The organism is Streptomyces sp. NPDC127197, assembly GCF_042672405.1.
Classification (GTDB): Bacteria; Actinomycetota; Actinomycetes; order Streptomycetales; family Streptomycetaceae; genus Streptomyces; species Streptomyces flavusporus.
Map to the genome: position 1 here is coordinate 45,580 of NZ_JBHXVG010000004.1, position 56,691 is coordinate 102,270.

Consider the following 56,691-nt stretch of genomic DNA (forward strand, 5'->3'; position numbering starts at 1 on the left):
CGCCGGGCGCGCGCTCGTGGCCGGTGTCGGGTATGCAAACACGGCCGGGGCCGTGTCGGACGCCCCCGCCCTGGGTTGATCCGCCGGGGTGGTGTGGGGGGCACCGGGTTGGCTTGGGGGGGGGCGCCGGGGCGGGGCCCACGCCGTATGTCTGCGGCTTCCACCAAGGCACGCAAATCGGAGGAACCGGCGGTGCACGTCCAGGAGTGGCTCGAGACCGTACCCGCGGTCAGCATCTACGCGCTGGTGGGGCTGGTCATCGGCCTGGAGAGCCTGGGCATCCCGCTGCCGGGCGAGATCATCCTGGTCTCCTCCGCGCTGCTCGCCTCCCAGCACGGCGACATCGACCCCGTCATCCTCGGCGCGTGCGCCAGCGCCGGCGCGATCATCGGCGACTCCATCGGCTACGCCATCGGTCGCAAGGGCGGACGGCCGTTGCTCGCCTGGCTCGGCGGGAAGTTCCCGCGGCACTTCAGCGAAGCGCACATCGCGACCGCCGAGCGGTCCTTCGAGAAGTGGGGCATGTGGGCCGTCTTCTTCGGCCGCTTCGTCGCCCTGCTGCGGATCTTCGCCGGGCCGCTCGCGGGCGTGCTGCGGATGCCGTACTGGAAGTTCCTGATCGCCAACGTCTTCGGCGGCATCCTCTGGGCCGGCGGCACCACCGCGGTCATCTACTACGTCGGCGTCGTCGCCGAGGCATGGCTGAAGCGGTTCTCGTGGGTGGGACTGGTGCTGGCGGTGCTGATCGGCCTCACGTCGATGCTGGTGCTCAAGCACAAGGCGAAGAAGGTGCAGGTCGCGCAGCCGGAGTCGGGTGCGGAGCCGGTTCCGGTCGGCGACAGCGCCCCCTGAGGGGCGCCATGCGGCTGCGCCGCGCGGACGCGACCGGCCACCCACGGCCCGCGCCCTGCCTCACTACTCGTGCACCTCGCGGTGGGCCTTGGCCAACTCCGCGTACATCGTCCCGTTGAGCGTGACCCCCTCCCGCTCCTCGGCACTGAGCGTCCGCCGAACCTTCGCGGGTACCCCGGCGACGAGCGACCCCGGCGGCACCTGCATCCCCTGCGGCACCAGCGCCTGCGCGGCGACCAGCGAACCGGCACCGATCACCGCCCCGTTGAGCACGGTCGCCCCCATTCCGATCAGACAGTCGTCCTCGACCGTCGCACCGTGCACCACGGCGTTGTGCCCGATCGACACCCGCTCCCCGACACTGACCGGGAATCCCGGATCCGCATGGAGGGTGCAGTTGTCCTGGACGTTGCTGCTCGCGCCGACGGAGATCCGCTCGACGTCGCCGCGCAGTACGGCCCCGTACCAGACACTCGCCCCCGCCCTCAGCGTCACGTCTCCGATCACCGAAGCCGTGGGCGCCAGGAACGCCTCCGGATCGACCTTCGGCTCCTTGCCGCCGATGCCCGTGACCAACGCCCGCTGTGCCATCTCCGCCTCCTCGTCGTGAACAACACGCACGGTACGCCACCCGGTGGGGCGAAGATCACAGCCCTACCGCCCCTTGAGGGCAGCCGACGCTGAGTACCGTGAGCGGGTGCCGAAGAGCAAGAACACGTTCTCATCCTGGCGGCGCCGCCTGGCGCAGCGGGCCGTCCACGCCGGCTGGGCCTGGTTGCAGCGCACGGGCTCGGTCACGGCCGAGCACCCGGGGCGGTTCCGCTTCGGCGCGATGGGAACCGGTACCAGGCTCGCCTTCCCCCTGGGCACGGTCTTCGGCGAACCCTGGATCCACCTCGGCGCCCACTGCATCGTCGGCGAACAGGTCACCCTGACCGCCGGTCTGATGCCCGACCTGGACCTCGGCCCCGAGCCGATCCTGCGCATAGGCGACGGTGTCGTCCTCGGCCGGGGCAGCCACGTCATCGCCGACACGACGGTCACCATCGGCAGCGACTGCTACTTCGGGCCGTACGTCTACGTCACGTCCACCAACCACTCGTACGACGATCCGCACCAGCCCATCGGCAAGCAGTGGCCGAGGATGGAGCCGGTCGAGATCGGGCCGGGCTGCTGGATCGGCACCGGCGCCGTGATCCTGCCGGGCGCGCGGATCGGGCGGAACGTGGTGGTGGCCGCGGGGGCGGTGGTACGCGGTGTGGTACCCGACCATGCGGTGGTGGCGGGGGCGCCTGCCCGTGTCGTACGGCGCTGGACACCCTCGGACGGCTGGCAGCCGCCGCTCAGGACCCCGGCGCCGGTGCCGATACCCGACGGGGTCACCTCCGATCAGCTGCTGGCGCTTGCCTGCCTCGACGAGGAGACGGCGGCGAAGCTCGCCGAGCTGGACCTCGAGTCCTGAGGGGCCGGCTGCGCCTCTTCCGCTGGCGGCGCAGTAGGTTCGGCGCACGAACGAGGTGGGGTGCACTGACCCGCAGTTCAGTAGAATGAACCCAATCATCCAGGTTATTGGACGGAATGTGTCGGACCTCGATCTGCTGACCCAGTCCCTGGCGCGCAACGTCAGGCGTTGGCGCACCGAGCGTGGCTTCACCCTGGACACGCTGGCCGCCCGCGCCGGGGTCAGCCGCGGCATGCTCATCCAGATCGAGCAGGCCCGGACCAACCCCAGCCTCGGTACGGTCGTCAAGATCGGCGACGCGCTCGGGGTCAGCGTCACCACCCTCCTCGACTACGAGCAGGGGCCGAAGGTGCGGGTCGTCCCGGCCGAGCAGGTGGTACGGCTGTGGCACACCGACGCGGGCAGCTACAGCCGGCTCCTCGTGGGCACGGAGGCCCCCGGACCGCTGGAGATGTGGGACTGGCGGCTGATGCCGGGCGAGAGCAGCTCCTCGGACCCGCACCCCACCGGCACCGTCGAACTCCTCCACGTCACGGCCGGCGAGCTGACGCTGACCGTGGACGGAGTCGAGTACCGCGTCCCGGCGGGCGCGAGCGCGTTCTTCGAGGCGGGCGCGGCACACACGTACGGCAACGACGGCGACGTCCCGACGGAGCTGGTGCTGGCCGTCTCGGTGCCGCCCGTGCACTGAGACATCCCGTCTCCGCCGACGGGGCGGCTGTTAGCGTGCCGACATGCGCGCACCCATCGGACACTTCGACCAGGCCGCCCCCGCCCCCGACTGCCTCGACGTACTGACCCGCCCGGTCGCCGACGCCGTACGCCACTGGCGCGGCAGCGTCCCCGCCGACCAGATCGTCTACGTCGACACCGACCCGCAGTGGGCCGACACCGCCGTCTTCGTGGAGCACTACGGCCAGGAGCTGCTGGAGCAGTCGGCGAACTGCGTGGTGGTTGCGGGCAGGCGCGGCGGCGAGACGACGCTGGCCGCCTGTGTCGTGCTCTCCACCACCCGGGTCGACGTCAACGGCACCGTCCGACGCCAACTCGGCGCCCGCAAGGCATCGTTCGCCGCGATGGACACGGCCACGGGCGAGACCGGCATGGAGTACGGCGGCATCACCCCGATCGGACTGCCGGACGGCTGGGCCGTGCTGGTGGACTCGGCCGTGGTCGACCTGCCGTACGTCCTGGTCGGCAGCGGCCGACGGCGCGGCAAACTGCTGGTCCCCGGGAAGGCGTTCGCACAGCTGCCGGGAGCGGTGGTGCTGGAGGGGCTGGGAATCGCCTGAGGTCAGGCGACCGTCGCGTGGTGGGCCAGCGCCAGATGCGGATCGGCCTCGCCCGGCGCATGGGCCGGGTCGGCGTGCACCAGGGCGGCGGTGAGGCGCGGTACGGCGTGCAGCAGGGCGTGTTCGGCCTCGACGGCGATCGCATGGGCCTGACGTACGGTCACATCTCCGTCCACCACGACCGCGACCTCGGCCCGCAGCCGGTGACCGATCCAGCGCAGCCGCAGCTCGCCCACCTCGTGCACGCCCGGCACCTCGCGCAACGCCCGCTCCGCCCGGTCCACCAGGGCCGGATCGACGGCGTCCAGCACGCGCCGGAACACCTCGCGTGCCGCGTCCCGCAGCACCAGGGCGATCGCTGCGGTGATCGCCAACCCTACGACCGGGTCGGCGAGTTGCCAGCCCAGCGCCGCGCCGCCGGCACTGAGCAGCACCGCCAGCGATGTGAATCCGTCTGTACGCGCGTGCAGTCCGTCCGCGACCAGCGCGGCCGAGCCGATCGAGCGGCCGACACGGATCCGGTAGCGCGCCACCCATTCATTGCCCGCGAAACCGACCAGGGCGGCCACCGCGACCGCCGGGACGTGCTCCACCGGGCGCGGGTCGAGCAGCCGCTCGATCGCCGTCCACCCGGCGAAGGCGGCGGACGCGGCGATCGTCAGCACGATCACGATGCCCGCCAGGTCCTCGGCGCGGCCGTAGCCGTATGTGAAGCGGCGGGTCGCCGCGCGGCGACCCAGCAGGAAGGCGATGCCGAGCGGTACGGCGGTCAGCGCGTCCGCGGTGTTGTGCACCGTGTCGCCGAGCAACGCCACCGACCCGGACGCCACCACCACGACCGCCTGCGCCAGCGCGGTCGCACCGAGTACCGCCAGTGAGACCCAGAGCGCACGCATCCCGCGGGCCGATGACTCCAGGGCGGTGTCGACCTTGTCGGCGGTGTCGTGGGAGTGCGGGGTGAGGGCATGGGCGAGACGGCGGAGGCCGTTCTCAGGGCGGCCCTCACGCCTGTGGCTGTGCTCGCCGCGCCCGTGACGGTGCGGATGTCCGTGATCGTGCAGGTGGTCGTGCCGGTTGCTCACGTGGATCCCCTCCCGGTGCGCGGGGGTGGACGAACGGGTTCGGTGCGTTGGTGGACGTACCCGCTCCCTGGAGACATTATGTGCGTATGAGCGCACGCATGCACCTGTCACCTGCGCACGATGCGCATCCGCGCACCCCGGGCGAGGAGCAGTTCGCGCTCGCCGCCGAACTCCTCGCGCTGCTGGGCGACCGCACCCGCCTGACCCTGCTGCACGCCCTGAGCGGTGGTGAGGCCGACGTCACCACGCTCACCGAGGCGTGCGGTGCGGCGCGGCCCGCGGTCAGCCAGCACCTGGCACGGCTGAGGCTCGCCGGACTGGTGACCACGCGCAAGGAGGGCCGCCGGGTGATCTACGCCCTGCGCGACGGCCATCTGCGCAGGGTCCTGGACGAGGCGCTGAGCCTCGCCGACCACCGGCTCACCGGGCGGCCGGAGCACGACTGAGTCAGACCGTCGCGTCCATGCCGAGGTACTGCTCCGCGAAAGCGGTCGCGGCGGAGGGCGAGGTGAACAGGCGGCGCAGCCGGGCCAGGGCGGTGCCCGCGCGGTACGGGTCGCCCGAAGCGGTCCCGTGGTACACCTCGGACAGCCACTGCGAGAACTCCTGGTAGTCCCACACCCGGCCCAGGCTGTCCGCCGAGTAGCCGTGCAGCCCGCTCGCGTCGCCCTCGGTGAGGTACGCGACGAGCGCGTCGCCGAGCAGGAAGGCGTCGTGGAGGGCGAGATTCATGCCCTTGGCGGCGATGGGCGCGGTGAGGTGGGCCGCGTCACCGGCCAGGAACAGCCGGCCGTACGCCATCGGCTCGACGACGTAGTTGTGCATGTCGAGCACGCGCTTCTCGAGCAGCCGGCCCTCGGTGAGCGGTGGGGTGTCCGTCGCGCCGAGCCGCTCCTGCAGTTCGGCCCAGACGCGGTCCTCCGACCAGTTCTCCGGGCCGTCACCCGGCGGGCACTGCAGGTAGTAGCGGGTCACCTGAGGGCTGCGGGCCATGTGCCCGGCGAACCCGCGCGGGTGGATGCCGAACACGACACAGTCGGACGACGGCGGCGCCTCGGCGAGCAGCGCCAGCCAGCCGATGCCGTAGTCGTGCCGCGCAATGCGGACCCGCTCCGGTGGCAGCGCCGTCCGCGCCACGCCGCGCGCCCCGTCGCAGCCGGCCACGAAGTCGCAGTGGAGCACCTGACGTCGACCGGTCTCGGGGCAGGTGTACGACACCGAGGGCCGGTCGGTGTCCAGGTCGTGCAGTTGGACGTCCCGCACTCCGAACCGGATGTCCCCGGCGCGTATGTCGGCGTACTCGCGCACCAGGTCCGTCACCAGCAGCGGCTGCGGGTAGACGAAGTGGTGTTGCCCCGTCAGTTCGGCGTACGGCAACCGGTGACGCTGCCCGCCGAAGCGGAACTCGCACTGGGTGTGCACCTGGGCGCGTTCCAGCAGGTTTCCGGCCAGGCCCCGCCGCTCGAGCCCGCGCACGGCCCACTCCTCGAGGACCCCGGCCCGCGGCCGTTGCTCGATGAACTCCCTGCTCTCCACCTCCAGCACCACACAGTCGACGGACGCGGCCCGCAGAATGTTGCCGAGCGTCAGCCCGGCCGGCCCGGCGCCCACGACGACGACCGGAAAACGTTGCGGGCCAAGGGAGTTGATGTGGGGGGAGGGGTAAGTCACCCGAGCATTATGGCCTCGGCCGGGCCCTGCGGTACGTCCTAGCCGAGAAGCGGTATCTCGATGGCCGGGCAGCGGTTCATCACCATGTCCAGGCCCGCGGCACGGGTGCGGTCGTAGGCCGGCTCGTCGATGACGCCGAGCTGGAACCAGACCGCCTTGGCGCCCTTGGCGACCGCATCGTCGGCGACCGCACCGGCGAGGCCGCTGTTGACGAAGACGTCGACGACGTCCACGTCGAAGGGGATCTCGGCGAGGGAGGCGTAGCCCTGCTCGCCGTGCACCGTCTCCGCCTTGGGATGGACGGGCACGATCCGCTTGCCGTAGCGCTGGAGGACCCGGGCGACGCCGTACGCCGCACGGTCCTGGTTCGACGACAGGCCCACCACCGCCCAGGTGTCTCCCAGCTCGGTGAGGATCTTGCGGACCGTCGCTTCGTCGCCGTACACGGTGGACTCCTTCGGTCTTGTCGCCCTGCTGGACACGCGGCACAACCGCTCCGACTGCAACGGCCGGCCGCGTACGGAGATTCCCCCGTTCGGACCCGGGGTGCATCGTGTAAACCCCGCCACCTCGTCCGGAACCACACCAGATGGCTGCGTACGACCGCTCGCCCGCCTACGCTCGCCCCGTGCTGCGCATCATCGACGCCCGAACCGGCGAACCCGTCGACGCGTCCACCGCCCGCCGGGGACTGACCCGCGTCGAGGCCCACGCGCCCGGACTCGACGCCACGGCCCTGCGGGTGCTGCTGGTCGCCGACGTCCTGGTCCGCGCCCTGGAACTCGGCAGTACGCCGGTCTGGGGTCTGCTGTCCGGCGAACGGGAACGGGCGGAACTGCGCACGGCCGCCGCGGCCCTCGGCATCCGGCCCTTCGAGGACCGCCGCGACGCCGGCGCCGGTCCGGCCGAGCGGCAGGTCCTCCATGTGGTGGGGGAGGGCGGGGCGGCACCCGACGGAGTGCGCGTCGCGGTCGCGCCCGTGGATCCCGGGCCGGTCGATCTCGGGGAGGCCCTCGGGGGCGGCGCCGATCCCGCCGTGTTGCGTCTGGCGCTGCTCGCTCCGCACAGAAGTCGTCCGGTGCGCCTCGACGCCGCCGCCCTGGGCGAGGCCCGCGACACCCTTGCCCGCTGGCGCCGGGCCGTCGCCGCCTGGGCGCGCCGCCCTTCGCGGCCCGTTCCCGAGGAGGTCCGCGAACAGCTGCGTACCGCCTGGGAGGACGATCTGGACGTCCCGTCGGTCCTGCGCGTCCTGCGCCGCGTGGAGACCGACCCGGACCTGCCGGAGGGTGCGCGGTTCGAGACGTACGCCTACACGGACCGGTTGCTCGGGCTCGAGCTGACCCGCGATCTGGGATCCCCGGCATGATCACGCGGGCGGGAACCGGCCCGCTGCGCCGCCTGGTCGTGCTCCGGCATGCCAAGTCCGCCTGGCCGCCCGACGTCGCCGACCACGAGCGCCCGCTCGCGCCCCGCGGCCGACGGGACGCGCCGGCCGCGGGGCGCGCGCTCGCCGAGGCCGACTGCCTGCCCGACCTCGCCCTGTGCTCCACCGCCGCCCGTGCCCGTCAGACCTGGGAACTCGCCTCCGCCCAGTGGGGCACCCCGCCACCCGTACGGCACGATGCGCGGCTGTACGGAGCCGACGTGCCCGACCTGCTGGCCGTCGTGCACGAGGTGCCGCCGGAGGTCGAGACGCTGCTCCTGATCGGGCACAACCCCGGTCTGGAGGAGCTGGTCCTGGCACTTGCCGGGGACGGCCTCGACGACGCACTGGACCGGGTCCGGGCGAAGTTCCCCACCTCGGCGATCGCCGTCCTGGCCTGGCACGGCAGCGGCTGGCACACCCTCGCGCCGGGCAGGGCACTGCTGACGACGATGATCGTGCCGCGGGGCAAGAAGCCGGGCAAGAAGTAGGGTGCCTCTCCCGGGCCGGGCGCACGCGGCGTACCGCATAGGCTGGCCCGATGCAGGACGAGTACCGCACCGTCGCCCGCGCGGGCGTGCACGAAACCGAGGTCAACCGCTCGCGCTTCCTGTGCGCCCTCGCCCCGGCCGCCACCGAGCAGGAGGCCCAGGACTTCATCGCCGCCGTGCGCAAGGAGCACGCCGACGCCACGCACAACTGCTGGGCGTACGTCATCGGCGCCGACGCCTCGGTCCAGAAGGCGAGCGACGACGGCGAACCGGGCGGCACCGCCGGCGTCCCGATGCTCCAGATGCTGCTGCGCCGCGACATGCGGTACGTCGTCGCCGTCGTCACCCGCTACTACGGCGGGGTCAAGCTCGGTGCGGGCGGCCTCATCAGGGCGTACGGCTCAGCGGTCGGCGAGGCCCTGGACGCCCTCGGCACGATCACCCGCCGCCGCTTCCGGCTGGCCACGGTGACCGTCGACCACCAGCGGGCCGGCAAGGTCCAGAACGACCTGCGCGCCACCGGCCGAGAAGTACGGGACGTGCGCTACGCGGAGGCGGTCACGATCGAGATCGGACTCCCGGACGCCGATGTGGACGCCTTCCGGGCCTGGCTCGCGGATGTCACCGCCGGGACGGCCGGGTTCGAGCTGGGCGGGGAGGCGTACGGGGACGCGTAGCGAAGGGTGCTGTGCACTCCAAGGATTTGTGGGTCTCGGGCATCATGAGACTGCTGCACAAATTTTCGGGGCGCTGCTTACCGTAAGCGCGCTGACATGGCAAAAATGCAGGTCAGGTGGATGTTGGTCGTCCCTTGAGCAGCTCATCCGTCATGCCGGTGCTGGTTCTGTGCTGGGGCCTGCGGGCTTTGTGTCGTAGGTGGCGGCGCGAGGTCTGGCAGCCGCCCTATTCACAATTCACAGTTGCCGACGTGGTGTGTTCGGTGAGGCGGAGACTCGTCCGCCTCACCGCGTAGGACGGGGTCCGGCCGTTCGTTGGCATTTGGTGGAAGGGTCCGTGCTGTTCCTGTCATGTGCCCCCGTTGGCGGCAGGTCGGGCGGCATTCTGCGTGTGTGGATGCACAGAACGTTGGTGCTGCCTTCTCGGCGCTGGGGGCGGTGTTGTCCGGGTGGCAGCGGTTGCTGCGGTGATGGTGGCGCGATGGCAGACCATGTTCGCCCGTCGGGTCGCTTTGGAGACGACGCACGCGCAGAGGGCAGTGGAGCGGGAGTTGCGGCTGGAGGTGCAGAGGAGCGAGGCGTGGACGGCGTTGCTGCGCGCGGCTGATGGGTTCGTTGACGTGGTGTGGACGCTGGGGGATGTCGCCGCTGAATGTCGTGTGGAAGTGCTTCGTGCCGGGAGTGAGGCCCTGACGGAAGCGTGCTCGGGGCTGCGGATGTTGGGGCCGGACCGTGTCGTTCGGCATGCCGAGGGAATGCGTGAGCGGTGCTCGCACATGGAGCGGTATGCCGTCAGGCGGGCTGTGGTGTGTTCCGCGCTGCCGGCGTTGGAGGAAGGGTGGTGTCCGGGGAACGCGGAATATTGTCGGTCGGACGCTCATGTCTGCGCGTGGTTGGCCTACGAACTGCTCGAAGGTTGGGGGGATCGCGAAGAGGACCAGCGTCCTGACGATCTCGATTTTCTGAAGTACCTGATCAGGGAGGCCGGCGCGCTGAACGACTCCGACCTCACGCGGCTGCTCGCGGTCGCCCGTTCTCCTGTGTGCTGGGAGTTGCTGGCTGCCGAGGACCGGTGGCTGCAGCCGCGCACCGGGTTCCATCAGGAGCGCGACGCGTTCACCACGGCTGTCCGCGATCATCTGGAGGGGGCTGCCGGGGTGCATAGCCACTCCGTGGTGGGCGGGTAAGCGGTGTCGTAGGTGCCTGAATTCACTCCTCCAAGGCAAGGGGTATTCACATGATCCCGGTGACGCATCATGTGGAGTGCGTTGCCATCCTTGAACCGGCGGCAAAGGGCTCCTGACCTTCGGCTTTATGCGTGCGCATTATGTGCGGTGTGGGCGTTGCAAGCGATATCTTGACGCTGGACGCTCGTGACGATCATTTGACGCTCGTTCTGATGGGGTGCAGAGCTGCTGGTTCCTGCTGGTCAGATGTCTCGGAAGAGACCAGGCGGCTCCTTGACCTGCCGCGATGGGTGGCTGCGAGGCGCTGACCTGTGTATATGGCCTTTCGGCTGTTGCACGGTCATGCCCGTTGATGCGGCCGGAAGTCCCAGAAAAGTCCCAGGGGATCCCAAGGGCTGTGGCCACTCTCTCGGCTCGATGCAGATATCGGGGGTGCGGGTGTGTGGGCCGAGGTGTGTGCATCGGCGGTCTGCCTTGAGTAAGGGAAGCGCCCGCTTCTGTACTCGCGGAGTCAGCGGCCGAAGGCCGACGAATCGGGTGACCGGTGCCCACGCGACTGAGTTCTCTCCATCCGGCTGTGGGCGCACTCGAGGCAACGATCACTTTCGTCGCGACATCGATGAACCATGTCACCGGCGGCCCGGGGCCGTCCACCGCCGTCAGGATGTGCCGGTGAGCGCCGTCCACTTACTTGCCTGCCCTTGGTGACAGGTCCACTCCCAGGCGGTCGAAGCCCCGGTAGGTCCGGTTCGTGCCCCACGTGCTGTCGTGTACTCGGGCCTGCGGGTGGCGTCGGCCGAAGCCGTCCAGGAGGGCCACCGTCTCCAGTCGGGCGAGGGCTGCTCCGCTGCAGTAGTGCATGCCGTGGCCGAAGGCGAGGTGGTCGGCGCGGGGTGCTCCGGGTGTGTGCCGGGGCGGGGGCGTGGGAGGCGGTGTGGCCTCGAACGGGTCGCGGCCGGTGAGGGAGACGAGCACCAGGTCGCCCCGGCTCACGGGACAGCCGCCGAGTTCGATGTCCGCGTCGGCACTGCGCGCCACGTGGCCGAGGGGTGGGTACAGCTCCAGTACGCGTTCCACCACCGACTCCGCCTCTGCGGCGCCCGCGGTGCCGGTCACCTGCTCGACGAGCCGGTTCTCCAGGACGTACCAGAGGGCGGTGCCCATCAGTGAGGTGGTCGTCTCAAGTCCCCCGAACAGGACCATGGAGCAGGTGGCGAGCCGGTCCTCCGGGCTGCCGTCGACCCGGTTCCAGATCGTGTCCTCGCCGTCGGCGCCGGCCTGGAACCTGACGCGCATCTGGCGGAGCGCGTCCTGGGCGGCACGCGCGTGGTCCTTGCGGTACGAGGCGGCGAGGAAGGCAGCGAGGGCGCGGGCCCAGCGGTGCAGTTCGTCGACGCCGGTGCCGGGCAGACCGAGGAGCCGCGCCAGGGCGCGGGCGGAGATCTGCTCGGTCAGCCGGGGTACGACGTCGACCACTCCGGAGTCGGGCAGTTCGTCGAGGACCTGTCCGACGATGGCGTCGATGTCGCCCCGCAGTTTGCGGATCTTCCCCGGCGAGAACATGGGCTGGATGGCGCGGCGGGCGGCGAGGTGGTCCTCGCCGTCGCGCAGGACGAACCACCGGCTGACGACGTCGAGGAGTTCGGCGCACTCCTCGCGGAGGCCGGCCGGCAGATAGAAGCCGTTCTCGACGGTGCGGGAGGACAGGGACGCGTCACCCAGTGCGGCCCGCGCGGTCTCCTTGTCGGCGACCACCCACGCGCCGAGGTCCTGATAGTGGCGGACTGCCGCCGTCTCACTCGCCGGCATGGGTGCTCCCTTCGGCGCCGACCGTCAGGTCGGGGTTCTCGGTGACCTGCGCCAGGAGTTCGATCAGGTCGTCGATCAGCCGCTGTGCCGTGGGGCGGTCGAAGAGATCGGTCGGGTACTCGAGCACTCCGCCGATACCCTGCGGGGATCCGTCCGCCGAGGGCAGTTCGTCCAGGTAGAGACCGAGGTCGAACTTGGCCACCGGCATCTGCGCGATGCGGGCGGTGCCGCTCAGCCCGGGCAATTCGACACTGACGCGGGCGGCGCCGCCGAAGGAGAGCACGACCTGGAACAGGGGGTGGCGTGCGACGGACCGGTTCGGGTTCAGCGCCTCGACGAGCCGGTCGAAGGGGACGTCCTGGTGGGCGTACGCCTCGAGGTCCGTCGCCCGGACGCGGTCGAGGAGTTGGCGGAAGGTCGGGGTGCCGGACGTGTCCGTGCGCAGGACGAGCATGTTCACGAAGAATCCGACGAGGTCGTCCAGCGCCTCGTCGCCGCGGCCCTCGACGGGAGTGCCGATGGGGATGTCCTCGCCCGCGCCGGAGCGCGTGAGGACTGCGGCCAGAGCAGCCTGCAGGACCATGAAGAGGGTGACGCCGCCGGTCTGCGCGAGCTGGGCCAGCCGCTCGTGCAGCGCGCGGTCGATCAGGACGTCCACCCGGTCGCCGTGATGGCCGGCCACGGCGGGGCGGGGTCGGTCGGTGGGCAGCGTCAGCTCGTCCGGGATCCCGTCCAACGCATCACGCCAGTAGGCGATCTGGCGGGCCAGGACACTGTCCGGGTCCCGCTCGTCGCCGAGCGTCTCGCGCTGCCACAGGGTGAAGTCCGGGTACTGCACGGGCAGTTGGCCCCAGTCGGTAGCGGCGCCTGCGCTCCTGGCCTCGTACGCCCGGGTCAGGTCCCGCAGCAGGGGGCGCAGCGAGGAGCCGTCGCCGGCGATGTGGTGCAGCACGATCAGCAGAACGTGTTCGGTGGCGTCGTGGTCGTCGGTGAACAGCCAGGCGCGCAGCGGGAGATCGACGGTGATGTCGAAGACCTGCTGTGCGGCCGCGATCACCCTGTCGTCCACTTCGGCCCAGGGACACGTCACGCTCCGCAACTGCGGCCGTGCGCGCTCCGGCGGCAGGACGTCCTGGAACAGCGCTCCCCGTTCCTCGGGGAAGACCGTGCGCAGGGCCTCGTGGCGCTCCACGACATCGGTGAGCGCGCGCTCCAGGACCTCGGGGTCGACGCGTCCGGACAGGCGCAGCTCGATCGGGATGTTGTACGTCGGGTTCGGTCCCTGCAGATGGGCGAGGAACCCCAGGCGCTGCTGCGCGAACGACAGGGGTACACGGGCGGGCCGGGTCCGCGCGGGTGCCTCGATGAGCGGGGCCGCCGGCTCCACCGGGGTCTTCGCGGCAAGGGTCGCGGCCGTGCCGGTGACGGTCGGCGCGTTGAAGAACTCCCGGATGCTCAGCTCCAGTCCGAGCACCGACCGTACCCGGCCGATGAGCCGCATCGCCGTCAGCGAGTCCCCCTCGAGATCGAAGAAGTCGTCGTCGGCCTCGACCCGGGGCAGGCCCAGAACCTGGGCGAACAGTCCGCGCAGGATCTCCTCGTGCGGACTGCCGGCGCTACGTGTCGCGGGGCCGGGCGGGGCTGCTGTGTGCTGGGAGGGAACCACGGGAACTCTTCTCTGTCCGATCGAGTGGTGCGGTGGATCAGGGGCGGAGCAGTCGGCTGAGGGCCGACCGGAACGCGGAGGCGCACTGCGCCGCCTGTCCGGCGTCGAAGGCGTCGGCCGAGGCGCGCAGCACGCCCTGGATGTTGCCGACCGCGCCCCAGGAGAACTCCCAATGCGCCGGGAAAATGGCCCATTTGGGTTCGATGGGGATCCAGGTGCTGCGGGCTCCGCGCAGCTTGAGGCGGGGGAGCTCGTTGTCGACGTTCACCACGTGCAGGAACAGCGGCGTCGTGCCCGGCCTGCGGCGTCCTCCCGCTCCCCGGAGGATGCGGGAGTAGGGGACCTCTTTGTGGGCGAGCGCGTCCTGCACGGCGTCGTGGTGCGCCCGTACGAGGGTGTCGACCGGGGCCTGCGGCCGCCAAGTCGCCCGTATCGGAAGGGTGTTGAGCAGGGGGCCCATGACCTCCTGCAGCGCCTGGGTGTCCCTGAGGGCGGCGGGGAGACCGATCACGTTCTCGCCACCGGGCTCCTCGGCAGCCGTGCCCAGGCTGACGGCCGTCAGGAGCACGGATGCGGGTGACACCCGGACGGCGCGCGCCAGTTCACGTACGCCTCGTGTGTCGGCGGCGTCCAGCGCCAGTGGAACCGGGATGACGCGACAGCGGTCCTCGTCCCCCGGCGGGTCGGTCCGTGGGTGCGGCCGGGGCGGTACGTCGCTGAGCTGCCTGGACCACCAGGTGGTGTCCCAGGTCTCGCGCTGTTCCCGCTCCGCGTGGTCGAAGAAGTCGGGCGCCGCCGGTGCGGTGTCCGGTTCCCGGCCGCCGACGAGCCGGTTGTAGGCCGTGGCCAGCTCCCGCAGCAGGAGTACGAGCGACCAGCTGTCCCCGGCGACGTGGTGCACTCCGAGCCCGAGGTGGTGTTCTTCCGAGGACACCGACACGAGCCTTGCCCGTACCGGGGTCGAGGTCCGCACGTCGAGCGGGTCCTCCCACGCCCGGGCCACGACTGCGGCCGCCTCGGCCGCCGACGTGGCCGTGCCGCGCAGGAGGGCCGCCCCGGCGGGGACGGCGGGCGTCGCCTCGGCGCCTTCGTAGAGGCAGTGGAGCACCGGGTGCCGACCGACGACGTGGGCCAGCGCCGAGGCGAGCGCGTCGGCGTCGAGGGCGCCGTCGATCCTGAAGTACAGCGGCATGTTGTACAGCGGACGGTCCTCGAAGGCCTCGTGCGCCAGCATCGACTGCTGCATGTCCGACAGGGTTCTGCGCGCGGTCGCCGTCACGTCCGGGCTCCTCCCGGCAGTGCGGCGTCCCGGCCGAGTGCCGTGGCGCACCACTCGCCGAAGGTCCTGGCGCGCAGGCACTCCCCGGGCGAGGTCTCGACGCCGAGGTCCGCCCGTACACGGGCGCTGATGCGCAGCGCCATCAGGGAGTGGCCGCCCAGGGCGATGAAATCGTCGTCGTCCGCGACCGCGTCGACGCCGAGGGCCTGCCGCCAGATCTCGCGCAGCTTCTCCTCCGCGCTCCGGTCGGCTCCCGCGTCCGGGGCGGCGCGGTGCCGTGGCGGTTCGGGCAGGTCCCCCAGCGACGCCTTGCCGTTGGGCAGGCGCGGCAGGTCCTCCACGAAGATGATGTGCTCGGGCCGCATGGCGGGTGGCAGCGCGTCCGCCGTGAACGTGCGGAGCGCCCTCGCCGTCAGCAGCGGCTCCACCGGGGCCGGGAGGCCGGGCGGGGTGGTCCGCGCGGTGTCCGCCTCGGGACGTACCGCGTACACGTAGGTGACGTCGGCGTCGGTGCCCAGGCTCCAGTCGTCCACCTCGTTCACCGTGTAACCGGCCTCGCTCAGCAGGGACTTGACCTGGTCGCCGACGATGCTGCTGCGCTCGACCTCCAGGCACACCTGGCGCACCCTGGCCCAGTGCTCGGGGCGGACGCTGTGCAGGACGTCGAGCTCCGCACCCTCCGTGTTGATCTTCAACAGGTCTACGCGGTCCAGCTCGAACCGGTCGAGGAGGCTGGACAGGTCGGTCGTCTCCACGACGTGCGAGGTGAAGTCGAGGCGGCTCTCGGCCTGCTCGCGCAGCGAGGCCGTCTCCTCCGGGGTGAGTTCGCCGTCGACCGCCGCGGTCTTGCGGTAGTACGAGTCGACGAGCGCGGCGGCTGCGAGTTCCCGGGCCTCGCCCAGGCCGGACAGGTAGGAGAGCTGGGGGAAGGACGTCAGTTCATCGGTGCCGACGGAGCGGGTCACCGCCATGGGGACGATGTCGGCGCGGACGTCGTGGACGTCCAGGTTGGCGCGCAGGTAGGGCAGGACGTCGGGGTTGGGCTCGACGGAGACCAGCCGTACGCCGGACGCCTGTCGGTGGGCCCACAGGGAGAACAGGCCGATGTTCGCGCCGACGTCGACGACGACCGCGTCGTCGGTCAGGTGGACGCCGAAGCGCGCGTACTCGTCCTCCTCGAAGATCTGCCGGTAGAGGAAGAGCGCCTCCTCGGGTGAGGCGGCGGTGACGGCGAGGCCGTTGGGCAGCTGGGTTCGGTGCAGGCCGTCCACGACCGGGGAGTTGCGGCGCTTGGCGGCGACGTAGGCCACCAGGCTCGTCTCCCCGTCGTCGTCGCGCGCCGCGACCACGGCGGCGTCGTGGACCAGCGGGTGGCGGCGCAGCACCGCGCCGACCTCGGCGGGCTCGACGCGGACACCGCGGATCTTCACCTGGTCGTCGACGCGGCCGCGGAACTCCAGGTAGCCGGCCGGGGCGCGGCACACCAGGTCGCCGGTGCGGTAGATGCGTGCGCCGGGCGTGCCGGACGGGTCGTCTCGGAAGCGCTCCCGGGTCTGCGCCTCGTCGTCCAGATAGCCGACCCCGACCTGGCAGCCGCCTACCCACAGCTCGCCGGTCATCCCGTCGGCGACCGGTTCCATGTCCTTGGTGAGCACGTGGAGTTCGGCGCCGTCGATGGCCCAGCCGATGGGCGCGATGTCCCCGTCGTACGGCTCCGCGGTGTCCCAGTAGGTGACGCTGAGAGAGGTCTCGGTGGGGCCGTACTGGTTGAACAGCTCGGTGGCCGGCAGAGCGGCCCGGAAGCGGCGCACCATCTCCATGTCGAGGGCTTCACCGCCGCAGTAGACGCGCCGCAGGTCCTGGCAGAACTCCAGGTCCGTCTCGTCGAGGACGTAGCGCAGCATCGAGGGCACGAAGTGGGCGGTGGTGATCCGCTCGTCCTGGATCAGCTCGACCAGGCCGCGGCTGTCGAACTGCAGGCCGGGCGGGGCGATCACCAGGGTGCCGCCCGCCGTCAGAGGCGAGAGGATCTCGTGCAGCGAGGCGTCGAAGGCGATCGACGCCTTGTGCAGTACGCGGTCGGAGGCGTCGATCCCGTAGCGTCGCTGGCCCCATTCGAGGCGGTTGCAGACCCCGGCGTGGTGGAGGACGACGCCCTTGGGCTTGCCGGTGGAGCCGGAGGTGAACAGGATCAGGGCAGGGCTCGAGGGGTCCGGTACCTCGGCGCGCCGGGGTGCCGGTTCATCGGTGTCCGGGTCGGCGGCGGTCGCGTCGACCCACCGGTCGGGCCGCAGCAGTTCGTCCTCGTGACGGCAGCCGCGGCCGCGCAGCACCACCCGCGGGTCGGCGGCCTCGATGATCTGGTCGACGCGCTCGGCCGGGTACTCCGCGTCGATGGGCACGGCCACGGCGCCCGCGTGGAGAGTGGCGAGGAGCGCGGTCACGTAGTCCGCGGAGCGATGGAAGAAGAGCCCGACCCGGTCGCCGGGGGCGACCCCGGAACGGTTCAGCAGGGACGCCGTCACGTGGATGCGCCGCCACAACTCGTCGTAGGAGAGGACACCGTCGACGCTGACGACGGCTGGGGCGGTGCCGTTCGGGTGCTCGGGAGGCTGGACCAGGTTGAGCAGGTGGGAGGTGCTCATGCGGAGGGGACCGCCTTCTCTGCGACGGCCACGATCGCCACGCGCGGCAGCTCGGCCGCGAATCCGGCCTCGCTGCGGTGGACGACGGGGGCCTTGGGGACGTCGAGCGGCTCGGGCAGACCGGCCAGGTACGCGGAGTGGTCGAAGACCGTCTCCAGCAGGGCCCAGGAGGCGTCGGGGCCCTCGCGGTGGAACAGCTCCGAGACGCCGTACATGGCGCCCACGTACGCGCACAGCCCGCGGCGCGCCTCGTCCTCGGTGGCGCCGTGCACCACCAGCGGGTCGTACAGGTCGACGACGCGGGCGCTCGCGCCTGCGCCGGCGAACAGGCCGTGCAGCGACTCCCGGGTGAAGTGCGGGTAGTCGTGGCCTGCGGCCGAATGGTGGTGGACCACATCCGTGAAGAAGCGGGCCATGGGGCTGGCGTCGTCGAAGTCATGCAGTACGACGCGTCCGCCGGGCCGGGTCACGCGCAGCGCCTCGCGCACAGCCTTCGGGCGGTCCTGCGAGGCGATGTGGTGGGTGCCGTAGGCGAGCAGGACGGCGTCCACCGACGCGTCACGCAGGAAGAGGAAGTCGGCGGCCTGGCGGACGGAGGGCAGGCCCTGGGCGAGGGCCTGGTCGACCATCTGTCCCGAGATGTCGCCGGTCACGAGGGTGGGCCGGGGATCGGCGGACCCGCCGTGGGTGCGCAGCGCCCTGGTGAGCAGGCCGTCGCCGCCGAGCACGTCGAGGACGACCCCCTCGGACGTGGCGTCGGGCATGCACAGGCGCAGCAGTTGGCGCGCGCCCGTCCAGCGGACGCCGCAGTCGCGCTGGGCGCTGCGGTAGGAGTCGCCGCGTCCCGTCTCGTCGGTGTCGAACTCGGTGACGGTCGCGGCCAGCGCGTCGAGGGCGCCGCGGGTTCCGGGCCGCTCGTAGTCGAGCAGCGCGCTCAGGAGCGGGTGCTGGTCCCGCACGCGCAGCGCGTACTCCTCCAGCGTCGCCGTGGGCAGGTATGGGACGGACCTCAGGGCGTCCGCAAGGGCACCCGGGCCGGATACCGCTAGCATGCGCTCTCCTCAGTGGTGTGGGGTGTGGGCACGCGTGGTGCGCCGACTCGTGTGCGGACCGCGGTCAGCTGCCGCTGGGCCGGCGCAGGACCTCGCGGACCACCTGGCGGTAGAAGGTCCAGTAGCTGTGATCCACGTACTTGGCGAACTGCCGGACTTCCTCGTGCCGTTCGGGCAGGCGGTTGATCGGCACGGTCATCGCCGCGTGGTGTTCGATGTGCAGGTTGTTTCCGTTGGTGAACCACCGGCTGAACCAACTCCCGCTGATGGAGCGGGTGTTCCTGAGCACATCGGTGCTGTCGGTGTCGCAGCGCACGTGCTCGGGCAGCTCCACGAGGAAGTGCAGAGGCGTCGCCACGAGCAGGAGGGGCGCCACCCACAGGTACAGGACCAGTCCGCCGAACCCGGCGAGCGCAGCGGCCACCGCGACCAGGACGGTCACGGACATCAGCCGGTACTCAGCCATGCTGTCCTTGCGGATCCGTCCGGCCACCTGCCCGTCCTCGTACTGCCAGGTGCCCCGCCAGCTGTGCCAGACCTCACCGGCCACGGTGGCGAACCGGGGGTAGTCGAACATGCCCCGCAGCACGGCGCCGAGGGTGAGCGGCTTGCGGGTGTCGAACCCGAAGAACTCGCTGTCGCGGTCGGTGCCGAGGTAGCGGTGGTGCTGAAGGTGGCGGACCCGGTAGTGGCTGTAGGAGACGAACATCGGCAGGCCCAGGACGATGCCCACCCGCCGGTTGGCCGCGGAGGACAGGAACGCGGAGTGGTGCAGGCACTGATGCTGGAGTTCCACCATGTGCGTGTAGAGCAGGCCCAGGACGACGACTCCGGCAGTCACGGACAGCGGGTGGCCGGCCAGGACCATTCCCGTACCTGTTGCACCCAGCGCGAGCGCGATGCCGAGTTTGGCCACAAAGGCCCACTGGTCGCGCGAAGAAACCCGGGTGCGCGTGAATATGAGTCGAGGCGCGGAGAGTTCCGCGGATTCGGACACCATGAACTCCTGAGGGAATAGGGACGCCGTCCGGGCGTTGACGCGTCAGACGGCGTCCGCGGGGGCCGGCTCGGCCGGCACGAGGCTGGCGGGGCGCAGGTCCGTCCAGTTCCGCTCGATGTACGCCATGCAGTTCTGCCTGCTGTCCGGGCCGGACACGGTCCGCCAACCGGCGGGAACCTCACGCCAATCGGGCCACAGCGAGTGCTGGTTCTCGTCGTTCACCACGACAAGGAACTTTCCGTCTTCGTCGTCAAACGGATTCGCCACGTCACACTCTTTCCGCGTCGGGGAATTCATTCAGAAGAATGGATTCGGTATGCGCGAGCGTAATGACGACGGGGAATGGCTGAGGGCACAACCACCGGTAGCTGAGGGGCAGTTTTCAGGTCCGGGCGAGCAGGTGGGAGCAGGCCGCCCGGTCGATCTTGCCGCTGGCGTTGAGTGGCAGGCTCTCCTGCCGCACGATCTGCTTGGGGATCATGTACGAGGGCACGCGGGACCGCATGCGGCGCCGGAGTTCCGCCACCGCGACTTCCTGCCCGCTGTACACGGCGACGAGTTGGGAGGCGCCGTCGGGGGCGCCGTGCACCAGCGCCACGACGTCGCGCAGTCCACCCCAAGTGCGCAGGGCGGCCTCGATCTCACCGAGCTCCACCCGCTGGCCCAGGATCTTGACCTGGTGGTCGAGGCGGCCCAGGTGGACGAGTTGGCCGTCCTGCGTGGCGACCCGGTCTCCAGTGCGGTACCACGCCTCGGGTCCAGGGACCGGTCCGGTGGCCTCCGCGAAACGGCCGGCGTTGTCCCCCGGATCGAGGTAGCCGTGGAAGCGCTGCGGGCCACGTACCTGTAGTTCACCGGTGTCCGGGGCGATGCGGTGGTCGAGGTGCGGGTACACGCTGCCGATGGGGACGGTGCCGTTGGACGTCACCGGCCAGTCGGCGGGCTTCGCCGGCAGCCGGTACGCCGTCACCGTCACCGTCAGTTCCGTCGGCCCGTACAGGTTCTCCAGCGTGCTGTGCGGTGCGGCCGCCGCCCAGGCGGCGGCGTGGTCGAGAGTGAGTTGCTCACCGGCGAACAGGCTCCAGCGCAGCGAGGGCATACTGCCCGGCTCCAGGGTTCCGGTCCCCCGGGCGAGCGAGATGATCGACGGCACCGAGTACCAGTGCGTGATGCCCCGCTCCGCGACGAAGGTCACCGGGTCGACCAGGTCCTCCCGGCTCGGCACCACGAGCGTGGCGCCGCCTCCCCAGGCGACGAACAGGTCGAAGACCGAGGGATCGAAGGTCAGGCCGAAGGTCTGGGAGAGCCGGCAGCCGGGGCCGACCTCGTAGCGCTCGATGTTGTACCGCAGGAACGCGTCCACGTTCGCGTGCCGGATCGGCACCCCCTTGGGCGTCCCGGTGGACCCCGAGGTGAACAGGATGTACGCCACGTCGTCCGGTGCCGGGCGCGGTCCGGTCTCCTCGCTCGCGGGCTCCCCACGCAGCTCCTCGGGAGCGAGCGGCACGACCGGCACACCTGCCGCCCGCGCGAACGACGTGTCGAGGTCGGCGTCGGCCACCACGGCGTCCACGCCGGCCAGTTCGAGGGTTCTGCAGTGCCGTTCGCCGGGGTGGTCCGGGTGGAGCGGGACGACGGCGCCACCCGCGTACAGGACCGCGAGATAGCCCACGTAGGTCGCGGCGCTGCGCGCGGCGGGCAGGGCGACCCGCGGCGGCCGCGGACCGGTGCGGGGGATGCGGCGGGCGGTCGCCCGGGCCGCCGCGTCCAGCTCCGCGTAGGTCAGTTCGGTGTCCTCGACGACGAGGGCGGGCCGGTCCGGCACCCGGGCCACACTGTCCGTGAACCAGTCGAGCAGGGTCTTGTGGTCCGAGGTCCGGTGGTTCACCTTGATCACGCTCCTGCGGTCTCGGGGACGTCACGGACCTCGGGAAGGTCACGCATCGTCCGCAGCGGGGAGAAGAAGACCCACAGGGCGGCGCTCCAGGTGCCGAGGACGCAGATCCACAGCGCGGCCCTCAGGCCGAGCCAGCTGGCGAGGGCTCCGCCGGTCAGGGAGCCCAGCGGGATGGCTCCGTAGCAGATCCACAGGAAGGAGGCGTTGACCCTGCCGAGCAGGTTGGCCGGGGTGACGCGCTGCTGGTACGAGGTGGCGGCGACGTTGTACAGCACGACGTTGGCGGAGAAAGCGGCAAGGCCGATGCCGTACAGCAGGACGCCCCAGCCGGGCTGTGCCAGCGGCATGCACAGGTACAGCGGGCCGGGCGCTGCCATGGCCACCCAGATGATGCGGGCGGTGCCCACCCGCTCCGAGATGAATTTGGTCAGGGCGCCGATCAGCAGGCCACCGATGGCGCTGATGCTGAACACGAGACCGACGAGCCACGACGCGGCGTCCAACTCCCTCACCATGAAGGTGACTTCGATGGACCCGGAGGCCATGACGAAGAAGTTGGACGTCGTACTGCACAGGAGCAGGCTGCGCAGGATCGGCTGTCGGCGGACGAAGACGAGCCCCTCCGTCAGCTCGGTGCGCAGCGGCACCCGCTCCTCGGCGGTCTTGACCTCCCGGTCGGCGGACTCCTCTCGGATCAGCCACAGCGTGACGGCGCTGAGCAGGTAGGCGAGGGCGTTGCTGAAGAAGGTCTTGGCGGCGCCGACGAACCCGATGAGCACACCGCCGATCGAAGGGCCGACCAGCTCGCCGAAGTCCTGGCTCATGGTGAGCTTGGCGTTTCCGTCGACGAGTTGGTGTTCTTCCAGCAGGCGCGGCAGCTTCGCCCGGTAGGCCACGTTGAACAGGACCGTCAGTACGCCGGAGATCCCGACGACGGCGTACAGGTATCCCAGACTCAGCGCCCCGGCGATCGAGGCGACGGGCAGCGACAGCATCAGCGCCATGCGACCCAGGTCGCAGGCGATCATCAGCTTGCGCTGGTCGACCCGGTCGGCGAGCAGCCCGGCCGGCAGCGAGATGAGCAGGTACGGCAGCCAGGCCAGGGTGGTCAGGAGCGAGATCTGGAAGACGCTCGCGTCGAGTGTCTCGGCGGCGAGCAGCGGGACCGCGACGCTGGATATCCGTGAGCCCAGCTCGGCGACGGTCTGCCCGCCCCACAGCAGCAGGAAGTTCCTGCTGTGCCACACCGTGGGGCGATCGGCCTGCTCGGGCCGGTCGCCCGTCACCGGTTGTTGCGTCACTGTTCCACCCATCTGTTCGTACGAGCTCTGGTGTCCACGCCGTGTGGCAGCCGGTTCAGGCAGGGCTGAGCCGCAGCCGCAGGTTCTTGAAGCCGCTGATGACCGTCGAGGCCAGCCGTGCCGGGGGCTGCAGCATCTCCGCGGCCCCCACGCGGTCGCACAGCTCGTCGAGGAAGACACGCAGTTCCATGGTCGCGAGCGACGCCCCCAGACAGTAATGCGAACCGGCGCCAAGTCCCAGGTGGGGGTTGGGGTTGCGGGTCACGTCGAAGCGGTCCGGGTCCGTGAAGACTCGTTTGTCGCGGTTGGCCGAGAAGTGCCAGACCGCGACGTCCTGCCCCGCTTCGATGCGCTGTCCGCCGAGCTCCACGTCCTGCACTGCATGGCGCAGGACGTGCTTGCTGGGCGAGACCCAGCGCAGCACCTCGCCCACCGCCGGGGTGAGCAGGGAACGGTCGGAGCGCAGCAGCTGCCACTGGTCGGGGAATTCCATGAGGCCGAGCAGGGCTCCGACCGCGCCGTGTCGGGTGGTCTCGTTGCCGCCGAGCAGCAGCAGGTCGAAGAAGAGCATCGCGTCCTCTTCGGTCAGCACCCCCGCGCGCTGCGCCTCGACCAGGCTCGTGACGATGTCGTCCTGCGGCTCCTCGGCGCGCTGACACATCAAGTCCTGGCAGTACAGGAGCAGTTGGGCGTGGGCCTGGGCGGCGCTGGCGCGGGCGCTGGGCGACGTCTGCACGTCCTGGTCGGCCGAGCCGAAGGCAGCCGTGGTCAGGGTGAGCAGCGGCTCCCAGTCGTCCTGCGGGACGCCGAGCAGCGCGGCGATGGACGCCACGGGAAGCAGCGCGACGACGTCCACCAGGTCGCACTCGCCCGCGTCGAGCGCGCGGTCGAGGGCCTGGCCGATGACGGAGCGCAGATACGGTTCGAGCGCGGCGACGGCCCGCGGGGTGAAGGACTTGTTGACGATCTGCCGCAGCTCGGTGTGGCGGGGGGCGTCGGTGTGCGTGAGCATGCGTCCCGCGCCCTCGTCGCCGTGCCAGCGCTGCTGGCCGAGTGTGTTGGTGACGGCTGAGCTGAAGGACTTCGTGTTCTTGAGGACCGTTTGGCAGTCGTCGTACCGGGTGACCGACCAGAAGCCCGGTTCGACGCCGTTGGGGTTCCAGTGCACGGGGTCGTGCTCGCGCAGATACCGGAAGATCCGGTGGTAGTCGGCCTCGGCGAACATCTGCGGATCGGCCAGGTCGGTGCGGAGCAGCGCGCTCCGTGCGAGGTCGGAGGTGGTGGTCATGGTCAGCCCGCCATCATCTTCTGGATTTCCTTCATGAGCGCGGTCAGCGCCACCCGCTCGGCGCGCGTCGTCTCGGGGTGCCACAGGTCGGCGAGCAGACAGGTACGGGTACGCGTGTCGTTGCCGTTCCACGCCTCGTGCTCGAAGGAGTAGTCGAACAGCAGGCACTTGCCCTCGTCCCAGCTACGCGCCTCGTCGGCGACCCGCAGACCTGCGCCCTCAGGGATGTCGATGGCCAGGTGCAGATTGATGCTGAAGTTCCACAGGTCGCAGTGCGGCTTGATGGAGGCACCCGGCAGCAGCGTCGAGAAATGCGACTCGAGCAGGGGGCAGATCACGTCCGTGTCGACGGCGTGTTCCTTCAGCACGCGGTACGCGGTGGGCGCGACGGGCTGCGACTCCTCGACCAGGGCGCCGTCGCGGTAGAGGTAGAGGGCCTGCCAGTTCTGCTGGCGTACGAGGTAGTGCTCGTAGTCCGAGAAGCTGTCCCGCTTGCCCGCCCAGGCCTGCTCCTGTTCGGCCTTGATCTGCGCGTGGTGGGACTCCAACGCGGTGATGAGCGGCAGGAGTTCGGGGTAGGCGTACGGGTCGTGCCACGGTGTCTGGGATATCCCGGGCAGCACCCACTTGGCGTCCTGCTGGAGGGGGTGGCGTGCCTCGCTGCGCCGGCGCGGTTCGAGCATCTCCTCGACGCGGTCGAGCGCGTCGCTGCCGTGTTCCGCCTTGATGGCCGCGAAGAGGTCGTCGATCTCGGGTGTCACTGCTCTCCCCTGGGCTCGGTGTGGGTGTGGAGGTGGCGTACGAGGGTGTCGGGGGCCGCGACGACTGCGTCCAGGAGCCGGATGAGCCCGTCCCTCAGCCCCTCGGCCGTTCGCTGGTCGAACAGGTCGGTGGCGTAGGTGAGATGGGCCGTGAGGCGTCCCGGCACCTCGACGAAGTCCCAGGCGAGGTCGTAGCGAAGGGCGGTCGTCGCGACGGGTTCGAGTGCGCACCTCAGGCCGGAGAGCCGGACCGGCAGCTCCGTCTCGTCACCGTTGTGGAGCTTGACCACGGTCTGGAACAGCGGATGGCGCGCGCGGGTCCGGGCCGGGGCGAGGTGCTCGGCCAGCCGCTCGAAAGGCAGGTCCTGATGGTCGTACGCGGACAGGCACACGTCCCGTACGCGCTCGACGAGGTCACGGAACGTCGGGTCGCCCGAGACGTCGACGCGCAGGACGAGGGTGTTGACGAAGAATCCGACCAGGTCGTCGAGTGCCTCGTCGGTGCGGCCGGACATGTCGGTGCCGAGCGGGATGTCGGTGCCCGCGCCCAGGCGGTGCAGCAGCGCGGCCACCGCGGCCTGGAGCACCATCGACAGGGTCGCCCGGCCGCGCTGTCCCAGGTCGAGGAGTGCGGCGTGGACGTCCGGCGCGACGTCGAAGGTGATCTCGCGGCCCTCGTACGTGGCGACGGGGGGTCGGGGGCGGTCGTACGGCAGCGCGAGTTCCTCGGGGAGGTTCTTCAACGTCGCATACCAGTAGGCCAGTTGACGGCCGCTGACGCTCTTCGGGTCGTTCTCGTCTCCCAGCAGCTCACGCTGCCACAGCGTGTAGTCCACGTACTGCACGGGCAGCGGCTTCCACTCGGGGACACCACCCGCCGTCCGCGCGTTGTACGCCGCCTCCAGATCCCGCAGCAACGGGCCCATCGACCAGCCGTCGTGCACCGCGTGGTGCATGACCAGGACGAGGGCGTGCTCATCGGCCGCGAGCCGGATCAGCCAGGTGCGCAGCAGTACGTCGCCGTCGAGGTCGAAGGGCCGGTCGAGCGCCTCGGCCAGGGCCGGGTCGAGGGCCGCGCCGTCCCTCAGCAGGTCCTCGAAACGGCTCGTGCCGCACGTCAGTGGCATGAGCACAAAACCGGCGGTGTCCTCGGGCAGGATCTCCTGCCGCGGCCCGTCGTCCGTGTCCCGCAGGACCGTCCGCAGGACCTCGTGCCGGCCGAGGACGTCGACGAGGGCGCGCTCCAGAGCCGTGACGTCCAGCGCACCGGTCAGGCGCAGGACGACGTGGACGTTGTAGGCGGCGTGCGGGCCCTCCTGCTGGTGGAAGGCCCACAGGCGTCGCTGGGAGTGGGAGAGCGGGAGCATGCGCCCTCACCCCTGCCTGTCGCGGCGCACGAGGCGCGGGCGAGCGGCCGTGGCGGACTCGTGCCGCTCGACGGCCTCGGCAAGGGCGGCCACCGTGGGGGTGTCGAAGAGCTGGCGGAGGCTGAGGTCGGTGCCGAGGGTGGTGCGGATGCGGTTGACCAGACGGGTCGCGAGCAGCGAATGACCGCCCAACTCGAAGAAGTTGTCGTCCAACGACACCGACTCCACCCGCAGAATCTCCGCGAACAGCGCCGCAACCCCCTTCTCCCGCTCCGAACGCGGCTCACGCCCCGCCGACAAAGACCCGTAATCCGGAACCGGCAACGCCCGACGATCCAACTTCCCGTTCCGCGTCAACGGCAACGCACCCAACACCACGAACGCCGACGGCACCATGTAATCCGGCAACACCCGCCCCACCTCACCGCGCAGCACACCCACATCCACCGGCACCCCCACCGCCGGCACCACATACGCCACCAACCGCTTGTCCCCCACCACATCCTCACGCACCACCACAGCGACCCCGCGGACCAGGCCGGTCGCCTGGAGCGCGTGCTCGATCTCGCCGAGTTCGATGCGCTGGCCGCGGATCTTGACCTGGTGGTCGCGGCGGCCGAGGAACTCCAACTGGCCGTCCTCACGGCGACGGACGAGGTCGCCGGTGCGGTACATCCGGCGCCCCGGCTCCGGCGAGAAAGGGTCGGCGACGAACGTACTCGCCGTGCGCAGGGGATCGCCGAAGTAGCCGCGGCCCACCACGATGCCGCCGATGTACAGCTCGCCGACGACACCGGACGGTGTCAGCCGCAGCGCGTCGTCGAGCACGTACAGACGGCTGCCCCGCACGGCGCGCCCGATGGGCGTGCGGTAATCGGCGGGCAGGTCACCCGCGTCGATCACGGCGTGCGTGACGTCGTCCGAACACTCCGTGGGCCCATAGCAGTTGACGAGTGGAATGTGCGGATAGCGGGCGCCCCAGCGGTGGCACAGTGCCGCCGGGAGCGCCTCGCCGGTCACGGCGAGGCGGTCGAGGCGCAGCACGGGCGGCTGCGCGCCGTCGTCCCACTCGTCGACCGCGGCCTGCAGCAGACTGGGCACGACCTGGAGGACGTCGATGGCTTCGTCCGCGGCGAGCGCGAACAGGCCGCTCGGGTCGCGCACGACCTCGTCCGGCACAGCACGCACGGTGCCGCCGAAGACAAGGGGCACGAACATCTGCCAGACGGAAATGTCAAAGGTGAGGGGCGCGGTGGAGGCCACTGTGCAGGGGCCGTCGATACCGACGGCCTCGGCCTCGCACAACAGGTTGTTCATCATGCCGCGCCGGTGGACCATCGCCCCCTTTGGGCGTCCTGTGGAGCCCGAGGTGAAGATGACGTAGGCGAGGTCGTCGGGACCGCCCTTGGGCGGTACGAGACCATCGAGCGGGTCGGCCGGAGCGTCGGCCGGCAGGACGCGCAGGGCCTGATCGGTACCGGTGGCTTCGGCAGCCAGCTGCTGTGCCGCTTCCAGGTGCGCCGTGTCCGCCAGGACCAGTGAGCAGCCGGCGTCGCGCAGCAGGCCGAGGGTGCGGGCGGGCGGCGCCTTGGGGTCGAGCGGCAGGTACACGCCGCCCGCGGTGGTGATCCCGAGGATCGCGGTGACGGCCTGTGCCCCGCGGTGGGCGAGGACGGCGACAACGGTCCCGACCTGTACGCCCGTTGAGGCCAGTGTGCGCGCAAGGCCGCTGGAACGTCCGACGAGTTCGGCGTAGCCGACCGGGCCGTATTCGTCGATCACGGCCGTGGCGCCGGGGTGTTCGGCCGCGTGCCGACGTACGCGGTCCACGACACTGGTCTCGATGCCCGCGTGGGCCGGCCGTGCCCCGTCGAGCAGTTCGCGTTCCTCGGCCGCGTCGAGCAGGCCGATGTCGCGTACGGGTGTCGCGGGCCGGGCGGCGACCGTGGCGAGCAGACGCAGCATCCACTCTCCGAGCCGCTCGGCCGTGGACCGGTCGAAGAGGTCGGTGGCGTAGCTGAGATGGCCGGTCAGGCCGGGATCGTCGCCCACGTCGGGGGCGGTCTCGACGAAGTCCCACGAGAGGTCGAACTTGGCGGTCGGAGTGCTGAGGACCTCCAGGGAGGTGTCGAGCCCGGTGAGCCGGAGCTGTGGCGTGCCGCCCTCGTGCAGTTCGACGTTGACCTGGAAAACGGGGTGACGCGAGCGGGTGCGGGTCGGGTTGAGGTCTTCGACCAGCCGCTCGAAGGGCAGGTCCTGGTGGGCGTAGGCGGCGAAGGAGAAGTCCCGGACCTGCTCCACGAGGTCGAGGAACGTCGGGTCGCCCGAGACGTCGACGCGCAGGACGAGGGTGTTGACGAAGAATCCGACCAGGTCGTCGAGTGCCTCGTCGGTGCGGCCGGCGATGGAGGTGCCGAGCGGGATGTCGGTGCCCGCCCCGAGACGGGACAGCAGGGCCGCGACAGCGGCCTGCACCACCATGAACAGCGTCGCCCGCGACTGCCGGGCCACATCGGCGAGCCCCGCATACACCGCGGGAGGAACGGGAAACTCGACGACACCGCCGCGATTGCTGGCCACGGGGGGTCTGGGGCGGTCGTAGGGCAGGTCCAGCTCTTCCGGCAGCCCGTCCAACGCCTCACGCCAGTAGGCGAGTTGGCTACTGACCACACTCTCCGGATCACTCTCGTCACCCAGCAACTCGCGCTGCCACAACGTGTAATCCGCATACTGCACCGGCAGCGGCTCCCACTCAGGAACGCCACCCGCCACCCGCGCGTTGTACGCCACCTCCAAGTCCCGCAACAACGGCCCCATCGACCAGCCGTCACACACCGTGTGATGCATCACCAGCACCAGGGCATGCTCCTCGGCCGACACCCGCACCAACGAAGCCCGCACCAACAGATCCACATCGAGATCGAACGGCAACTCCGCCAACTCACGCACCACCGCCTCGACATCACCCGAAACGGCATCCACCACCTTCACGACCACACCCGCATCGGCCACCGGCAACACCACCTGCCGCGGCTCACCCCCCACCTCACGGAACACCGTCCGCAACACCTGATGCCGCTCCACCACATCCACCAACGCCGACTCCACCACCGACGCCTCCAACACCCCACCCACACGCACCACCAACGGCACGTTGTAGGCAGGTCCTGGCTCGTCGAGGCGGTTGAGGAACCACATCCGCTGCTGGGCGTAGGACAACGGGAACATGCTCATCCGGCTCATCCCTCCGTCCGGCGGACGAGGCGGGGGCGCGCGGCGGCGGACCGCGGCTTGTCCTCCAGGCTCGCCGCGACACCGGCCACGGTCGGGTCGGCGAACAGCCGCATCAGGTTGACCTCGGTGCCGAGGGTGGTGCGGATGCGGTTGACCAGACGGGTCGCGAGCAGCGAATGACCGCCCAACTCGAAGAAGTTGTCGTCCAACGACACCGACTCCACCCGCAGAATCTCCGCGAACAGCGCCGCAACCCCCTTCTCCCGCTCCGAACGCGGCTCACGCCCCGCCGACAAAGACCCGTAATCCGGAACCGGCAACGCCCGACGATCCAACTTCCCGTTCCGCGTCAACGGCAACGCACCCAACACCACGAACGCCGACGGCACCATGTAATCCGGCAACACCCGCCCCACCTCACCGCGCAGCACACCCACATCCACCGGCACCCCCACCGCCGGCACCACATACGCCACCAACCGCTTGTCCCCCACCACATCCTCACGCACCACAACGGCGGCGTCGGCGACGGTCGGCTGGTCGGCGATCACTTTGTGGATCTCGCCGGGCTCGATGCGCAGGCCGCGCAGCTTCACCTGGTCGTCGGAGCGGCCGGCGTAGAGCAGATAGCCGTCCGCGGTCCAGCGACCCAGGTCTCCGCTGCGGTACATGCGGTTGCCGGGGGCGCCGAACGGGTCGGCGACGAAGCGTTCGGCGGTGAGGGCCGAGCGGCCGAGGTAGCCGCGGCCGAGGTTGGCGCCTGCCAGGTAGATCTCGCCGAGGACGCCCGGCGGGACAGGGTTGAGGTGCTCGTCGAGCACGTACACGCGGGTGTTGTGCACGGGCCGGCCGATGGTCGCCTGGGAGCTCTCGCTCAGTGCGCAGCCGGATGCCTCGACGCAGAACTCGCTGGGCCCGTAGTAGTTGAAGACGTGGGTGCTGTCGGCGGCGCGCAGCTCGCTCCACAGCGCCTCGGGGACCGCCTCGCCGCCGAGCATCAGGGTGTGCGGTGCGGTGCCGGGGGCGAGCAGGCCCTCCGTCAGCAGCTGCTGGGCGACGTTCGGGGTGACGTCGAGCTGGTCGATGCCGTGCTCGGCGATGTACCGCACCATGTGGGCCGGGTCGCGGCGGGTCTCCTCGTCGAGGAGGTGCAGCTCGTGCCCGGCGATCATGGCGAGCACGCCCTCCCACGAGGTGTCGAAGGCGAGCGAGGCCGACAGGACCACGCGTCGCCGGTCCTCGGGGGTCCGGGGCGGCGGGAACGTGACTCCGCTGTGGAAGGTCAGCAGGTTCGTGAGGGCGCGGTGCAGCACGGTCACGCCCTTGGGCGTGCCGGTCGAGCCGGAGGTGTAGATGACGTAGGCGGCGTGGTCCGGGCGCAGGGGTGAACGCCGGTCCGCGTCGGTCGGGTTGTGGTCCGGGGCGTCCGCGAGCGTGTGCTCGGTGACGAGTGGCGGCAGGGCGGACGTGCGGCCTATGCGCTCGACGAGGGCGTCGGTGGTGACCAGTACGGTGGGTTCGGCGTCCTTCAGGACGGTCCGGATACGCTCGGCCGGGAGCTGCGGGTCGATCGGGGTGTAGACGCCGCCCGCCTTGCAGGCGGCCAGCCAGGCGACGACGGCTTCGACGGTGCGGGGCAGAGCGACCGCCACCAGCGCGTCGGGGCCGACTCCGAGGCCGATGAGGTGGTGCGCGAAGCGGTTGACCCAGGTGTTCAACTGGGCGTAGGTGAGGCTCGTTTCACCACTGACCAGGGCGACCGCGTCCGGGTTCTGCTGGGCGCGCTGTTCGAAGACGGTGGTGACCGTCGCGTCGGGCAGTTCGCGCGCGGTGTCGGTCCACTGCGCGAGGAGCTCCCGCTCGCCGGGCGTGAGGATGTCGACGGCTGTCACGTCGCGGTCGGGGTCGGCGACCAGGTCGCCGAGGAAACGGACGAGGCGGTCCGCGAAGGCGGCGGCCGTGGTCTCGTCGAAGAGGTCGGTCGCGTACTCAAGGGTGCCGGTGATTCCCTGGCGGGTGCCCTCGGGGGCGATCCGCTCGTTCAGGACGACCGACAGATCGAACTTGGCGACCGCCATCTTGCGCTGTTCGACTTCGGTGGTGAGTCCGTCGAGGTCGAGGGTGAGCCCGCCGTCGAAGAGCTCCACGCCGACTTGGAAGAGGGGGTGGCGGGAGCGGACGCGGGTCGGGTTGATCTCCTCGACGATGCGCTCGAAGGGCACGTCCTGGTGGGCGTAGGCGGACAGACCGGCGTCCCGCACACGTTGGACGAGTTCGCGGAAGGTGGGGCGGCCGGAGACGTCGGTGCGCAGGACAAGGGTGTTGATGAAGCAGCCGACCAGGTCGTTGAGCGCCTTGTCGGTGCGGCCGGCGATGGAGGTGCCGAGCGGGATGTCGGTGCCCGCCCCGAGACGGGACAGCAGGGCCGCGACAGCGGCCTGCACCACCATGAACAGCGTCGCCCGCGACTGCCGGGCGATCTCGGTGAGTCCCGCGTGGACCTCAGGCGCGATGTCGAAGGTGATCTCGGCGCCGTGGTAAGTGGCGGCTGCGGGGCGAGGGCGATCGTAGGGCAGGTCCAGCTCTTCCGGCAGCCCGTCCAACGCCTCACGCCAGTAGGCGAGTTGGCTACTGACCACACTCTCCGGATCACTCTCGTCACCCAGCAGCTCGCGCTGCCACAACGTGTAATCCGCATACTGCACCGGCAGCGGCTCCCACTCAGGAACGCCACCCGCCGTCCGCGCGTTGTACGCCACCTCCAAGTCCCGCAACAACGGCCCCATCGACCAGCCGTCACACACCGTGTGATGCATCACCAGCACCAGGGCATGCTCCTCGGCCGACACCCGCACCAACGAAGCCCGCACCAACAGATCCACATCGAGATCGAACGGCAACTCCGCCAACTCACGCACCACCGCCTCGACATCACCCGAAACGGCATCCACCACCTTCACGACCACACCCGCATCGGCCACCGGCAACACCACCTGCCGCGGCTCACCCCCCACCTCACGGAACACCGTCCGCAACACCTGATGCCGCTCCACCACATCCACCAACGCCGACTCCACCACCGACGCCTCCAACACCCCACCCACACGCACCACCAACGGCACGTTGTAGGTCGGGGACGGTCCTTCGAGACGGTCGAAGAACCACATCCGCTGCTGTACGTGGGACAACGGGAACATGCTCACCCTCCAGGAAGATTTCAAAGCGACAGCGCGACGTCCGGGAGGGCCGTCAGGACCGGCGCACCAACTTGGGCCGCGCGACGGCCGGTTGCGCGGCGCTCTCCAGAGCCACGGCGAGACCGGCCGCCGTGGGGGTCTCGAAGATCTGCCGCAGTTCGAACTCCACCCCGAAGGCGGCGCGCAGTTCGCCCCACAGCCGCATCGCGCGCATCGAATGTCCGCCGCGGTCGAAGAAGTTGTCCTCGGGGGCCACGGAGTCGAGCTCCAGCACTTGAGCCATCACGGCGGCGACCTTGGCCTCGGTCTCGGCCCGGGACGGGCGCGGGTCTGCGACATTCATGGTTGCGGTTCCCGTTCGATGTGGGTTGACAGGAGGAGGCGGCACGGGGCCTACCAGCGGCGGGTCTCGCCGAAGAAGTCGGGGATCGTCCGAAGTCGCCCTTCGACGGCGGCCTGCGCATGGACGTAGTGGCCGACGGCCAGGTCGAGGACGCCCAGGCCGAACGGCGAGAAGACGGTTGCCCGCGCCGGGTCGGTCCGCACCTGCCCCGTGAGCACCTGCGCGAGCGTCCCGGTGACGAAGTCCCGGTTTCCGGTGAGCTGTTCGGCCAGATGGGGAGAGGTGTTCGCCTTCATGCAGTGCTCGACGTCGTCGAGCACGTTGTCCGCCGTGAGCAGCAGCTCCGGGGCCAGGTCGCGCAGCGAGACATTGAGGATCAGCTGCCCGGGCCGCAGAGCGCGGTCGGCAGAGATGTGGGGGCGCAGCGCGGTGGTGGCGAGCACCACCAGATCGCAGTCGAGGGCCTCGTCGGCGGACGCCGTACGGGAGGCAGCCCCGTACTCGGTCACGAGGTGGCCGGCGAGGGCCTGCGCCGAGGGCTCGTCGATGTCGTGACAGCGGACATCGGTCAGCGGTGTGCCCGAGTGGTGCAGGTACCGGCAGATGGTGCGCGCGATGACGCCGCCGCCGAGGACTCCGATGCTGGTGGGTGTGCCATGACTCAGGGTCGTGGCGGCGAGCGCGGCGGACGCCGCGGTACGCGCGGCGCTGATGCCCGCCGCTTCCAGCAGGGCGAACGGGTAACCGGTCGTGTAGTCGTTGAGGACGAGCACCGCCGAGGCGCGCGGGAGCCCTGACTCCACATTGCGCGGAAAGCTCGCTATCCACTTGATTCCGGCGACATCGGTGGTGCCACCGAGATAGGCGGGAAGGGCGATGATGCGGGAATCGGGCTTGTCCGGGAACCGGAGGAAATAGCTGTCCGGATTCACGCTGTCGCCCGCCTCATGGGCGAGGTAGGCGTCACGCACGCTGGCGATGACATCTTTTTCCCGGCCTGCCAGTATCGCCATGACGTCGCTGCCGCTGAGCACGGAGAATTCAAGCACGTTCGTTCCTCTGAGTCTGGTGGTGGTCAGCCCGGCAGGTATTCGGCTTCTCTTCGCTCGGTGGCGGCGGCGAGGGTTTCGGCCCCGAATCGTTCGACGACCCAGTCGTCGTTGTAGACGGTGTCGAGATATCCCTCCCCCATGTCCGGGGAGATGGCCAGTACCCGGCTCCCGGGGGCGATCCGGTCGCTGAACGCGGAGACGGCCGCCAACGTGCTGCCGGAGGATCCGCCGAGCAGCAGTCCGTGTTCGCGGGCGACTCTGCGGCAGGTGCGGACGGCGTCCCGCTCGTCGACGAGGACTTTGTGGAACGAGCCGTCATCGACGAAGATCTCGGGGACGTGGCTGGTGCCGATCCCGGGGATCCAGCGTCGTCCGGGTCCCCCGCCGAACGTCACCGAGCCCACGGCGTCGACCGCGACGACGTTCGTCGACGCCCCCGCCTCGCGCAGTCCCCGTACGCAGCCCATCAGTGTCCCCGACGTCCCGGTGCCCACGAACAGCCAGTCCGGAGCGCCGAAGCCGGCGAGGATCTCACCCACGGTGTGCGTGCTGTGTGCCATGGCGTTGGCCGGGTTGGCGTACTGGTTCAGCCACACGAGCCGGGAGTCGGCCGCGGTACGACGGCGGATGTACTCGATACGGGTGGCGAGATAGCCGCCCGCCCGGTCCCGCTCGTCCACGATCACGACGTCGGCGCCGAGTGCCTTGATGAAGCGCAGGGTGCGCGCGTTCACGTTGGGGTCGGTGACCAGGGTGATGCGGTAGCCCCGGGCCGCGCAGATGGAGGCGAGGGCCACTCCCAGATTTCCCGAGGTGGATTCGATGAGTTCGCACCCCGGAGCGATGCGTCCCTGCGCCTCGGCATCGAGAATCATTTCCCGGGCCGTCTTCAGTTTGATGGATCCGGCCGGGTTGAGACCCTCGATCTTGACGTGTGTGGAGAATCCCGTCGTGAATCCCGGGAGTTCCATGAACCGGTCACCCGATGAGACGTCGTAGATTCGTCGTGGTATCAATGCCCCTCCGCACATCACGGGTCGGACGAGCAACCCATCTCCCGAACCTTAACCGCGCCTTCCCCGCACCTTTCGGCATTCCCACCGGCAGTGCGGGGGCAGTTATCAGCCTGTTGTCACCACCCGGAGGGCACCGGCGATCTCGTCCGCCACGTCCTTCTGGTTGGCCTCGTCCAGCAGGTAGAAGTGGCCCCCGGGAAAGACCCGTTCGCGCAGGCCCGCACCAGCACGACGGCTCCACCGGGTGAGTTCGGCGGTCTCGGTCAGCGCGTCGTCACGGCCGCCCAGCACGGTGAGCGGGACCGACAGGGTCCGGTGGGCGTGGCGGGTGGCCAGGCGGTGCCCGAGGGTGAGGTCGCAGCGCAGCACGGCGAGCAGGTGTGCCTGGAGGTATTCGTCCTGCAGGACTTCGGCGGGCGTGCCGCCGCCCCGTTCGAGGATGTCCATGAGGTCTTCCTCGCTCCACTTCCCCGCGAGTTCGGCACGCGAGCCGCCGTTGGGGTGAGCGCTGAGCACGAGGGACCGGCACAGGTCCGGGGCGGCCAGTGCGAGCGCCACGGCGAAGGCGGCGCCCATGCTGTGCCCGAAGAGGACGGTCGGCAGGACGGACAGGGTGCGCAGTTCTCCGGCCACGGCCGCCACCGCGCCCTCGGGGTCGTCCAGGATCTGGCGGGCGTCCTCACCGAACCTGCGCTCCCGGCCGGGCAGCGTGACGCCGACGGCCTCAATGTCGTCGGGCAGCCAACGCACTGTCGGCAGCAGGGCGTTGGGGCCCGCCCCCGAGTGCGCGAGGACGACGACGCGGCCGGTGGCCGTGCCCTGTGCGGGTCGTATGACGGTGGTCCAGACGTGCTGGGGCATTCCTGCTCCTCCTGCGGGCGGCTTCGTGGGTGCCGGGGTCAGTCGCGCTGCGCGGTGTCGTCGCGCAGCCAGTACCTGCCGTCGCCGCGGTCCAGGATCTGGAGCTCGATCAGGTACCGGCGGACGGCGACGTGGTCGGTCCCGGAGCCCTCGCACCAGGCGCGCAGCAGGTCGTTGACGGCGGGTTCGTCGTAGGTGTGGCCGGTCTGGAAGGTGCCCTGGGCCAGGTGGCGCAGCACCGTCCGCCGGCGCTCCAGCTGCGCCGGCAGGCTCCGCAGGCGGCCGTCCACGACGAAGGTGCGCAGCAGGGACGTCTCGGGCCCGCCGCCCGGTGCCGGTGCCACGGTGGCCGTCCGACGTGCCGCGGCCCTCAAGTACGCGATGTTCGGGCGGAGTTCACCGTCGTCATCGGTCACCAGCTCGCCTGCGACGAGCTTGCGCACCGCGGCGGCGGTGTCCTTGGGTGCCGTACCGGCTGCCCGGGCCGCGTCAGGCAGCGTGGTCGCGCCGAGGACGATCGCGGAGAAGACCCGCAGCCGTACCGAATCGGCGAGTATCCCGACGATGGTCTGCGCCGTCATGGGGGTCTTCCTCCTGTCGCTGTGAGGGGTGAGAGAGATGGGGGAGATGGGGCGGTACGGAGGGACATGCCGCCCGCACGAGGTTGAGGACGCTGAACGCGATGCGCCTGTCCGTGCGTTCGCGGCGCACGAGCCCTTGTTGCAGCAGTGCCTGCACCGTCACCGCGGCGGACGCACGACTCAGGCCGAGCCGCTGCGCCACCTGCTCCACCGTCCAGTGACCGCCCCAGTCGGCCAGCTGGGCCAGCAACATCCGCTGATCCTTCGTCAGTTCGGCGAGGGCCTGCGTGAGCGCCCGGTCGACCCAGCTGCCGGAGGGGGTGTCACAGGGTGGTGCGGCCAGGAGCAGGGGTTCGGTGCGGGCCATCGACACGAGTTCGTCGGGCGCGCACAGCAGCAGCCAGGAGGCGACCGACTCCAGGGCGCGGGGCAGCCCGTCGAGCAGGGAGCAGATCTCTCGCAGCGCGGCGGCGTCACCGGTGTCCGGACGGTAGCCCGGGCGCAGTTCGGCGATCCGGTCGAGGAGGACAGCGAGCGCGGGCGAGGGCGGCGCCGGGTGCGGTCCGCCGAGCGCGGCGACGTCCTGGTCGTGCAGCGGACCCAGCTGGACCGTCCGGTCCTGCTCCCGGTCGCGTGCGGTGCGCGTGGTCTCCAGGATGCGCAGCCGGGGGCACTCCGCGAGGAGGGAGTCCATGGTCGCGCGGGAGACGTGGTCGCCGTCCGGGGTGGTGTCGTTCCCGTCGATCACCAGCAGGACGTCCCGGTCACCGACCAGGCGTGCGGCCTCCGCGGTCGCCCCGCCGGTGCGGGCGAGCAGTCCTTCCATCCAGGAGGCCGGGGCGACCTGGAGTCCGTCGGGGTAGGCGCCTGCGTCGGTTCCGGCCGCGCGGGGCACGCTCATCCACAAGGTGGGCACGCCGGTTCCGGTGTGCAGGGTGTGGGCTGCCGCCAGGGCGAGGCGGGTCTTGCCGGAGCCGCCGAGACCGGCGACGGTGACGGTCCTCCCCGTGGGCCGGCGCAGCAGCCCGACGGTCCGGTCCAGGTCGGCGCCCCGGCCGTGCGGGCGTGTCGCCGCCACGGCGGGCAGCACCGACAGGGCCTCGAAACTGGCGTCGTCGGCCTGGAGTCCGGCCGCGACGAAGAGCGCTGCCCGGCGGCCGCCGCCGAGTCTGAGCGCGTCGGCGAGCAGCCGGATCGTCTCCTTGCGCGGGTTCTTCGCGAGCCCGAGTTCGAGGTTGCGGATGGCCCGTACGCTCACGGCGGAGAGCCCGGCCAGTTCGGTCTGCGTCAGCCGGGCACGGCCGCGGTAGTGCTGGAGCAGGTCGCCGAGGCTCATGGCGTTGATCGTCGCCGTCAAGTGCGTGCCCTTTCATGGGAGTTCCGTCGTGATGAGGAGAGCGAGTGGTCAGTGCGCGGGGTCGGCCAGGAGGAACTCGGTGAGTGCGCGGGTGAGCAGTCTGGGGTCATGGGCGCCGCACAGTTCGCGTACCGAATTGAGCGACAGGCCGGGCACGCCCACGTCGATGACAGGGATGCCGAGGCGGGAGGCGAGCAGGGGCGCCACGGGCGAGCCCTCGGGCAGGTCGCCCCGGCGGCCGGAAGGCTGCCAGGGCACGCCGGCCCGCTCGCAGGCACGTGCGAACTCGGCGATACGAGGGCCGTCGGCGGTCCCGGTGCGGCCGGTGCCGATCTCCACGACCGGCCCGCCGTTGGGCAGCGGGCGACGCGGCTCTTGGAAGTCCGGGTGCAGCGCGTCCGTCATCCCGGCGGCGACCGCCAGCGTTCCCGCGACGGCCCGTTGCCAGTCGTCCCGGCAGCCGCCCCGCGCCTCCACGGAGCGGCGCAACACCCGGGCGAGCAGGGCGCATTGAGACCCGCCTGCCGACCCCGGGCGCGCCGCCATGTGGTCGAAGGCCGCGAACGCGGTGACCGCGGAGGGCCCGCGCTCCGCGGCACTCAGCAGTGCGGTGAGCCCCGAGTGCACGGAGACGAGATTGTTCAGACGCGCCGATGCGACGAAATCCTCGGCATCGCCCAGGAAGCCCGGAGGCTGCACGTCGTGGAGCATCAGGTCCCAGTCGAGCACGTCGTCGACATGGACGTCCGCCTCGCTCGCCAGTCGGCTCAGCAGACGGCCCGGATCCTCCCCGCCCAGTCCCCAAACGGGAGCCAGCTCCCGGCTGTCACGACCAGGACCGCCGTCGGGTCCCGGCCCCGGCAACGGCTGCGGGGCCCGCAGCAGAGGCGAGTCCGCACAGACCAGTCGGGTGGTCCCGTCGTACAGGGCGAGCCGGCCGGACACTCCCAGGTCCCGGTCGAGCCAGCTGCCGAGACAGACTGGGCCGTAGGCCTCCACGGCGATCTGCTGCCACCCCCGAGCCCCCGTGTCCGGCGCCGGTCCGATCCGCAGATTGGGCGCGTCGGTGTTCGCGGCCACGAGCCGGATCGGGGTCGGACCGGGGGCACCGGGCGGGGCGTACCAGGCGATGAGGGTGCCCCCGCCGGCCACGAAACAGCCGCCTGTCGCGTCCGCCCAGTGGGCACCCTCGCTCAGCTCCCGGAACCCGGCCGTCCGCAGCCGGTTCGTCGCCTCCTCCACCGCGTGGTAGGGCGACGTCCCGGCCTCGACGTACGACAGCAGATCGTCGCCGTGCCGCACCGGGTGCGGTGAGGTCACTGCTGGTGGTCGAGGGAGATGGCGCGGCCCCAGGCCGAGTCGGCGCTGACGTGCGTGTCCGCTTCTCCTCCGGCCGGCTGGGCTTGGCCGCCGAGGGCGATGAGCCCCAGGGCGAAGGATGCGATCGTGGCACGGATCAGGTAACGCATGGGTGGGTCCCCCTTCGGAACAAGTGGTCGGGCGGTGTGCGGCCGCCTGTCGCCATGCTTGCCGAGGGCGTGGTCGTCGCCATAGGTCCACCAGGGCGCACAAATGTAACCTTCACACTTGTGAGCCTCGAACAACCTCGGCCGAACTTGTGCGAATGCGACACCCCGCAGCCGAGTTCGCCCTGCACTCCCGCACGCGACCTGTACCGCGCAGCGCTCTCGGCAGGGACCCTGCCCCGCGCGGACGTACCGGATTGCCTGTGGAAGCTGTCCCTTGTCCGCGAATGCGCTGAGTCACCGGATTCGGCGGAGGTTGTTCCGCCTGAGGCCGCGGCTTACGCGGCGCTCGGGCCGCTGGAGGAGGAACTGGCGCGCAGGCGCAAGGAGTTGCTGTCGGCCCAGGCCACTTTCGCCGTCCTGTCGGAGGCGTACGCGGATGCGCGCAGGGACCGGCAGTCGCCGGTCACTCTGCTCACCGGTGGCAGCCTGATCAGCTCGGCCCTGGAGGCGGCCGTGGCGGGGTGTCGCGAGGAGCTGCTGACGGCGCAGCCCGGCGGTGGGCGTGCCCCGAATCTCCTCGAAGAGGCCAGGGAGCGGGATGTGAGCCTGCTGTCGCGCGGTGTCCGGCAGCGCACCATCTACCAGCACACGGTCCGCTCGCACCAGGCGACGATGTCGTACATCGAGGAGGTCACGGAGGCGGGCGCCCAGGTCCGCACCCTGACCGAGGTCTTCGAGCGCATGATCATCTGCGACCGGGAGGTCGCCTTCATACCGGCGTCCGAGGAACGTTCCGTCGCCGCGCTCCGGGTCACGCATCCGGGACTCGTCCGCTTTCTGACGCAGTTCTTCGAGAACGCCTGGGACAGGGCGGTCCCCGTCGTTCCGTGGGCCACCCCGGTGCGGCCGCCCGAGATCACCTCGGACATCCAGCGCACCATCCTGCGGGCGATCGTGTCCGGTGAGACGGACGACTCCATCGCCCGGCGCCTGGGCATGAGCCGGCGCAGTGTGGCCGAGCACGTCCGCAAGGTGTCCCAGCAGCTCGCCAGCGGCAGCCGGGCCCAGCTGGGCTACCTGCTGGCGACCTCCTCACTTCTCAGTCCGGAGGACGGCGGCGCTGAGGACGCCTCCCTGGGGCTGCTCGGCGACGCCGGCGTCACGTGCGGCTGCTCGCGAGCACCCGCGCCAGCCGCGTCACTGTCGGGTGGAGATACAGTTCCCGCAGCTGCAGAGGCGGCATCCCCTGCTCGCGCATGACCGCCGTCAGCCGCACCGCGAGCAGTGAATTCCCGCCGAGCAGGAAGAAGTTGTCGTCCGGTCCGACGGGCACCCCGAGCAGCGCTTCCCAGACCGAGGTGAGGGACGCCACAAGGTCGGTGCGGTCACCGTCCGGTGATTCGGCCACGTCCACGGGCGCGGGCGGCGCGGAGACGACGGCGTGTTCGGCCAGCTTGCGCGTGTCCAGCTTGCCGTTCGCGGTCAGGGGCAGGGCCGGGACGGCGATCACCGACGTCGGCACCATGTACGAGGGCAGGACGCTCTGCGCGCGGCGGTGCACCGCCGCCGTGTCGCCGCCGGAGCCCAGCACCACGTACGCGGTGATACGGGCCTGGGCGGCGTCTCCGGTCTCGCCTCCCTCGACGACCACCGCCGCCGCCGTGACGTGCGGTTCCTCCAGCAGGACGGTGCGGATCTCGTCCAGCTCGATCCGGAAGCCCCGCACCTTCACCTGCGAGTCGAGGCGCCCCAGGTGCTCCAGCCTGCCGTCCGGGAGAAGCCGGCCGCGGTCGCCGCTGCGGTACATGCGCCCGCCGGTGAAGGGGTCCGGCACGAAACGTTCCCGGGTCAGGCCGGGACGTCCCAGATACTCCAGGGCGAGGCCCTCGCCACCGACGTAGATCTCGCCGGGAGCGCCGCACGGGACCGGGCGCCGCTGCTCGTCGAGGACGTACACGTACCAGCCGGGCAGCGCGGGCCCCACCGAGCGCGAACCGGACAGCGCCTCGCGTCGTGTGACTGTCTGGGCCGTGACATGGACGGTGGTCTCCGTGATGCCGAACATGTTCACCACACGACAGCGGTCCTCCGGGTAACGGTCGAACCACGTCCGCAGCAGGCGGGTGTCAAGGGTCTCACCGCCGAACACGACCAGCCGGACGGCCAGTTGCTCCCCGCTGCGGCGATCGGCGTCCATCAGCTGCGCGAAGGCCGACGGGGTCTGGTTGAGCACGGTGACCCGCTCGGTCAGCATGAGGGCGTGGAACTCCTCGGGCGACCGGGAGACCCAGAACGGCACGACGACGAGCCGGGCCCCCGTCAGCAGTGCTCCCCACACCTCCCATACGGAGAAGTCGAACGCACAGGAGTGGAAGAGGGTCCAGGTGTCGTCCGGGACGAGGCCGAAGCCGTCCCGCGTGGCGGCGAGGAGGGCCACGACGTTGCGGTGCGGTACGACGACGCCCTTGGGGCGGCCGGTGGAGCCCGAGGTGTAGATGACGTACGCCGCTTCCTCGGGGGCCCGCGTGGGCTTCACTTCTTCCGGCGCCGCACCCACGTCCTCCCCCCGCGCCTCCAGCTCCTCCGGGCGCACGCACCACATGCCGTCGGTCCCGGGGAAGGTGTCGAGGGTGGTCACGACGGCCCGCAGCCCCGCGTCCTCGGCGGTGTACGCGAGCCGGTCGGTCGGGTAGGCCGGGTCCATCGGCACATAGACGCAGTCCGCCTTCAGCACGGCGAGCATGGCGACCACGAGATCGAGCGACCGATCCAGGCAGATCCCCACGCGCTCACCGGCACCGACCCCGCCGACCCGCAGAGCGGCGGCACAGCGCGCGGCCCGCTCCTCCAGTTCGGCGTAGGTCAGCGTCCGTCCCTCGCAGGTGACCGCCACGGCATCGGGCCGTTCGGCGGCTCTGGCGGCGAAGACCGCGTCGATCCGATCCGGCGTCCAGGTCAACGGCTTTGCGGGAGCACCGAGTTCGGCCGTACGACGCGCCTCCTCCTCATCGAGCAGCCCGATGTCACCCGGCGTGAGCTGCCCTGCCGTGGTGCCCAACTGCTCGTAGACGAAGGCGACGTGCCGCGCGAACCGCCTCGCCGACTCCTCGCCCACCTCACCCAAGCGATGGTGGACGATCAGCTGCGGCGCCCCCGCGGCGGTGCGTCCGGGGACGACGGTGAGCGGAAAGGGAGCGGTCTGACACGCCGTGTAGAGATGGTCGTCGGCGTACGAGGGCTCATCGCCGGTCCCGGCGAGGATGCCCACCGCAACCCTGCCGCCCGCGCCGAGCACGAGGTCCGCGTACTGGTCCGCTCCGCACCGGCCGTCGCGTCCTGCGAGCGCTTCCCCCGCGCGCGCCAGAAGGCCCGCCGTGTCGACAGCACCGGAGAGGTCCAGCGTGAGCAAGGTGCCGGTGTCGAACGCGCCCAGCGCCCCGGCGGGCCGGTCCCGCCAGTTCCGCAGCACGCCGAGAAGCGGCCTCTCCTGCTCCTCGAACCGGGCGAGGACGATCGCGGCCGCCACCGCGAGCCGGGCTCCCAAGTCGGCCGCTCCGGCGTGCAGTTCGACGGTGACATGTCCCGTACGCTCGCCCGCGTTCCCTTCCCCGGCCGCCCAGTCCAGCCCTGCCGCGCACTCCGCCGCCCGCCACTCCTGGAGCGTCTCTTCCCGCGCCTCCCCACGGTCGTCCGGTTCGACGGGACGCACCTCTTCGTACCGGGAGCGGCCCGTCAGGACGTCGGCGACGAGGCGCAAGGACTCCGCGTCCAGCCGTTCGCGATGGGCCACGAGGACGAGTTCGGCCTGTCCGTCGGCGAATTCGAGCAGGACGGCGCGGAAGGCCTCGTCCCGAGGATGGAGAGCACGGGTCGTCTCGGCGCGCACCCGGTCGCTCCCGGCGACTCGGTCGGCAAGGACCCGCTCGTGCCACAGCCTGGGCAGCTTGCACCCGGTGTCCTCACCCCACCAGGCCCCGACCGCCTCGTCCAGCGTCCGGCCCATCAGCTCCGCGTCCGCGCCTTCCGGAAGGCGGACGTGGACGGCGTGGCAGCGTGCGGACGCGGCGCCGGCGGCGGGGGTGAGCCAGGACGTATCGATTCGGGGCACGGCTTCGACTCCAGGTGGCGTGGACGTGGTGGGAGGGCGCAGCGCCCGGCAGGAGCGTGTCGGGGCGTCAGCGCGCGGTGAAGCCGCCATCGACGGTGAGGACGCTGCCCGTGACCTGGCGCGATTCATCCGAGGCCAGCCACAGGGCCGCCGCCGCGATGTCCTCCGGTTCGACGAGCGCGTTCATCGGCTGCGACTGCACGAAGGTGTCCTCATGTTCGTCCACCGGGACGTCCAGGGCACGGGCGATCTCGGACAGCATGCGCCCTTCGACGTGGTCCGCGTCCCGGACCGATCCCGGGCAGAGCGCGTTCACCCGCACCTTGCGCGGCGCGTAGTCCAGCGCCACGGCCTTCGTCAGGCCGACGAGGCCGTGCTTGGCGGCCACGTAGGCGGCGAAGTGGCGGTAGCCGACCAGTCCGGCGGTGGAGGCGACGTTGACGATGCTGCCCGAACCACGCTCGATCATGCGGCCACCCACTGCCCGGATCAGGCGCCAGGCCCCGGACAGATCGACGTCGAGCATGAGGTTCCACTCGGCCTCGTCGATGTCGTGCGCGACCTTGCCGGAAGGAGCCGCGATGCCTGCGTTGTTGACCAGGACGTCGATCGCGCCGAACCGTGCGACGGCCGCGTCCACCGCGGCATCGACCGCGTTCGCGTCCCGTACGTCGACCGACTGAGCGAGGACGGAGGCGCCGAGGTCTCGGCAGAGTTCCACCGTGTGCGCGAGCTGGCTGGCGGACCCGAGCGGATAGGGCACCTGGTCGAGGTCCCGGGCGATGTCGAGCAGGACGAGGTCCGCGCCTTCCTTCGCGAAGGCGGTGGCGCAGGCACGCCCCAGCCCCCGGGCGGCGCCCGTGACGAGGGCGGTCTTACCGGACAGGCGCACGGTCGGCTCCCGGGAGTGTCTGCACCTGTGCGTCGATCACCCGGAGGAGAGCCGGCACGTCGTCGGCCAAGTACATGTGGCCGCCGTCCAGTTCGACCATGCTCAGCCCGCTTTCGGTGACATCCGCCCATCGGGCGACCGCGGCCCCGCTCACCAACTCGTCGTGGCGGCCCCGCAGAGCCGTGACGGGCACCTGCAGGGACTTGTCCGTCGAGGGCCGGTAGTTCTCGTGCATCGCGACGTCCGCGCGCAGCGTGGGCAGCAGCAACTCCCGCATGTCCGGGTGCTCCAGGGCCGGATGCGCATACCCTGCAAAGCGCCGCACCTGAGCCAGAAAGGCCTCGTCGTCCAGGTCGCTGGCCCGGGCCTCCCTGCCATCCCAGGGCCCCGGCGAGCCGCTGACGAACAGCCTCTCGACACTGATCCCTTCCAACTCGCCCAGCTTATGGGCCAGTTCGTAGGCGAGAACGGCGCCGAGACTGTGGCCGAAGACCGCCACCCGGCCCGCACCGCCGGTGAGCCGCACGACCTGGTCGTACGCGTCCGCCACGGCCTGGGCCACGTCCGTGTGGGGCAGCTCGACGAAGCGCTCCTCCCTCCCCGGGAGCTGCACCGCCACTATCCGCAAGGTCTCCGGTACGTGCTTCTCCCAGGCTCTGAAGAACGAGGCGCCCGCCCCCGCGAAGGGTAGGCAGACAAGAGCTATCGGTTCCATCGGGTGGATTCCCTCTCGGACAAGTGGAGCTCAGGCGCAGCAGCGTATGTACAGCTTCGGAGCCACAGCGGCATGCGGGAGGGTAGATGGGCGGCAGTTACGACCGGGCGCCCGGGCCGATGTCCGGCTACCCAGTGTCTACGGCGACCTGGGCAGGCGCTGGGCGATACGGGAACGGGACGATCCCTCCGGGGGCGGCACCGAGATGCGCTGCGCGTCGATCTCCCGCAGTACCGAGTGGACCTGTTGCACGCCAGGGGTACCTCGCCTTCGGTGCCTGGAGGCCGGTGCTGACCAGGACCAAGGGCGGCCGGTCGCGGTCGGTGTCGCGGACGAGTAGGAGGCGGACGGTGCGGGTGTGCAGGGAGCCGTACCACAGGCCGGTGCGCGGGGGTGCCGGGGCGTACAGGATGGCGTTCTTCGGTAGCCAGGTGGTGAAAGTGACCCGTTCGGGCAGGTCGCGCAGCGGCTTGCCGTGGTAGGCGGAATCGGCCACGGCGTGGATGCGTCGGGACCGGTGGCAGGCGGCCAGAGTGCGGAGCATCTTCGGACCCCACCGCCGCCCGCTCCTCGAACAAGCCGCCGCTGCCGTTGCACCCGTCGGCCGTGATCGGTCAGCTGACATCCAACGCCTACAGGAAGAATCGGAGAGCCTCGCCCGCCGCAAGGAACTGCTGCTCGACCAACTGGCCGGAGCCGGCGGTGACGACGCCGGGGGCCCTGAGACCACAGCAGAGTTCGCAAGGGGATCCGCAAACGGTTTCGACGCGCTGGAGCATCAGCGACGTGCCGCTGTGGCCCAGCTGGAGCAGTACCGCGCCGAAACGTCATCGTCAACAGGACCCGGCAACATCGAACTCATCGAGGCGCTCCCGCAGCTCACTCTCCGCTTCGGGCAGCTGACGTGAATGACCTCCCCGGGGCCTTGACCTGTACCTTCTCTTTCGCACGGTCTCGCACGAGAGGCTTTGGGGGACGCATGTGGGATTCGTGGCCCCTCCTCGGCACGCCTTGAAGCCTCGGCCGTACCGTCAACCAGATCGCCGCGGACATTTCCGGCAACTCGGTGCCGGAAGCGGGTGAGGAGCTGAGACCCGTGGTGGATCAGGACCCCAAAGGCGTTAGCGTGGTGAGCGCTGATCGCGAGCCCGTGCTGGTTCGTGCTGGTTTTTGGGGTGCAGGAGGGGAAACATGCAGGTCGGAGCGATTTTGTGAGATTGCTGCACACTTCCGACTGGCATCTCGGCCGGGCGTTCCACCGGGTGAGCATGCTCGGCGCCCAGGCCGAGTTCATCGGCCACCTCGTCACGACCGTGCGTGAGCACGACGTGGACGCGGTCGTCGTGTCGGGAGACGTGTACGACCGGGCCGTACCGCCGCTGGCCGCAGTGGAGCTGTTCGACGACGCCCTGCACCGGCTCGCCGACCTCGGCGTGCCGACGGTGATGATCTCCGGGAACCACGACTCCGCCCGCCGTCTCGGGGTCGGCGCCGGGCTGATCGGGCGGGCCGGCATCCACCTGTGCACCGATCCCTCCGCGGCCGGGATGCCGGTGATCCTGGCGGACGAGCACGGAGACGTGGCGTTCTACGGCCTGCCCTACCTCGAACCCGCCCTGGTGAAGGACGAGTTCGGGGTGGAGAAGCCGGGACACGAGGCCGTGCTCGCCGCTGCCATGGACCGGGTCCGCGCTGACCTCGCCACGCGCGTACCGGGCACGCGGTCCGTCGTCCTCGCGCACGCCTTCGTCACCGGCGGTGAAGTCAGCGACAGCGAGCGGGACATCACCGTCGGCGGTGTGGCGTCGGTGCCGGCGGCCGTCTTCGACGGCGTGGACTATGTGGCGCTCGGGCATCTGCACGGCTGCCAGACCCTCACCGAGCGCGTGCGCTACTCCGGCTCCCCCCTGGCGTACTCCTTCTCGGAGACCGCGCACCGCAAGAGCATGTGGCTCGTCGACCTCGACGCCGACGGCTCGGTCGCCGCCGAGCGCATCGACTGTCCGGTGCCGCGCCCGCTGGCCCGGATCCGAGGCAGGTTGGAAGAGCTGCTCGCCGATCCGGCACTCGCGCCGCACGAGGAGGCCTGGGTCGAGGCGACGCTCACCGACCCGGTCCGCCCGGCCGACCCCATGGCGCGCCTGACCGAGCGGTTCCCCCACACCCTCAGCCTCGTCTTCGATCCCGAGCGGGCCGCCGATGAGCCCGACGTGTCCTACGCCCGCCGTCTTGCGGACCGCAGCGACCAGCAGATCGCCGAGGACTTCGTGGCCCATGTGCGCGGTGCGGGGCCCGACGCGGACGAACAGGCCGTGCTGCGCGACGCGTTCGACGCGGTGCGCGCGGACCAGGCCGTGCGGGAGGTGGCGCGGTGATGCCGTACATCATGGTGGAGGGGGCCCGATGAGGCTGCACCGGCTGGACATCACCGCCTTCGGCCCCTTCGGCGGCACCCAGACCATCGACTTCGACGAACTGTCGGCCGCGGGACTCTTCCTGCTGCACGGACCGACCGGCGCCGGCAAGACGTCCGTCCTGGACGCCGTGTGCTACGCGCTCTACGGCTCCGTACCCGGCGCACGGCAGAACGGCCAGGGCGCGACCCTGCGCAGCGACCACGCCGCACCCGCCACGCGCACGTCGGTCACCCTCGAACTGACCGTCGCCGGACGCCGGTTGGAGATCACCCGGCAGCCGCCGTGGGAGCGTCCCAAGAAGCGCGGCAAGGGCACCACCCTGGACAAGGCGCAGACCTGGCTGCGCGAGTACGACGCCACCGCCGGCAGCTGGAAGGACCTCAGCCGCTCCCACCAGGAGATCGGCGAGGAGATCACCCAGCTGCTCGGCATGAGCCGCGAGCAGTTCTGCCAGGTGGTCCTGCTGCCCCAGGGTGACTTCGCACGCTTCCTGCGCGCCGACGCCGAGGCCCGCGGGAGACTGCTGGGCCGCCTCTTCGACACCCACCGATTCGCGGAGGTCGAGAAGCGGCTCGCCGAACGCCGGCGTGCGACCGAGGCCGGGGTGCGCGACGGGGACGCGGCGCTGCTGGCCGAGGCGCACCGCATGCAGCAGGCCGCGGCCGACTCCATGGAGCTGCCCGAACTGGCGCCCGGCGATCCCGGCCTGGCCGAGGCCGTCCTGACCGCCGCGGCCATCGCCCGCAGCACCGCCCGCGAGCAGCTGACCGTCGCCCGGTGCGGCCTCGCCGCCGCGGAGTCCGCCCAGGCCGCCGCCGACCGCGCGCTCGACGGCGTACGCGAAGTGGACCGATTGCAGAAGCGGTTCGCACAGGCCCAGGAGCGGGCCCGGCTGCTGGAGGAGAGAAGCGAGGCCCACCGGGCGGACCGGCAGCGCATGGAGCGGGGCCGCAAGGCCGAGGCGGTGGCGCCCGCCCTGGAGCTGCGGGAGTCGGCCGGCGCCGAACACCAGCAGGCGGCGACGGCCGAGGCACACGCGCGTGCCGCGCTGCCGGACGGCTTCGCCGAAGCGGGCGCGGCCGGGCTCGCGGCCGCCGCGCGCCGGACCGCCGAGGAGCTGGGCGGCCTCGAATCCGCCCGCCGCGCCGAGCAGCGCCTGGCCGCACTCAGTGAGGAGCGCGCCGACCTCGACCGCCAGGAGCGCGCCGACGAGGACGCCCTTCGGGAGGCGGAGACCTGGCTGGCCGAGTGGGAGACGACCCGGGCCGGGCTGCAGGCGCGCATCGACTCCGCGCAGGAGGCCGTCTCCAGGGCCGAGCAGCTCGCCGTGCAGCGCGGGCCCGTGCAGCAGCGGCTCGGCGCCGCGCGGCTGCGCGACCAGCTGGCCGGGGACACGGAGCGGGCCCAGCAGCAGGCCCTCGCCTCGGGGGAACGTGCGCTGCGGGCCCGGGCGCACTGGCTCGACCTGAAGGAACAGCGTCTGAACGGCATCGCCGCCGAACTCGCCGCGAACCTCGAGGACGGCGAGCCCTGCGCCGTCTGCGGCGCCGCCGAACACCCCGCCCCCGCGCGGAAGATCGCCGGGCACGTGGACCGCGAGGCGGAGGAGCAGGCGCTGACCGCCTACCAGCGTGCGGAGGAAGCGCACACCGAGGACGAGCGGCGCCTCGCCCTCGTACGAGAGGCCCTCGCCGCCGCGACCGCCGAAGCGGGCGACGCCCCGACGGAGCAACTCGCCGACGAAGCCGAGGAATTGGAGCGGCTCCTCACCCAGGCTCGTCGGGACGCGTCCGGGCTGCACGCCGCGCGCGAGGAGCTGCGCCGCGCCGAGCACGAACACGAGCGGCGGACCACCGCCCGGCGACAGGCAGAGCTGCGCGCCGCCTCCCGGCTGGCCCGCCGGGAGGCTCTGGACCGTGAAAAGGCGTCCCTGGAAGGGGAGTTGATACAGGCGCGGGGCTCCTCGGGCAGTGTGGCCGCGCGCGCCGCGCAACTGGAGCTGCAGGTGGCCCGGCTCACCGAGGCGGCCGACGCGGCCCGCGTCGCCGAGGACACGGCCCAGCGGCTCAAGGACGCCGACGCCCGGCTCGCCGACGCCGCCTTCCGCGCCGGCTTCGACACCCCGCAGGCCGCGGCCGCCGCCCTGCTGGACGACACCGCGCACCGTGAGCTGCAACGACGGCTCGACGCCTGGCAGTCCGAGGAGGCCGCCGTGCGCGCGGTCCTGGCCGAGGCCGACACCGCGGCCGCCGCCCGGCAGCCGCGCGCCGACCTCGCCACGGCCGAGCGCACCTCAGCGGTGGCGGCCCAGCGGATGCGTGACGCGGCCTCCGCATGCGACGCCGCCGCCCGCCGCTGCAGCGAACTCGACCGGCTCTCCGCGCGGGCCGCCGCCGGGGTACGACGGCTGGGGCCGCTGCGCGAGGAGTACGACCGGGTGGCCCGGCTGGCCGGGCTCGCGGCCGGCACCTCCGCCGAGAACGAGCGCAAGATGCGCCTGGAGTCGTACGTCCTCGCGGCCCGCCTGGAACAGGTGGCCGCCGCCGCGACCGTACGACTGCAACGCATGTCCTCCGGCCGCTACACCCTGGTCCACTCCGACGACCGCACCGGCCGCGGCCGCAGCGGCCTCGGGCTGCACGTCGTCGACGCCTGGACCGGGCGTGAGCGGGACACGGCAACCCTGTCGGGCGGCGAGACGTTCTTCGCGTCGCTCGCGCTCGCCCTCGGTCTCGCGGACGTCGTCACCGACGAGGCGGGCGGGGTCCGGCTCGACACCCTGTTCATCGACGAGGGCTTCGGCAGCCTCGACGACCAGACGCTGGATGAGGTCCTGGACGTCCTCGACTCCCTGCGCGAGCGGGACCGCAGCGTCGGCATCGTCAGCCATGTCCCCGATCTGCGGCGGCGCATCCATGCCCAGTTGGAGGTGGTGAAGGGCAGATCGGGGTCGGTGCTGCGGCAGCGGGGCGTCGGCTGAGCTCACCGTCCCAACGGGCGGCGCGGCAGGGGGGACGAGTAGACCACGCTCGTGGTCACCGAGCCCAGTGCGCCGATCTTGCCGGACACCTCTTCCAGATGGCGCATCGAGCGCGCGGCGACCTTGATGACGAAGCAGTCGTCGCCCGTCACATGGTGCGCCTCCAGGATCTCGGGGGTCGCCGCGACGAGGTCGTGGAACGGCTTGTAGTTGCCGTTCGGATAGCGCAGTCGCACGAACGCCAGGACCGGCAGTCCCAGCCGCTCGGGGTCCACGACGGCCGCGTACCCCTGGATGACCCCCGCCTCCTCCAGGCGCCGCACCCGCTCCGTGACCGCGCTCGCGGACATCGAGACGGCACGCGCCAGCTCGGCGAAACTGGCCCGGCCCTCCCGCTGCAGGACATCGAGGATGCGCCAGTCGGTGGCGTCCGGGGAAAACGCGGTCATCCCCGATGGATAGCAGGGGAAACCCCGGCTGATCAAGGGAAACGCCGTGGATCGCTCCTTAAGGAAGGGGATCACCAGGCGTAGATTTCCGGTCGACGAAGCCCGCAACGGAAGGCCAGAGATGAGCAGCAGCACGACCGCCGTCAACCCCGTCCTGCGGGTCGCCCCCGCCGCACCGGCCGCGGCCGCCGCCTACTTCCGCGCAAGCCTCACCTTCCACGCCGATGTCTCCGACGTGGCCGCCGCGCTCGCGGCCGGCGGCGAAGCGGGCTTCGTCGTCGTGGACTCCCGCTCCACCGAGTCCTGGGACCAGGGCCATGTCCCCGGCGCGATCCACCTGCCGACCGCGCTCGTCCCGGAGCAGGCCGAGCAGCTCCTCGACCGGTCGGTGCCGGTCGTGACGTACTGCTGGGGCCCCGGCTGCAACGGCGCCACCCGTGCCGCCCTCGCCCTCGCCGAACTCGGCTACCAGGTCAAGGAGATGCTCGGCGGCTTCGAGTACTGGGTACGCGAGGGCTTCGAGTACGAGACCTGGCAGGGCCGCGAGCGACGCCCCGCCGACCCGCTGACGGCGCCGGTCGACGCGGAGGACTGCGGGTGCTGACGGTTCCTGTGCAGGGGGAGGACTGCGGCGGCTGACGCCACACGCCCGGTGCGGAAATTCATGTGCGCCCCGCCCGCAGCTTCCCGAGCATGGTCGTCATGCCGAAACTTCCGCACCCCGCCCCCGAAGAGCTGCGCCGCGACCCCCTGCCCCTGCACGGCCGGACCGCGCTTGTCACCGGGGCGAGCCGACGAGGCGGCATCGGGCATGCCGTGGCCCGGCGGCTGGCCGCGTACGGGGCAAGCGTCTATCTGCACCACCATGTGCCGCACGACGCCGCCATGCCCTGGGGCGCCGACCGGCCGGAGGACGTGGTCGCCTCCGTGCGCGGGGCGCTCGGCGACCCGGACGCCCGGGTCCTCGCCGGGCCCGGCGACCTCTCCGACCCGGACGCGCCCGCCGCGCTGATCGCCACCGCCGCCGCGGCACTCGGCGGACGGCTCGACATCCTCGTCGCTAACCACGCCCTCAGCGGTTCCGACGGCACCCTCGACACGATCGACGCCACGATGCTCGACGCCCACTGGGCGGTCGACACCCGCTCGGTCCTGCTGCTGGTGCAGGAGTATGCGCGGCTGCGGGCCGGGCTGCCGCCGCGTACGCCGGGCGGGCGCGTGGTGATGATGACCTCGGGACAGGACATCGCGGGCGGGATGCCCGGTGAGATCGCCTACGCCCTCCAGAAGGGCGCCCTCGCCTCGATCACCCGCTCCCTGTCGACGACGCTCGCCGAGCACGCGGTCACGGTGAACACCGTCAACCCCGGCCCTGTGGACACGGACTACCTGACCGGCGAGGCCTACGCGGCCGTGGCCGAGCGGTTCCCCGCCGGGCGGTGGGGCATGCCCGACGACCCGGCCCGCCTCATCGCCTGGCTGGCGACGGACGAGGCGGCGTGGATCACCGGTCAGGTCATCGACTCCGAGGGCGGATTCCGGCGCTGATCAGAGGGCGGACAGCTCGTCCACCAGGTCGTCCAGGCCCAGGGAGCCCTGGGAGAGGGCCGCCATGTGCCAGGCCTTGAGGTCGAAGGTGTCACCGTGCCGCTTGCGGGCGTTCTCGCGGCCCAGCAGCCAGGCGCGTTCACCGAGCTTGTAGCCGATCGCCTGGCCCGGGATCGTCAGATAGCGGGTCAGCTCGCTCTCCACGAAGTCCGCCGGCCGGCTGCTGTGCGCGCCGAAGAACTCCTGGGCCAGCTCGGGGGTCCAGCGCTCACCCGGGTGGAAGGGCGAGTCCGCCGGAATCTCCAGCTCCAGGTGCATACCGATGTCCACGATGACCCGCGCGGCCCGCATCATCTGCGCGTCGAGGTAGCCGAGCCGCTGCTCCGCGTCGGTGAGGAAGCCCAGCTCGTCCATCAGGCGCTCCGCGTACAGCGCCCAGCCCTCGGCGTTGGCGCTGACCCCGCCGATCGTGGCCTGGTAGCGGGACAGGTTCCCGGCGACATGCGTCCACTGGGCCAGCTGGAGGTGATGGCCGGGGACGCCCTCGTGGTACCAGGTCGAGACCAGGTCGTACACCGGGAACCGGGTCTGGCCCATGGTCGGCAGCCAGGTGCGGCCCGGACGCGAGAAGTCCTCCGACGGGGGCGTGTAGTAGGGGGCGGCCGCGCTGCCGGGCGGGGCGATGCACGACTCCACCTTCCGGACCCGCTCGGCGAGTTCGAAGTGCGTGCCGTCCAGCGCCTCGATCGCCTGGTCCATCAGGTCCTGCAGCCACTGCCGGACCTCGTCGACGCCCTCGATGTGCCGGCCGTGCTCGTCGAGGTGCGCGAGCGCCACCCACGGCGTCTTCGCGCCGGGCAGGATCTTCTCGGCCTCCTGCTTCATCTCCGCGAGGATGCGGTGGAACTCGGCCCAGCCGTACGCGTACGCCTCGTCCAGGTCGAGGTCGGTGCCGTTGAAGTAGCGCGACCAGCGGGCGTAGCGTTCCCGGCCCACGGTGTTCGGCGCGTCCTCGATCGTCGGTGCGTACACGTCGCGCGTCCAGTCCCGCAGTTCCACGACGGCCGCCGTCGCGGCGCGGGCGGCGTCGTCCAGCTCCGCGCGCAGCGACTCGGCACCGGCCGAGGCGAAGTCCTCGAACCAGCCGCGGCCGGTGCCGTCGGTGTCCGACCACTCGGTGAGCTGCTCGACCAGGGTCGCCGTCGGCCGGGGAGCCGCGTACAGCTTGCGTTCCAGACCGAGCGCGAGGGACTCGCGGTAGCCGGCCAGCGCGGCCGGCACCGCCCGCAGCCGCTCGGCGATGGCCGCCCAGTCCTCCTCCGTCTCCGCCGGGGTCACGGTGAACACCTCGCGCACCGAGTGCACAGGCGTGCCCAGGTTGCCGACCCTGCGCAGCCCCTCGTCGGCCTCGTGCACGGCGAGCTCGGCGGTGAGCCGCTCGCGCAGCAGGCGTGCGCACCGGCGCTCGATGTCACTGTCCGCGCCCGGCCGGCCTTCGGCCTCGTCGAGCCGCGCGAGCGTCCTGCGCGCCAGCTCCGCGAGCGCCTCCTGGCCCGCGGGCGAGGTGTCGGGCAGGCGGCTCGAACTCTCCTGCACGCCGAGATAGGTACCGGTGATCGGATCGAGGGCGATGAGCTCGTCGACGTAGGCGTCGGCTACCTCACGGGGCAGCGGGCTGTTGGTCTGTGACATGCGGACCATCCTCATACGAGGTGCCGCCGCGCGTCACCCGGATTGAGCCGACGGCGAAGGCGGCAACAGCGGGCCGCAGTCCCACTGTTGGAAAATCAGCCGGGTCTCCACGCGGGCGACTTCACGCCGCGACGTGAACTCGTCCAGGACCAGCCGCTGCAGATCCGCCATGTCCGCGACCGCGACATGGACGAGATAGTCGTCGGGACCGGTGAGGTGGAAGACGGTCAGCGATTCCGGCAGCGCCCGGATCCGCTCCACGAACGGTCCCACCAGCTCCCGCCGATGCGGCCTGACCTGCACCGACAGCAGTGCCTGCAGCCCACGCCCCAGCTTGGCCGGATCCAGCCGCAGCTGATGACCGAGGATCACGCCCGCGCGGCGCAGCCTGGTCACCCGGTCCAGGCAGGTCGACGGGGCGACCCCGACCTGGGCGGCGAGATCGCGGTAGGTCGTCCGGGCGTCGTTCTGCAACAGCCGCAGCAGATCGAGATCCACCGGATCCAGTTCGACAGATTCGGCCATCTGTCGAACGTATCACGGTCTCTGCCCCCAGTGACCCGGTCAGTGTTCACCCTTCCCTCCATGGACACGCCCATCGCATCGAGAGCACTGGCCACCGAGGCCGTGCACGCCGGCCGCGACGACCTCGCCCGTCAGGGACTGCACGCCCCGCCGATCGACCTGTCCACCACCTATCCCTCCTACGACAGCCGCGGCGAGGCCGCCCGCATCGACGCCTTCGCCGCCACCGGCGCGGAACCGGACGGCGCGCCCGTCTACGCCCGGCTCGGCAACCCCACCGTCGCCCGCTTCGAGACCGCCCTGGCCCGCCTCGAAGGCACCGAGTCGGCCGTGGCGTTCGCCAGCGGCATGGCCGCGCTGAGCGCGGTCCTTCTCGTACGGGGGTCCATGGGGCTGCGCCACGTCGTGGCCGTACGTCCGCTGTACGGCTGCAGCGACCACCTGCTCACCGCCGGCCTCCTCGGCAGCGAGGTCACCTGGACCGACCCGGCCGGCATCGCGGACGCGCTGCGCCCCGACACCGGGCTGGTCATGGTGGAGTCCCCGGCGAACCCCACCCTCGCCGAACTCGACCTGCGGGCTGTCGCCCACGCCTGCGGTTCCGTCCCGCTGCTGGCCGACAACACCTTCGCCACGCCGGTGCTGCAGCGTCCCGCCGAGCAGGGCGCCCGGCTGGTGCTGCACAGTGCCACCAAGTACCTCGGCGGGCACGGGGACGTCATGGCCGGTGTGGTCGCCTGCGACGAGGAGTTCGCCCGGCGGCTGCGGCAGGTGCGGTTCGCCACCGGCGGGGTGCTGCATCCGCTGGCCGGCTATCTGCTGCTGCGTGGCCTTTCGACCCTTCCGGTCCGGGTGCGGGCCGCGTCGGCGAACGCCGCCGAGCTCGCCCGCCGCCTTGCCGCCGACCCGCGCGTCGCCCGCGTCCACTATCCCCGCATCGGCGGGGCGATGATCGCCTTCGAGGTGCTCGGCGACCCGCACGCGGTCATCGGCGGCGTCCGGCTGATCACTCCTGCCGTGAGCCTCGGCAGCGTCGACACCCTCATCCAGCACCCGGCGTCCATCAGCCATCGCATCGTCGACGCGGACGACCGCCGGGGCGCCGGCGTCAGCGACCGGCTGCTGCGGATGTCGGTGGGCCTGGAGGACGTCGACGACCTGTGGGCCGACCTGGACCGCGCCCTGGGGGAGCGGGTGTCGCCGCCGCAGCAGCGAGCCTCGGCGGCGCGCGGCTGATCCGGGGCACGCGCAAACGGCCCGGCGTTCACCACCGGGCCGTTCCCTGCGGACGTCGAAGGGTCAGTCCCGCACGCTGGACTGGCCGGCCTCTTCGTGGTCGTACGGCAGCCGCGAGCTGACCGGCGTCGCGTCCAGCCGGGCCGTGATCACCAGCGTGCCCTCCTCGATCTGGTAGTCGAGCGGCAGGCCCAGTCCACGCATCGCGGCGACCATGCCGGTGTTGGACGACCGCGTCACGGCGTACACGCTCTCGCAGCCCGCCTCCACCGCCATCGTCACCAGGCGGCCGAGCAGCTCGCCGCCGATGCCGCGCCGCTGCCACTCGTCCTCGACGAGCAGCGCGACCTCCGTCTCGTCCCCGTCCCACAGCAGATGACCGAGCCCGACGATGTGGCCCGACGCGGTCTGTACGGCGAGCGTCCGGCCGAAGCGCGGGCTGAGCAGATGGTTGAGGTAGCGGTCCGCGTCACCGACCGGACCGTGGTAGCGCATCGCGAGCGTCCTCTTCGAGCACCGCTCGTGCATCTCCTTCGCGGCCTCGAGGTCGCTCGGGTCGGCCCGGCGCACCGTGATGGCACTGCCCTGCGGCAGCGTCAGCACGTCCTGGCTGCGCGGGATGCGCGGCCCGAGCCGGGCGTCCAGCTCCACCAGCGCCCGCGCCCGCGCGAACTCGGTCGGTGTGAACGGCAGATACGGCCGCTCCACGGTGATCACTCCGCCTTCCGGTGCGCGCAGCCGCATCACGGTGTCCTCCAGGGCTCCCTCCACCGCAATGCCGTCCGTCCCGCGGTCGCCCCCTGCCGGGGCGGGCAGC

General features: G+C 71.2%; 50 protein-coding genes (1 of these 50 only partly in view). 16 read left to right on the plus strand and 34 right to left on the minus strand.

The window, feature by feature from the left end; translation table 11 throughout:
* Positions 1-192 precede the first annotated feature (192 nt).
* Positions 193-852 (plus strand): DedA family protein, encoded by a 660-nt coding sequence (locus ACFVJQ_RS07690; protein ID WP_385782238.1) that lies wholly within the window; start codon positions 193-195, stop codon positions 850-852.
* Positions 853-915: 63 nt separating this feature from the next.
* Here ACFVJQ_RS07690 and ACFVJQ_RS07695 read toward each other — a convergent pair whose 3' ends face one another.
* Complete coding sequence (locus ACFVJQ_RS07695; RefSeq protein ID WP_385782240.1) at positions 916-1,443, minus strand: gamma carbonic anhydrase family protein; 528 nt, start codon at positions 1,441-1,443, stop codon at positions 916-918.
* 106 nt (positions 1,444-1,549) lie between these two features.
* Between ACFVJQ_RS07695 and ACFVJQ_RS07700 the strand changes: the two genes are divergently transcribed.
* The 3 genes from ACFVJQ_RS07700 (at position 1,550) to ACFVJQ_RS07710 (ending at position 3,606) form a co-directional block, all read left to right on the plus strand.
* Complete coding sequence (locus tag ACFVJQ_RS07700; protein ID WP_385515365.1) at positions 1,550-2,314, plus strand: acyltransferase; 765 nt, start codon at positions 1,550-1,552, stop codon at positions 2,312-2,314.
* 118 nt (positions 2,315-2,432) lie between these two features.
* Positions 2,433-3,005 carry a helix-turn-helix domain-containing protein gene (locus tag ACFVJQ_RS07705; protein ID WP_385267165.1) on the plus strand — a complete coding sequence of 191 codons (573 nt, stop codon included), beginning with the start codon at positions 2,433-2,435 and terminating at the stop codon, positions 3,003-3,005.
* Between the two features lie 43 nt (positions 3,006-3,048).
* Positions 3,049-3,606, plus strand: coding sequence for a YbaK/EbsC family protein (locus ACFVJQ_RS07710; protein ID WP_385515366.1), 558 nt, complete (start codon positions 3,049-3,051; stop codon positions 3,604-3,606).
* A 2-nt stretch (positions 3,607-3,608) separates the two neighbouring features.
* Here the strand turns inward: ACFVJQ_RS07710 and ACFVJQ_RS07715 are convergent, their stop codons facing one another.
* On the minus strand, positions 3,609-4,688 hold the full coding sequence (locus ACFVJQ_RS07715) for a cation diffusion facilitator family transporter (RefSeq protein ID WP_385515367.1): 1,080 nt from the start codon (positions 4,686-4,688) through the stop codon (positions 3,609-3,611).
* An 86-nt stretch (positions 4,689-4,774) separates the two neighbouring features.
* On the opposite strand from ACFVJQ_RS07715, the gene ACFVJQ_RS07720 reads away from it, so the two are divergent.
* Complete coding sequence (locus tag ACFVJQ_RS07720) at positions 4,775-5,134, plus strand: metalloregulator ArsR/SmtB family transcription factor (RefSeq protein WP_224735406.1); 360 nt, start codon at positions 4,775-4,777, stop codon at positions 5,132-5,134.
* A 1-nt stretch (position 5,135) separates the two neighbouring features.
* Here ACFVJQ_RS07720 and ACFVJQ_RS07725 read toward each other — a convergent pair whose 3' ends face one another.
* Positions 5,136-6,359, minus strand: a complete 1,224-nt coding sequence (locus tag ACFVJQ_RS07725) for a 4-hydroxybenzoate 3-monooxygenase (protein WP_385781720.1) — start codon at positions 6,357-6,359, stop codon at positions 5,136-5,138.
* A 38-nt stretch (positions 6,360-6,397) separates the two neighbouring features.
* Positions 6,398-6,805, minus strand: coding sequence for a CoA-binding protein (locus ACFVJQ_RS07730; RefSeq protein ID WP_385781723.1), 408 nt, complete (start codon positions 6,803-6,805; stop codon positions 6,398-6,400).
* 143 nt (positions 6,806-6,948) lie between these two features.
* Between ACFVJQ_RS07730 and ACFVJQ_RS07735 the strand changes: the two genes are divergently transcribed.
* The 4 genes from ACFVJQ_RS07735 to ACFVJQ_RS07750 all read left to right on the plus strand — a co-directional run bounded on the left by ACFVJQ_RS07735 (position 6,949) and on the right by ACFVJQ_RS07750 (position 10,137).
* The gene (locus tag ACFVJQ_RS07735; RefSeq protein WP_385781725.1) at positions 6,949-7,725 is read left to right on the plus strand and encodes a hypothetical protein; all 777 of its coding nucleotides are present in this window, start codon (positions 6,949-6,951) and stop codon (positions 7,723-7,725) included.
* Positions 7,722-8,273, plus strand: coding sequence for a SixA phosphatase family protein (locus tag ACFVJQ_RS07740; protein ID WP_385781728.1), 552 nt, complete (start codon positions 7,722-7,724; stop codon positions 8,271-8,273). The genes ACFVJQ_RS07735 and ACFVJQ_RS07740 overlap by 4 nt, the downstream gene beginning before the upstream one ends.
* A 50-nt stretch (positions 8,274-8,323) precedes the next feature.
* Positions 8,324-8,950: a YigZ family protein gene (locus tag ACFVJQ_RS07745; RefSeq protein ID WP_385781731.1), complete on the plus strand. Its 627-nt coding sequence runs from the start codon at positions 8,324-8,326 to the stop codon at positions 8,948-8,950.
* A 449-nt stretch (positions 8,951-9,399) separates the two neighbouring features.
* Positions 9,400-10,137: a hypothetical protein gene (locus ACFVJQ_RS07750; protein WP_385515373.1), complete on the plus strand. Its 738-nt coding sequence runs from the start codon at positions 9,400-9,402 to the stop codon at positions 10,135-10,137.
* Positions 10,138-10,824: 687 nt separating this feature from the next.
* Here ACFVJQ_RS07750 and ACFVJQ_RS07755 read toward each other — a convergent pair.
* The 22 genes from ACFVJQ_RS07755 to ACFVJQ_RS07860 form a co-directional block, all read right to left on the minus strand.
* Positions 10,825-11,946: a cytochrome P450 gene (locus ACFVJQ_RS07755; RefSeq protein ID WP_385781734.1), complete on the minus strand. Its 1,122-nt coding sequence runs from the start codon at positions 11,944-11,946 to the stop codon at positions 10,825-10,827.
* Positions 11,933-13,612, minus strand: a complete 1,680-nt coding sequence (locus ACFVJQ_RS07760; RefSeq protein ID WP_385515375.1) for a condensation domain-containing protein — start codon at positions 13,610-13,612, stop codon at positions 11,933-11,935. Before ACFVJQ_RS07760 ends, ACFVJQ_RS07755 begins: the two co-directional genes overlap by 14 nt.
* Before the next feature lie 37 nt (positions 13,613-13,649).
* The gene (locus ACFVJQ_RS07765) at positions 13,650-14,891 is read right to left on the minus strand and encodes a condensation domain-containing protein (RefSeq protein ID WP_385515376.1); all 1,242 of its coding nucleotides are present in this window, start codon (positions 14,889-14,891) and stop codon (positions 13,650-13,652) included.
* Entirely contained in the window at positions 14,888-17,536 is a 2,649-nt protein-coding gene (locus ACFVJQ_RS07770) for an amino acid adenylation domain-containing protein (protein WP_385515377.1), read from the minus strand. The genes ACFVJQ_RS07765 and ACFVJQ_RS07770 overlap by 4 nt, the downstream gene beginning before the upstream one ends.
* Positions 17,533-18,588 (minus strand): class I SAM-dependent methyltransferase, encoded by a 1,056-nt coding sequence (locus tag ACFVJQ_RS07775; RefSeq protein WP_385515378.1) that lies wholly within the window; start codon positions 18,586-18,588, stop codon positions 17,533-17,535. The genes ACFVJQ_RS07770 and ACFVJQ_RS07775 overlap by 4 nt, the downstream gene beginning before the upstream one ends.
* A gap of 64 nt (positions 18,589-18,652) precedes the next feature.
* The gene (locus ACFVJQ_RS07780; RefSeq protein WP_385515379.1) at positions 18,653-19,588 is read right to left on the minus strand and encodes a fatty acid desaturase family protein; all 936 of its coding nucleotides are present in this window, start codon (positions 19,586-19,588) and stop codon (positions 18,653-18,655) included.
* A gap of 42 nt (positions 19,589-19,630) precedes the next feature.
* Positions 19,631-19,855, minus strand: coding sequence for an MbtH family protein (locus ACFVJQ_RS07785; protein ID WP_385515380.1), 225 nt, complete (start codon positions 19,853-19,855; stop codon positions 19,631-19,633).
* Between the two features lie 115 nt (positions 19,856-19,970).
* Entirely contained in the window at positions 19,971-21,476 is a 1,506-nt protein-coding gene (locus tag ACFVJQ_RS07790) for an AMP-binding protein (protein ID WP_385515381.1), read from the minus strand.
* A 5-nt stretch (positions 21,477-21,481) separates the two neighbouring features.
* Positions 21,482-22,786, minus strand: a complete 1,305-nt coding sequence (locus tag ACFVJQ_RS07795; protein ID WP_385781740.1) for an MFS transporter — start codon at positions 22,784-22,786, stop codon at positions 21,482-21,484.
* 55 nt (positions 22,787-22,841) lie between these two features.
* Positions 22,842-24,074: a cytochrome P450 gene (locus ACFVJQ_RS07800; protein ID WP_385781743.1), complete on the minus strand. Its 1,233-nt coding sequence runs from the start codon at positions 24,072-24,074 to the stop codon at positions 22,842-22,844.
* 2 nt (positions 24,075-24,076) lie between these two features.
* Positions 24,077-24,835 carry an aspartyl/asparaginyl beta-hydroxylase domain-containing protein gene (locus ACFVJQ_RS07805; RefSeq protein WP_385515384.1) on the minus strand — a complete coding sequence of 253 codons (759 nt, stop codon included), beginning with the start codon at positions 24,833-24,835 and terminating at the stop codon, positions 24,077-24,079.
* On the minus strand, positions 24,832-26,202 hold the full coding sequence (locus tag ACFVJQ_RS07810) for a condensation domain-containing protein (RefSeq protein ID WP_385515385.1): 1,371 nt from the start codon (positions 26,200-26,202) through the stop codon (positions 24,832-24,834). The genes ACFVJQ_RS07805 and ACFVJQ_RS07810 overlap by 4 nt, the downstream gene beginning before the upstream one ends.
* Before the next feature lie 6 nt (positions 26,203-26,208).
* Complete coding sequence (locus ACFVJQ_RS07815; RefSeq protein ID WP_385515386.1) at positions 26,209-29,436, minus strand: amino acid adenylation domain-containing protein; 3,228 nt, start codon at positions 29,434-29,436, stop codon at positions 26,209-26,211.
* 5 nt (positions 29,437-29,441) lie between these two features.
* Positions 29,442-32,633 (minus strand): amino acid adenylation domain-containing protein, encoded by a 3,192-nt coding sequence (locus ACFVJQ_RS07820; protein WP_385781748.1) that lies wholly within the window; start codon positions 32,631-32,633, stop codon positions 29,442-29,444.
* A 52-nt stretch (positions 32,634-32,685) separates the two neighbouring features.
* A complete protein-coding gene (locus tag ACFVJQ_RS07825; RefSeq protein WP_385509066.1) occupies positions 32,686-32,976 on the minus strand; it encodes a phosphopantetheine-binding protein in 291 nt (96 codons plus the stop codon).
* A 50-nt stretch (positions 32,977-33,026) separates the two neighbouring features.
* The gene (sbnB, locus tag ACFVJQ_RS07830; protein ID WP_385509065.1) at positions 33,027-34,025 is read right to left on the minus strand and encodes a 2,3-diaminopropionate biosynthesis protein SbnB; all 999 of its coding nucleotides are present in this window, start codon (positions 34,023-34,025) and stop codon (positions 33,027-33,029) included.
* Between the two features lie 26 nt (positions 34,026-34,051).
* Positions 34,052-34,999 carry a 2,3-diaminopropionate biosynthesis protein SbnA gene (gene sbnA / locus ACFVJQ_RS07835; protein WP_385509064.1) on the minus strand — a complete coding sequence of 316 codons (948 nt, stop codon included), beginning with the start codon at positions 34,997-34,999 and terminating at the stop codon, positions 34,052-34,054.
* A gap of 150 nt (positions 35,000-35,149) precedes the next feature.
* Positions 35,150-35,905 carry a thioesterase II family protein gene (locus tag ACFVJQ_RS07840; protein ID WP_385509062.1) on the minus strand — a complete coding sequence of 252 codons (756 nt, stop codon included), beginning with the start codon at positions 35,903-35,905 and terminating at the stop codon, positions 35,150-35,152.
* Between the two features lie 38 nt (positions 35,906-35,943).
* On the minus strand, positions 35,944-36,486 hold the full coding sequence (locus ACFVJQ_RS07845; RefSeq protein WP_385781752.1) for a DUF2087 domain-containing protein: 543 nt from the start codon (positions 36,484-36,486) through the stop codon (positions 35,944-35,946).
* Positions 36,395-37,822, minus strand: coding sequence for a helix-turn-helix domain-containing protein (locus ACFVJQ_RS07850; RefSeq protein WP_385781755.1), 1,428 nt, complete (start codon positions 37,820-37,822; stop codon positions 36,395-36,397). Before ACFVJQ_RS07850 ends, ACFVJQ_RS07845 begins: the two co-directional genes overlap by 92 nt.
* 69 nt (positions 37,823-37,891) lie before the next feature.
* A complete protein-coding gene (locus tag ACFVJQ_RS07855; protein ID WP_385509058.1) occupies positions 37,892-39,163 on the minus strand; it encodes a M18 family aminopeptidase in 1,272 nt (423 codons plus the stop codon).
* Complete coding sequence (locus ACFVJQ_RS07860) at positions 39,160-39,312, minus strand: hypothetical protein (protein ID WP_385509057.1); 153 nt, start codon at positions 39,310-39,312, stop codon at positions 39,160-39,162. The genes ACFVJQ_RS07855 and ACFVJQ_RS07860 overlap by 4 nt, the downstream gene beginning before the upstream one ends.
* 387 nt (positions 39,313-39,699) lie before the next feature.
* On the opposite strand from ACFVJQ_RS07860, the gene ACFVJQ_RS07865 reads away from it, so the two are divergent.
* Positions 39,700-40,572 (plus strand): LuxR C-terminal-related transcriptional regulator, encoded by an 873-nt coding sequence (locus ACFVJQ_RS07865; protein ID WP_385509056.1) that lies wholly within the window; start codon positions 39,700-39,702, stop codon positions 40,570-40,572.
* On the opposite strand, the gene ACFVJQ_RS07870 is transcribed toward ACFVJQ_RS07865, so the two are convergent.
* The 4 genes from ACFVJQ_RS07870 to ACFVJQ_RS07885 form a co-directional block, all read right to left on the minus strand.
* Entirely contained in the window at positions 40,472-43,420 is a 2,949-nt protein-coding gene (locus ACFVJQ_RS07870) for an amino acid adenylation domain-containing protein (protein WP_385509055.1), read from the minus strand. The genes ACFVJQ_RS07865 and ACFVJQ_RS07870 overlap by 101 nt on opposite strands.
* A 67-nt stretch (positions 43,421-43,487) precedes the next feature.
* A complete protein-coding gene (locus ACFVJQ_RS07875) occupies positions 43,488-44,312 on the minus strand; it encodes an SDR family oxidoreductase (protein ID WP_385509054.1) in 825 nt (274 codons plus the stop codon).
* Positions 44,296-45,027 (minus strand): thioesterase II family protein, encoded by a 732-nt coding sequence (locus ACFVJQ_RS07880; RefSeq protein WP_385781759.1) that lies wholly within the window; start codon positions 45,025-45,027, stop codon positions 44,296-44,298. Before ACFVJQ_RS07880 ends, ACFVJQ_RS07875 begins: the two co-directional genes overlap by 17 nt.
* Positions 45,028-45,154: 127 nt before the next feature.
* Positions 45,155-45,571: a hypothetical protein gene (locus tag ACFVJQ_RS07885; RefSeq protein WP_385509052.1), complete on the minus strand. Its 417-nt coding sequence runs from the start codon at positions 45,569-45,571 to the stop codon at positions 45,155-45,157.
* Here ACFVJQ_RS07885 and ACFVJQ_RS07890 point away from each other — a divergent pair.
* The 3 genes from ACFVJQ_RS07890 to ACFVJQ_RS07900 all read left to right on the plus strand — a co-directional run bounded on the left by ACFVJQ_RS07890 (position 45,561) and on the right by ACFVJQ_RS07900 (position 50,424).
* Positions 45,561-45,935, plus strand: coding sequence for a hypothetical protein (locus ACFVJQ_RS07890; RefSeq protein ID WP_385509051.1), 375 nt, complete (start codon positions 45,561-45,563; stop codon positions 45,933-45,935). The two genes, ACFVJQ_RS07885 and ACFVJQ_RS07890, sit on opposite strands and share 11 nt — an antisense overlap.
* A gap of 303 nt (positions 45,936-46,238) precedes the next feature.
* On the plus strand, positions 46,239-47,402 hold the full coding sequence (locus ACFVJQ_RS07895; RefSeq protein ID WP_385781764.1) for an exonuclease SbcCD subunit D: 1,164 nt from the start codon (positions 46,239-46,241) through the stop codon (positions 47,400-47,402).
* A gap of 28 nt (positions 47,403-47,430) precedes the next feature.
* Positions 47,431-50,424 (plus strand): AAA family ATPase, encoded by a 2,994-nt coding sequence (locus ACFVJQ_RS07900; protein WP_385781767.1) that lies wholly within the window; start codon positions 47,431-47,433, stop codon positions 50,422-50,424.
* A gap of 2 nt (positions 50,425-50,426) precedes the next feature.
* Here the strand turns inward: ACFVJQ_RS07900 and ACFVJQ_RS07905 are convergent, their stop codons facing one another.
* Entirely contained in the window at positions 50,427-50,873 is a 447-nt protein-coding gene (locus ACFVJQ_RS07905; protein ID WP_129796659.1) for an Lrp/AsnC family transcriptional regulator, read from the minus strand.
* Between the two features lie 121 nt (positions 50,874-50,994).
* Between ACFVJQ_RS07905 and ACFVJQ_RS07910 the strand changes: the two genes are divergently transcribed.
* Both ACFVJQ_RS07910 and ACFVJQ_RS07915 read left to right on the plus strand, forming a co-directional pair.
* Positions 50,995-51,477 (plus strand): rhodanese-like domain-containing protein, encoded by a 483-nt coding sequence (locus tag ACFVJQ_RS07910; RefSeq protein ID WP_385781770.1) that lies wholly within the window; start codon positions 50,995-50,997, stop codon positions 51,475-51,477.
* A gap of 98 nt (positions 51,478-51,575) precedes the next feature.
* Positions 51,576-52,421, plus strand: coding sequence for an SDR family oxidoreductase (locus ACFVJQ_RS07915; protein ID WP_385781773.1), 846 nt, complete (start codon positions 51,576-51,578; stop codon positions 52,419-52,421).
* On the opposite strand, the gene ACFVJQ_RS07920 is transcribed toward ACFVJQ_RS07915, so the two are convergent.
* The gene (locus ACFVJQ_RS07920) at positions 52,422-54,113 is read right to left on the minus strand and encodes a DUF885 domain-containing protein (protein WP_385781776.1); all 1,692 of its coding nucleotides are present in this window, start codon (positions 54,111-54,113) and stop codon (positions 52,422-52,424) included. It lies immediately after the preceding gene.
* 33 nt (positions 54,114-54,146) lie between these two features.
* Positions 54,147-54,638: an Lrp/AsnC family transcriptional regulator gene (locus tag ACFVJQ_RS07925; protein WP_385509045.1), complete on the minus strand. Its 492-nt coding sequence runs from the start codon at positions 54,636-54,638 to the stop codon at positions 54,147-54,149.
* Positions 54,639-54,698: 60 nt separating this feature from the next.
* Here ACFVJQ_RS07925 and ACFVJQ_RS07930 point away from each other — a divergent pair, with 60 nt between their 5' ends.
* Positions 54,699-55,874 carry a trans-sulfuration enzyme family protein gene (locus ACFVJQ_RS07930; RefSeq protein WP_385509043.1) on the plus strand — a complete coding sequence of 392 codons (1,176 nt, stop codon included), beginning with the start codon at positions 54,699-54,701 and terminating at the stop codon, positions 55,872-55,874.
* A 63-nt stretch (positions 55,875-55,937) separates the two neighbouring features.
* Here the strand turns inward: ACFVJQ_RS07930 and ACFVJQ_RS07935 are convergent, their stop codons facing one another.
* Positions 55,938-56,691, minus strand: the 3' portion of a protein-coding gene (locus ACFVJQ_RS07935) for a GNAT family N-acetyltransferase (protein ID WP_385781779.1). It continues 662 nt past the right edge of the window; 754 of the gene's 1,416 nt are visible here — the last part of the coding sequence; the start codon falls outside the window, past its right edge; it ends in the stop codon at positions 55,938-55,940.

Bases quoted from the DNA above. Each gene is read 5' to 3' on its own strand.
- ACFVJQ_RS07825 (WP_385509066.1), bottom strand. From the start codon at position 32,976: ATGAATGTCGCAGACCCGCGCCCGTCCCGGGCCGAGACCGAGGCCAAG.
- ACFVJQ_RS07925 (WP_385509045.1), bottom strand. From the start codon at position 54,638: ATGGCCGAATCTGTCGAACTGGATCCGGTGGATCTCGATCTGCTGCGG.
- ACFVJQ_RS07720 (WP_224735406.1), top strand. From the start codon at position 4,775: ATGAGCGCACGCATGCACCTGTCACCTGCGCACGATGCGCATCCGCGC.
- ACFVJQ_RS07745 (WP_385781731.1), top strand. From the start codon at position 8,324: ATGCAGGACGAGTACCGCACCGTCGCCCGCGCGGGCGTGCACGAAACC.
- ACFVJQ_RS07880 (WP_385781759.1), bottom strand. From the start codon at position 45,027: ATGGAACCGATAGCTCTTGTCTGCCTACCCTTCGCGGGGGCGGGCGCC.
- sbnA (WP_385509064.1), bottom strand. From the start codon at position 34,999: ATGGAACTCCCGGGATTCACGACGGGATTCTCCACACACGTCAAGATC.
- ACFVJQ_RS07900 (WP_385781767.1), top strand. From the start codon at position 47,431: ATGAGGCTGCACCGGCTGGACATCACCGCCTTCGGCCCCTTCGGCGGC.
- ACFVJQ_RS07815 (WP_385515386.1), bottom strand. From the start codon at position 29,436: ATGAGCATGTTCCCGTTGTCCTACGCCCAGCAGCGGATGTGGTTCCTC.
- ACFVJQ_RS07755 (WP_385781734.1), bottom strand. From the start codon at position 11,946: ATGCCGGCGAGTGAGACGGCGGCAGTCCGCCACTATCAGGACCTCGGC.
- ACFVJQ_RS07920 (WP_385781776.1), bottom strand. From the start codon at position 54,113: ATGTCACAGACCAACAGCCCGCTGCCCCGTGAGGTAGCCGACGCCTAC.
- ACFVJQ_RS07735 (WP_385781725.1), top strand. From the start codon at position 6,949: ATGGCTGCGTACGACCGCTCGCCCGCCTACGCTCGCCCCGTGCTGCGC.
- ACFVJQ_RS07840 (WP_385509062.1), bottom strand. From the start codon at position 35,905: ATGCCCCAGCACGTCTGGACCACCGTCATACGACCCGCACAGGGCACG.
- ACFVJQ_RS07710 (WP_385515366.1), top strand. From the start codon at position 3,049: ATGCGCGCACCCATCGGACACTTCGACCAGGCCGCCCCCGCCCCCGAC.
- ACFVJQ_RS07775 (WP_385515378.1), bottom strand. From the start codon at position 18,588: ATGCTAGCGGTATCCGGCCCGGGTGCCCTTGCGGACGCCCTGAGGTCC.
- ACFVJQ_RS07860 (WP_385509057.1), bottom strand. From the start codon at position 39,312: ATGCGTTACCTGATCCGTGCCACGATCGCATCCTTCGCCCTGGGGCTC.
- ACFVJQ_RS07850 (WP_385781755.1), bottom strand. From the start codon at position 37,822: ATGAGCCTCGGCGACCTGCTCCAGCACTACCGCGGCCGTGCCCGGCTG.
- ACFVJQ_RS07845 (WP_385781752.1), bottom strand. From the start codon at position 36,486: ATGACGGCGCAGACCATCGTCGGGATACTCGCCGATTCGGTACGGCTG.
- ACFVJQ_RS07905 (WP_129796659.1), bottom strand. From the start codon at position 50,873: ATGACCGCGTTTTCCCCGGACGCCACCGACTGGCGCATCCTCGATGTC.
- ACFVJQ_RS07915 (WP_385781773.1), top strand. From the start codon at position 51,576: ATGCCGAAACTTCCGCACCCCGCCCCCGAAGAGCTGCGCCGCGACCCC.
- ACFVJQ_RS07800 (WP_385781743.1), bottom strand. From the start codon at position 24,074: ATGACCACCACCTCCGACCTCGCACGGAGCGCGCTGCTCCGCACCGAC.
- ACFVJQ_RS07810 (WP_385515385.1), bottom strand. From the start codon at position 26,202: ATGCTCCCGCTCTCCCACTCCCAGCGACGCCTGTGGGCCTTCCACCAG.
- ACFVJQ_RS07820 (WP_385781748.1), bottom strand. From the start codon at position 32,633: ATGTTCCCGTTGTCCCACGTACAGCAGCGGATGTGGTTCTTCGACCGT.
- ACFVJQ_RS07885 (WP_385509052.1), bottom strand. From the start codon at position 45,571: ATGCTCCGCACTCTGGCCGCCTGCCACCGGTCCCGACGCATCCACGCC.
- ACFVJQ_RS07780 (WP_385515379.1), bottom strand. From the start codon at position 19,588: ATGGTGTCCGAATCCGCGGAACTCTCCGCGCCTCGACTCATATTCACG.
- ACFVJQ_RS07695 (WP_385782240.1), bottom strand. From the start codon at position 1,443: ATGGCACAGCGGGCGTTGGTCACGGGCATCGGCGGCAAGGAGCCGAAG.
- ACFVJQ_RS07930 (WP_385509043.1), top strand. From the start codon at position 54,699: ATGGACACGCCCATCGCATCGAGAGCACTGGCCACCGAGGCCGTGCAC.
- ACFVJQ_RS07910 (WP_385781770.1), top strand. From the start codon at position 50,995: ATGAGCAGCAGCACGACCGCCGTCAACCCCGTCCTGCGGGTCGCCCCC.
- ACFVJQ_RS07770 (WP_385515377.1), bottom strand. From the start codon at position 17,536: ATGAGCACCTCCCACCTGCTCAACCTGGTCCAGCCTCCCGAGCACCCG.
- ACFVJQ_RS07740 (WP_385781728.1), top strand. From the start codon at position 7,722: ATGATCACGCGGGCGGGAACCGGCCCGCTGCGCCGCCTGGTCGTGCTC.